The organism is Butyricicoccus sp. AM78-15b2TA (assembly GCF_027665985.1).
GTDB lineage: Bacteria > Bacillota > Clostridia > Oscillospirales > Butyricicoccaceae > Agathobaculum > Agathobaculum butyriciproducens.
On record NZ_JAQEHY010000005.1, the window covers coordinates 115343 to 162019 of the forward strand.

Sequence of the window (46677 nt, forward strand, 5' to 3'; positions counted from 1 at the left end):
AAACGATTGATAAAGGCGTCACCTTCCTGCTTGAGCCGGAGTGTTACAAGGACGCCATCCGTCCGCGGCCGCAGTCTCTTGATGAGCTTGCCGAGACGACGGCGTTCGAGTACACGTATCAGAACGAGCCGCTGCTGGTCTACCATCCCGACCGCTTCGCTGGTCTGCTGCAGCGTGCCGGCGTCGGCCCCGAGCTTGTCGAAGATGTTGTACAGGCATTGAAGGACCGTTCACTCTGCACGTCTGAAAAGGTCAAGATTAACACTGAGGGGGCTGGCAGACGCTATCTTGCAATCCCAACGAAAAAGTTCACGAATTCCCGCATTCCAGCCGTTCCGGCGGGTAACTAGGAGGACAATAATGTATAACAATGATATATATCCTGCACTGCAGACGTTCGGTATCGAACGTCTGCGCAAGGAACAGGAACGCGCACTGACACCGATTCTTGCCGGACGTGATGTCCTCGTTCGGCTGCGAACCGGCGGCGGAAAGTCATTACTGTACCAGCTGCCTACACTGCTCGATGAGCCGGGTTCGCTCACGCTTGTTTTCTCGCCCTTGCGCGCGCTGCAGCGCGATCAAGTACAGGCACTCGAGCGCAGAGGCGTGCACGCCGCCCTGCTGAACTCCGACCTCAGCACGTCCATGCACGCTGATATTCTGCGAGACTTTGCCGTAAACGGCGGCCTTCTCTACCTTGCGCCGGAGCAGCTCCGCCGTGAGGACGTGCGCACCGCACTTGCCGCCGCGCATGTGCGCCGCGTGGTCGTTGACGAGGCGCATATCCTGCCGCAGGTCGAGCACGGCTTTCGCAAGGACTACCGCCGTATCGGGCCGTTCATCGAATCGCTGCCCGAACACCCGCAGGTGCTGGCGTTCACCGCGACCGCTACGCGCTCCGACCTCAGCTACATCGCCGAGCGGCTGTGCATGCGCGACCCGAAACGCTTGCTGTTTCCGATCGCAAGGAAGAATATTAAACTTTATATCAAGAAAATTACCGTCCAAGGCAAGACCAGAAAGACCCGCAAGCTGCAGAACGCACGGCTCAGACTGCTGGACGATGTACTTCGCAAGTACCGCAAGCACGGTGCCACGATCATCTACTGCCCACGCGTCAAGGATGTCAAGCGCACCACCAAATGGCTGCGTTCTCGTGACTATCCAGTGAAGGCTTATTACGGCAAAATGAAACGCTGCAAACGCGCCCACGTGCAGGACTACTTTCTGACGAAAAAGCGCCCGATCATCGTAGCTACGAACGCCTTCGGTCTGGGCATTGACCGTCCCGACGTGCGTCTGGTCGTGCACGCCGGACTACCCATCGGCATTGACGCGTACACGCAGGAAATCGGCCGCGCCGGACGCGACGGAAAAAAGGCGCGCGCCGTACTGCTCTACGCGCCATCGGATGAATATGTGGTGAAAAACCTTATCCACAGCAGCCGCGACCCTGAAACCGTTTCCCGCGGTAAAAAACGTCTGAAAGCACTGAAAAAGGTTCTGCGCGAGCCGAACAAGGTGTGGAAGGGTATCACGAAGTACTTTCGATAAGCGTATCAACCACGCCTGTCATTGATATAATATTTATATGTATGAATGATTAAACCGCCCGCATCACGGCAATCCTAACTACCAGAAGGAGGAATTTCCATGACCAACAACTTTCAGTGTGCACAGATCTACCAGATTCTTGCGCTCAACGACGAAATGCTGAGGAGCGGCTGCATCACCCGCGACGAGCACGATTTTGTCCGCCATGTGCAGACGGACAAGCTGACCCGGCTGCACAGCACGCCGTAAGGAGGCCGCCCAATGGACGTCCGCAGACTGGACGAAATGCAGGCACAGGGCCGCAGTATTTTCGATACCGAGCTTGCTGTGGCGTACTACGCCCGCGTTTCGACCGACAAAGACGAGCAGATCAACAGTCTCGGCAACCAGAAACGCTATTTTGAGGACTATATCGCCGCAAATCCGCACTGGACATTCGCCGGAGGCTATGTGGATGAGGGTATCAGCGGCACGTCTGTCGAGGGACGCGAGCAGTTTCTCAAGATGATCGAGGACGCGAAACGCGGCCGCTTTGACCTCATCGTCACCAAGGAAATCAGCCGTTTCGCCAGAAATACACTCGACAGCCTGCGCTACACGCGTGAGCTGCTGCGCTGCGGCGTAGGCGTGTACTTTCAGAACGACAACATCAACACCTTTGACAAGGATGCCGAACTGCGGCTCACCATCATGTCCTCCATCGCGCAGGACGAGGTGCGCAAGCTGTCCGAGCGCACGCGCTTCGGCTTTAAGCGGGCGCAGGAGAACAGCGTGCTGCTCGGACAGAACAATCTGTTCGGATACAACAAGGTTGACGGGCGATTGGAGATTGTCGAGTCGGAAGCCGCCGTCGTCCGCGAGGTGTTCGAGCGCTATGCCGCCGGGGACCTCGGTCTTCGCGCCATTGCCAACGACCTGGACAGCCGCGGTATACGCGGACGGCAGGGCAAGCCGCTTACCTACTCCACGCTGTACGGCATGATACGCAACCCGAAATACAAGGGCTGCTATGCCGGTCGGCGGTACGCCTCGCGCGACTACCGCGACAAGCGCAGCTACCGCTTGAGTGCAGACAAATGGCTCGTGCATGAGGACGACCGTGTGCCTGCCATCGTGCCCGAAGCACTGTGGGAGCAGGCTAACCGTCTGCTTGCCTCACGCGGCAAGACCATGAAGGCGCACGCGCAGGCATCCCAGAACCGCTACGCCTACAGCGGCAAGCTGATCTGTGCCAGGCACGGCACAACTTTCCACAGGCATGTGTATAAAAGCAAAAGCCGCGGCGAAATGGAGTGCTGGAACTGCAAACTGTACCGCGAAAAGGGAAAACAGGGCGGCTGCAACTCCCCGACGGTTTACAGTCACGAGCTGGACCGCATTTTGGAGCGCGTGTTCGAGCAGGTGACAGACGAGCGCTCAGCCGCCGTGCAGGAGTACATCGACAATCTCCGCGCCTTTGCCGCCCGGCAGGACAACGCGCCTGCGCTTGCTCAAGTCGAGCAGGAAATCGAAACCGTCACCAAACGCAAGGACAAGCTGCTCGATCTGGTGCTTGCGGGTGCGCTCTCCAACGACGAGTTCAAGCAGCGCAATGAGACCTGCAACGAGCAGCTTGCCGCCCTCGAGCAGCAGCGAACAGAACTACAGAACGCAGACAAGACACTGGAAGAACGTATCCGACGGGTGGAAAATCTGCGCCGCATCATCGAGGAACGGTGGCAGATGAGCTGCGGATTCTCGCGCGAGATGTCCAAGGCGCTCGTTGACCGTATCATCGTGGACTCGGACGAGAGCAAAACCCATATCTCGCTCGATATTTTCCTCACCACCGGTGCAGAGCCGATCGTATCTGAAACGCAAACCTCTAACTCACAGCTGCAAATGAGCTTTCAGCGGGCGCGGTCCGGTTATCAGGGTGAGTATACGGCGACGTATCTCGTGCGCTGGCATTTGGAATAAAAAAGCAGTGATGCTGCCTTCAAAAATGAAGCGCATCACTGCTTTTATCCTTTTTTACAATTCCAGCGGAGCCAGTGTTGTCGTATCAATCGAGCGAATCGCCGACCGCAGCGGCAGCACCGCCGACGGCGAAACCGAAAGCTCGTCGATACCCATCGACAGGAAGGTTTCGGTCAACTCCGCGTCTGCGCCGAGTTCGCCGCAAATGCCGATCCAGATTCCGGCCTTGTGCGCGTTCTCAGCTGCCATGCGGATCATGCGGAGCACCGCCGGATGGTGCGCGTCAAAAAAACGGTCGAGACCCACACCCTGCCGGTCAACCGCCAGCGTGTACTGCGTCAGATCGTTCGTACCGACCGAGAAAAAGTCTACCTCATGTGCCAGCTCTGCGCTCATCATGACGGCGGCCGGCGTCTCGATCATAATGCCGAGTTCCACCTTGTCCGCCATCGGCACACCTTCCTCCGCGAGTTCCGCACGGATGTTGCGGCAGATGCGCTTGATCTCCTGTACCTCCCAGACCGAGGTGATCATCGGGAACATGATAGCGATTTTGCCGTATGCCGATGCGCGGTACAGCGCACGCAGCTGTGTGCGGAACACCTCCGGACGGGTCAGACAAATGCGGATGGCACGCAGACCCATGGCAGGGTTTTCTTCTTTATCGAGGTGGAAATAGTCCGCCTGCTTGTCCGCGCCGATGTCCAGCGTACGGATAATGACACGTTTGCCGCCCATGCGCTCCGCGACTGTCTTGTATGCCTCAAACTGCTCGTCCTCGGTCGGATAGTCGCTGCCCTGCAGGTACAGAAATTCCGAGCGGAACAGGCCGATGCCGCCGCCGTCATTCTGCAGAACCGCATCAATATCTGCCGGAGAGCCGATATTGCAGTAGACCATCACATTTCGGCCGTCTTTGGTCATGTTGGGCTTGCCCTTGAGTTGATCGAGCAGCTCTTTCAGCGCCTTCTCCTTGGCCTGCTTTTTGAGCAGACGCTCGCGCTCGGCGTCATCCGGCTCGATAACCGCCTCGCCGGTCTGGCCGTCAATGATGGCGTACTTGCCCTCCATTTCCGGCTGCAGCGCATCTCCTGCACTGATAATGGCCGGAATGCCCATCGTGCGCGCCAGAATCGCCGTGTGCGAGTTGGCCGAGCCCGCCGAGGTGATAAAGCCGAGGATGAGCGACTTGTCGAGCTGCACGGTTTCGCTCGGCGCGAGGTCGTCCGCCGCCACGATGCACGGCACATCGGATACGATGCCGCTTTCGCCCTCGCCGGTCAGGATGCCGACAACACGCGCCGCAATATCGCGAATATCCGCCGCACGCGCCTGCATATAGCTGTCATCCATCGCCGCGAACATCTCCGCGAACTGTGCGCCCGTGTCGCTGACAGCGGCTTCGGCGTTCACGCGGTCGTTCTCGATCATGCCCTCGATGCTCTCAACGAAATCCAGATCCTCCAGCATCATCTGGTGCGCCTCGAACAGCATGGCCGCATCCTCACCGGCCTCCGCGAGTGCCTTTTCGTACAGTGCGCCGAGCTGTGCCCTGGCGGTTTCCCGCGCCGCGCGGAAGCGCTCAATCTCTGCCGCGGTGTCGCTCACCTCATGGCGCGGAATTTCACCGCTCGGACGACGGTAAAAGCTGATCGGGCCCGCCGCTACGCCTTTGGATACGCCCTTGCCGAAAATCTGCTCCATCTCGCTCACTCCTTACAGGTTCGCCTTGAAAAATGCCTCAAGCTGCGCCGCAGCTTCCGCTTCGTCCTCGCCCTCGACTTCCACGCAGACGGTGCTGCCGTGCTTGATGCCCATGCCCATGATAGCGATCAGGCGGCGTGCATCGGCTTTCTTGTCACCGAAGTGCAGGAAAACCTTGCTCTTGTATTTTGCGGCCTCCTTCGCCAGCATACCGGCCGGGCGTGCGTGGATACCGATGGAATCCGTGATGGTATATTCAAATGCTGTCATGGTAAAAACTCCTTTTACTCTTTTTCCGATTGGGTGAGCGCGGCAAGGACTGCCGCTGCAATGTCTGTTTCGTGTCCGCCGAACGTCACCGCACCGAGTCGGTGCGGCGGGAGGGTTTCGCGTAGAAATCCGCTGCCGCCTGTGACGAGCAGCCCGTGCTCTCGCGCCAGCGCGAGATACCGCGCGGTGTCCGCCTGCATATGGCTGCCGTATGCCGCAATGCCGTCGAATGCCGCCACCGGAAAGGTGTCGTCCATCTCATTCGGCGGCACGAGCACGGCCAGTCCGCCTGCTTCGTGAATCGTGCGAATCGCCTGCTCGGCTGCAAACGACTGCACCGAATCGTTCCGCGTCCGCTCAATCTCGAGCAGCGCCGGACATGTGATGTCAATGCCGATGCCGAGCGTAAGGAAATCCCGTTCCCGCCAGCGGCAGTCGAGTTCAATGCCGGGCACAATGCGCACACCGAGCTGTGCGCCGCGCCAGATACATTCCGGCACACCGCTGACTGCCCGCCGGTCGGTCAAAGCCGCCAGCGTCAGCCGTTCCTCACAGCAGCGTTCGGCCAGTGCACGCGGCGAAAGCTCACCGCCTGCAGTCAGGCTGCTGTGGATTTGCAGATCGGTTTGTGCCATGGAAAGACCTCCGACAAGGTTCAGGATACGGGAAGGATTTCGGAAGGACAGGCCGCATCCTCCGGGATAAACCAGCGCTGATGCACGCGTACCGCGCCGAGAATCTCACGGTTTTCGCAAAGCTGCCGCAGTTCGGCGGCGGAAATGTGCCATAAAACCGCAGCTTCCGGAATGGTCATAAACGGCATGTCTCTTCCTCCTCTTGTGTTATTTGAATAGGTGATAGACTGCCTGTGCCACGCCATCGTGGTCGCAGTCTGCGGTGATGTATTTTGCCAGATCCTTGAGCGCTGCATCCGCGTTGCCCATCGCCACCGGCATCCCGACTGCGCGAAGCATTTCCGCATCGTTGTCGCTGTCACCGATGGCGACCATTTCAGCGGGCGTCACGCCGAGCATCTCGCCCAGACGGGTCAGCGCGCGGCCCTTATCCGCACCGGCAGGCAGAATCTCAAAGTTGTCCGAGCCTGAGCTTGTGATCGTTAGACCCGGCAGCGGCCGAATCTCCGCAAGCGCCTGCTCGAGCACCTCGCGTTCGCCGAGTGCGTACACCTTGGTGACGTTCAGATGGTTTTTCCGAATCTCACCGGCGATGTCCTCCACGACGATTTTATTCGCATGAAAGCCCTCTACGCGGTAATTTGCGACAAAATCGCGGTTGGAATATTCGTTGATATAGATTTTGCTGCCGACGTAGATCATCACGCGTACCGGCCGGCTCTGCACCGCCTCGACCACCTTTGCGCCGATTTCGCACGGCATGTCCCAGCTTTGCAGAATGCGCTCATCCGATGCAGTGGCAATCGCCGTGCCGCCCGCCGTGACCATCAAATCCTCGCAGGGCAGCTCACGGGCGAACTCCGCCGCTTCGCCGACAATGCGTCCGGTCGAGAGCACAACGTGTACGCTGCGTTCCTTGACCCACCGGAGCGCCTGTTTGACCTCGGGCGTTACCTCCTTGCGGGAGTTCAGCAGTGTGCCGTCCAGATCGAGCGCGAGCAAACGGTATTTCATTCCTGTACCTCCCCCGATATGGCGATAAATGGCGCACGCCACGCCGTCCTCGTCGCACGAAGCGGTCACTTCGTCGGCGGCTGCCCGTGCGAGCGGAGAAGCGTTGCCCACTGCAATGCCCAGTCCGGCGGCGCGGAGCAGCGGCGCGTCAATGTCGTGATCACCGAGTGCCATCACCTCATTGGGCGAGATGTGCAGCGAATCGCACAGCACATGCATGGCCGTGTCCTTGCCCGCGCCTGCCGGTACGACTTCAAGATATTCGTCCTTGGAGCGCACGAGCGTCATCGGCAGGTGCTTCGCCTCCAGTACCGGAATCATTTCGTCAATCTGCGATTTCTCGCCCATGCAGAGCAGTTTGTGCGCGCCTGCGTCGCCCCAGTCTGCAAACAGAGTCTCCAACGGCGCGACGGTCGGCTGTACGCCGGTTATCTGCGCCTCGGCGCGGCTCCACTCGTCCTCGGCGGCAATGAGCCAGTCGAGGTCGCGGTAAACGCTCAAGTGGATACCTCGCGCCTGTGTTTCCTGCAGGACGGCCCGTGTGCATTCGCGAGTCAGGCGGCTGTCCGCCAGCCGTTTTTCGCCCGAGAGAATCAGTCCTCCGCCGCAGCACACCAGCGGTCCATCCACGCCGAGCGCATCCCGAATCGGGAACACTGCCCGCGGCGGTCGTGCACTCATCAGGCAGATGGTCACGCCGTTCTTCGCCGCAGACTGCACAGCCTCGCGGTTGGCGGGCGGCAGCTTGTGCGCGGAATTCAGAAGCGTGCCGTCAATATCCATGCACAGCAACCGATATTGTTGTTGATTCATTGCATTTCTTCCTTTATGCCTGCTCTGCCGCCGACAAAATGTTGGCGACATTGCGGTTTCCGTTGCGGATGCCCAGTCCGATCACAGCCGCGCAGACCGCGCACACCAGCGCGATAATCACGCCGCATACGCCGCCCGCGAAGCGCAATCCGCTGCCCGCGATGCCCCACCATGCCAACACCGCCGCGCAGGAGGAGAGCAGCATAGCGATTCGCTTCCAGAGGGAAAGCTGCCGAAGGGCCTGCTGCTGCTGTTTGGCCTCGTGCAGTAATGCGGTCTTGTTCATTAAGAAAACTCCTTTCCTGTACGGCGGCCGCTGAACGATTTCGTTCAGCGGCCAGAGGGGTGAAAGTGTGATATAGTCTGAGTGAATCTGAATTAGTATGCGAGCTGCGGATCAAAGAATCCAACCAGCACGCCGACCAGCGCAATGCCGACCAGCACGAGCATAACGGTCGTCGGTGCCATTTTCTTCTTACTCATCAGCCAATAACAGAGCATAACGGTAGCCAGCGGCAGCATCTTGGGGAATATGGTATCCAGCACATCCTTTTGGAGAGAAATGTCACCGGGCAGGACGAGCGGCGTTGTGATTGAGATCCAGCTTGCGGCGACTGCGCCGATAACGACCGTACCGAGCATAATAATGCTCTCGCGGATGGCGTTCGCCTTTTCGCCGACAATCATTTCAACCGCCTTGCCGCCGAGCTCATAGCCCTTGAAATACAGCAGGCGCATGCCGAGCGTCAGAATGACATTGTACGCGATGATGTAGAAGATTGCGCCGAGCGGAGAACCGCCAGAGGATAAGCCGAGCGCAACGCCCAGCAGAATCGGAATCAGCGTGCCGACCAGCAGGCTGTCACCGATACCGGCCACCGGTCCCATCAGACCGGCGCGAATGCCGTTGATCATCTCACCGTCGATGTCCTCGCCGTTGGCCTTGGCTTCTTCCAGACCGGCGGTCATGCCGACGATGACGGTGCCGAGCTGCGGCTCGGTGTTGAAGAATGCGGAATAAGTCTTGAGGGCTTCGGTCTGCTCCTCCTTGGTGTCGTACAGCTCCTCTACCAGCGGCAGCATGGCGCACAGGTAGCCGAAGGTCTGCATATGCTCCTGCGAAAAGCAGGTCAGATGGCCGTAAAACCAGTTGCGGAACGATTTGTTCAGCGCTTTCTTGGAAAGTTTCTTTTCTGCCATGATCAAATCTCCTCCTCATCGTCATCAAATTCCGCTGCGGCAGCAGATGCAGCTGCGGGAGCAGCTTTCTGCAAAGCAAGGATCTTGATGCGGTAGTTGATGACCGCAAAGAAACCGCCGACGATAGATGCCGCAATCAGGTTGAGGCCCATGCAAGCGGCCAGCGTGAAGCCGAATACGAATACCAGAATATCAACCGGCTTGGTCGCAACCTGCTTGAGCAGGATGGCGATACCGACTGCCGGAAGCAACGAGCCGACGGTGAACAGTGTTTTCATTGCCACGCCGTCCATTGGCAGGTAGGCCTTCATCAGATCTACCATGCTGGTGCCGACCTTGGTGATGATAAACGTCGGAATAAACGAGCACAGGATGTGGGAAATCCACGGGAGACCCATATCGACCACATACAGCTTGCGCAGATCGCCCTTTTCCAGAGCGCGCCAGCCCATATGCTGCCAAACAAGGTTTACGGTAGCTGTTCCGTAAAACAGCACGGTGCCGATGGTGCCGACAGCCGAACCGAGCGTTACCGCCATTGCCTGTCCCTCAGCGGATGCGGGATTGAGACCCATGGAATGCACGGCAACCATGGAAAGCGGAATGCCGATGTAAGAGATCGCGCGAACATCAGCGGAAACCGTGCCGCCCGGCGTTACGAGCGCGATGTATACGACCTGAATGGCCGCGCCGAGATAGATACCGGTCTGCACATCGCCCATGATGAGGCCGACGATCAGACCCGCTACCAGCGGACGGCCCAGCGTGTAGTTGCCGAGCACCGTACCGCCCAGACCGGGCATGGATGCCAGACATGCGAGCAATCCGAACAATGCAGCCTGCCAAACTTGAACTTGCATAAGTTCTCCCTCTTTTCTTTTTTATTTTGTGAAATAGAATTTAGTAGCCGAACTGACCGCGGAACTTCTTCCAGTTGCCGATGGCGGCCTCCTTGATGAGCGCGAACTCTACTTCGTAGCCCTTCTGCATAATGGCCTCGAGTGCGTCCGCCTCCGGCTGGGTGATCGCCTGATTGTTGCCCAACTTGGTCGCGCCCGGGCGGTCGTTGCACGGTCCGATGATAACCGTCTTTACCTCACCGGGATCAAAGCCGTCGTCCACGAGGATGCTCTTCATCGTGATCGGGTCCTTGGTGATGAGGAAGTAGCGATCCTTGCTGGCAAGCACCTTGCCGCACTTGGCGCGCCACTCGTCGAGCGTCCACACGAAGGTCTTTTTGTCGCTGGCGTTCTTGTACGCCGCCTTGAGCACCGGCGTGGTAGCCGCCTTGTCGTTTACAGCAATGAGGCCGTCGCACGGATACTCGAGCGCCCAGCGCGTGCAGGTCTGGCCGTGGATCATACGGTCGTCAACACGAATAAAAGAGATTGACATAACTTTTTCCTCCTTAATACTGCTCTTTACTATTTTTATTAAGGCAATACCGCATAATTGAACAAGAGTGATTTGCGAGTAAATTTTGCGTACTGACGAGGCACAGTTTTGCGGTAATACTTGATGTATTACCGTGAAACTTCGGCAGCGCGGACGGAACTCGCGCAAGGAACCGAAGCCAAAGTCAGGACACAAAATTTCCGCAAAGCACCGCGGCAGTGCGACCGGAGCCTGCACAAGGAGCCGCCGCTTTAATTGTGCGGTGTTGCCTTAAATATCGTCGTCTTCATCGCCGCCGAGGTCAAACCGCTTGATCTGGTCCTTGGCCTCGCCGGTCAGTTCCTGTTCCAGCTCATCGAGCGGTGTCTCCGCATCCGCGAAGGCCGCCGTCAGCACGAGCGGCAGGTTCATGCCGCCGATGGCAAGCGTTTTGCCCAGCAGACCCTTTTCGGTGAGCACATCGAGTGCGGTGGTCAGCGGCGAGCCGCCGATGATGTCCGCGGTGAGGATGATCTCGTCCTCGGCGGTGATGTCCCCCACCAGCTCTGTGAAGTTTGCGCGGAAGGTGTCAACGTCCATGCCGTCGAGCAGGCTGGTCGAGCGGATGTCCTCGCGGTCGCTGCCTGCCATCATGCCGAGCGCGTTGTGCAAACCCGGTGCAAAGGTGCCGTGGCTGACTAAAATCAGGTATCTCATTTTCCGTTCCCTCTTTCCTGTTTGTTGAGCATAGTATACCGGATTTTATCCTGTATGAAATCTGCATTTTGTCATGACTCGCTTGTGATAATCGTCCTGTTTTTCTATGACAAATGTCATGCCGATTATCAAAATACGCAAAGAAAAAGCGCCCTGTCTGTGCATATCACACAAACAGAGCGCTGAACGCCTGCGTTTTTCGCTGCTTATTCCTGTAAATATTCCTGCACCTGATGCTGGACTCTTTGAAGCTGGAGTGACAGATTATGCTCGTCCTCCATCGCATTCTGCACCAGTCCTTCGGTGAACAGCAGTGCCTGATCGTAATTGCGGAAGCGCGGCGCGGCAACCGCCTGCTCCATGACATCCGACAGCATTTCCACACCGGACTGGCTTTCGCCGGGCGTGTCCTGCCGGAGAATCCGGCGGGTTTCGTCCGAGTCGGTCACGCTCCGCAGCGCGGACACGCTGTGCGAATCCGTAAACAGCATGGACTGATTATCCGCATTGGCGGTCAGCTCGCGCAGAAACTGCCACGCAAGCGTTGTATGCGCCGAGCGGCTGCTGATGCCTGCGAGCACGGTGCTCAGCTCCGAGCTGTTGCCGCCTGCCGGACCGTGCGGCATGGGAATGCAGTCCCACAAGAAATCTGAGTACCGCTTGATGCGCCACGGATACGGCTGATAGGTCCGGTAATCCGAGAACAGGAACGGCCGGAACGCCACCCTGCCCTCGTCAAAGTCCCGCGCAGAAGGCGCGGTCTCTGCGGTGAGCTTGTCCAGCCGCTGTGCAAACGCCACCGCCTGCACGGCTCTTGGCAGAGAGATCAGACAGCTGCTGCCGCCCTCAGTGAACAGCGATGTGCCGTTCGCGATCAGCGCATCCTGCCAGGTATAGCCGTAGCAGCCAAACTGATCGGTTTCGCCGTCACCGTCCGTGTCGCGCGTAACCTTGGCGCAGATGTTGTAAAAATTCTCCCACGTCCAGTCGCCGGACGGCACAGCAATGCCTTCGCTTTCGAGCAGCGTCTTGTTGACGCACATCAGCGTCGGTACGCACTCATACGGCAGCGCGTACTGCACGCCGTTCTCCGCGCCGCTCTGCAGCGCCGCCGGATAGAAATCCGTGTCGGACACCGCCTCGTCCTGCGCAAGATAGCCGTCCAGCGGCGCCAGTGCACCCAGCTCGCACAGCGTTCCGAAATCCTCCGGCAGCACGAGGAACACGTCGGGTTCACTGCCGAGCAGATACTGGTCTACGAGCCATTCCGAGTAATCCCGTTTGAGAATACCGCTCGTGTAGGTGACGTGCACGTTCGGGTGCTCCCGCTCGAACCGCTCGATCGCCGCGTCGATGACAGCGTAGCAGTTGCCGTTTGGCGCATCCCAGTAGCTGCCCGCCATAAAGCCGAGTCGCAGTTCGACTGGACGTGTGCGGCTGTACACGGTCGCAGTCAGGCACACCGCCGTGAGCAGGATAGCCGCCGTCAGACGCTTCGTCAGCCCCTTCACTGCGGACCTCCGAACGGCCGTCCGGCTACGCCGGTCTGCACCGCCCAGATGGCAAGCTGCGTGCGGTCGCGCAGATCCAGCTTGCTGAGAATGCTGCTCAGATAGTTGCGCACCGTGCCTTCGGACAGGCAGAGCGCGGCCGCGATTTCCTTGTTAGACAGTCCGGCACCGACCTCACGGATGATGCGCCATTCGTTATCCTGCAAATCCTCAGTCTGCTTTTCGTCCACACCGATGGTGAGGTTGCCCTTGGCCATCCGCGCGAACATCTGCAAGGCTTTGCTTGCCACGTCCGGCGCGATAATGGAGCCGCCGCGCACGACCTCACGCACCGCATTGGTCAAATCCGCGACAGATACGCCCTTGAGCAGATAGCCGGACGCGCCGAACCGCAGCGCGTTGAACACATACTCGTCATCGTCGAACGTGGTCAGCACAATCACCTTGATATTCGGATGCGCCGACTTGATCAGCCGCGTACACTCTACGCCGTCCACCTCGGGCATGCGGATGTCCATCAGCACAACATCCGGCTTTTCGCTGCGCACCAGTTCGATGGCCTCGCGGCCGTTCTTCGCCATGCCGACAATGGTAATATCGCTCTGTGCGTTCAAAACAAAGCCTAAACTTTCCCGAATCAGCTCCTGATCGTCTGCCAGCAGCACTTTAATCATATACATCACCCCATCTTAACGGAATTTCCGCGTGCAGCTCAAATCCGTTTTCACTCTTCACCTTTAACGTGCCATTTAACAGCTTAAGCCGCTCGCGCATGTGCCGCAGACCAAATCCCGGCTCAATTTTCGTGCAGCCGCAGCCGTTGTCCGCTACCGTTATGCCAAGCCGACGCTCCTCCGCTGCAATGCGCACACGCACCGCGGTTGCGTGTCCGTGCCGGATAGCATTCGTGATGCTCTCCTGCACGATGCGGTACACCGCGTCCTCCTCGTCCGGCGACAGCCGCAGATCCTCAGCCTGCAGATCGAGCATAATCTCCGCCTGCGAAGTCGCCTGCATTTCGGTGCACAGCTTCGCTATCGCATCTGTTAATTGCATGCGCTCAAGTGCATCCGGCCGCAGTGCCCGCACCGAACGGCGCACCTCATTCATGCCCTCACGAGCGGTAGCCGCAATGCGTTCCATCTGCTTTTTCGCCATCTCGGGCGAGATTTCCAGCATTTGCAGACATGCGTCCGCACCGGCGGTAATGCCGGTCAGCGCGTGGCCGAGCGTGTCGTGAATCTCGCGGGCAAGGCGGTTGCGCTCGCGCGTTTCGGCCATGCGTTCACTCTCGGCGGCGTAAGCCTTGAGCTGCTCGTTCATAACCGAAAGCCGATCGTTCGCCTGTTCCAGTTCGCCGTTGAGACGGCGTATTGCCGAATTTTCCTCGGTCCTCTGCCCGATGAGCACCACCATGTACACCACGAACAGGATAAGGTGCAGTGCGCCCAGCAAATCCACCGTGCTCTGCAAAAGCTGCCGCGTGTGCATGTCAAAATACAGCAGATATTCCGAAAACGGAACCGTGTGCAGCGCTCCCTGCAGGGCACCCAAACCGGTCAGCAGGAACAGCGCCGTCATGACGCCGAGAAACCGGCGGCGCGTTCTGCCGTGCAGGCCGTCGATCAAATCCACAACCACATACAGCAGCAGGCCGTTGTAGTCCAGATGCAGCGCAAAAATCACGCACAGCGCGAATAACGGCTCGGTCCAGCCGACGAAATGATAGCTGCGTCTGCGCAGTACACCAACCACAATGAGCGCCGCCATGCTGAGAATCGCTACGGTCAGCGTCCACGGCTTGGCCGGCAGCGCGCTTAAATTCTGCGTGAACGTCACACCGTCCGACTGCCGCGCCGCCAGCACCGGCGTCATGCCGAACACCCATGCGAGGAATACGCACACGGTGATATTCAGCAGCAGCATAATCCGGCGGAAAAACTGCAAACTCTGTGCCATACCATCCCCCCTACTGCCAGCCGTCCATGTCGTAGCTGTTTACGTTGTCCCTGGTCACCAGTGCTACCGGAACCGTGATTTCCTTTTCGTAGTCCTCGCCGTTCAGGATCGCGTAGACCGTCTGCGCGGTAATCTGCCCCAGCCGAATGGGTGACTGGGCCGCTGTCGCCGTCATAGCGCCCTCGCTGATCATGCTTTTCGCTTCGGGAGCACCATCCACGCCGTAAACCGCCGTATCCTGCAGCATGCCATGCTCCTGCAGAGCCGCCATCGCGCCGAGTGCGCTCGGGTCGTTAAGTGACATCACGGCGTCCGGCACAATGCCCTGTTCAAGCAGCTTGTCCATCTCCGGCATGGCGACTTCAAGCTGACCGGCGCTGTCCGCGCGACCGATGATTTGATAGTTGACGTCGGATGCCAGCGTATCGCAAAAGCCCTGGATACGGTCTCGGCCGGACTTGGTAGATGCGTGCTCAAGCAGCACGACCTTCGCGGAATCACGCGTGTTCATCAGGTGCTCCGCGCAGAGCACACCCGCACCGTAGTTGTCGGACGCGATCGTGCACGCTACCAAATCCGGGTTGCCGACCTGCGAGTCGATAACCACGACCGGTACGCCCGCCTTCTGTGCCTCCCGCAGTGCCGGCTCGATCTCACGATAGTCCACCGGATTGAGCACCAGCAGGTCGATATTTTCGTGCAGCAGATCGCGTATCTCCTCGTTCTGCCGCTCCTGATCGAGTGCCGGATCACGCGTCAGCAGAATATCGCCGCGGCTTTCGATCACCAACCGCAGTTCCTCGTCAATGACGCTGTAAAACGGGTTGTTCATCGTCATGTACGTCGTGCCAATGCGGAGCGGCTCGTCCGCCTGCGATACGGCCTGATGCGTCACGGCGGCAAGTCCGGCCGCCAGCAGCAGCGCCGCTGCCGCAAGGATTGGTCTTGTGCGCAACGGTATCCCGCCTTTCCCCTTAGTAGTTGATACCATTATAGCATAAATTTTTCCGGTGAAAAAGACGGATGTGATGGGTTTCTTGCGGCTTTGCTGCTCTATTGGTCAATCGCTTGATTTTCCCGGCCCATCTTGACAAATCCGTACTTTTACCGTACGATAAGCGCAGAAATTATCCTGAAAATCACATCCTTTCGTTTGACGAGATACACATCTCACAGGCGCAGGTATCCCGATTGGAGAAGGGCGCACTGGAGCACATCCGCAAGCAAATTTAACAAATTGAGGATGGAGAATGAAAGAAACTGCCCAAAGGGCGGTTACAGCTTGTCGAAAAGTCAGATTTCTATTTTGTGCTTCGTGCGACAGCACGCATAAAATAGAATTTGCGCAGCAAATTCATAAAAACCGGGGGCGTGTACCTCGGTTTTTATACAAGGGAAGAAAAAATGTGTCCGGAGGACGCGGTTTTTCTTCAGCATTCGATTGAAAGCGTGATTTCGACAGCCTCAAACCGCCCAAAGGGCGGTTATTGAATAAACGCGCTTTGCGCGTTACCGAAATTCTCAATTTTCAATTCTCCATTCTCAATGAAAGAAAAAACAGCAAGTCCAACTGAACTTGCTGTTTTTCTTTACGCTGCCTGACTTTCGCCGGAGGCATAATCAATTTCCACGCCTGGCTGGACGTTATAGCAGTACACGTTGAAGCAAATGCCTTCGCCGTCGTCCTCGACCGACCACGCCTCCATCTGCACGCCCGAGGCAACAAGATTGCTGCCCTCAAACACCGGCGTGACCCGATAGAGCACATGGTTGCCGGTTTCCTTCACATAGTCAGCGACCATATTCTCAAACGGCAGCATACCCTCAATATTGAGGTATCGCGTGCCGGTGATCAGATTCTGCTTGTTGGCATTCTCGGCTGTAAGCTGCCAGCCGATCAGGTGACAGCGGTTATACAGGTATTTGCCGTCCACACAGTCATACTTGACGGTATGCCATCCGGTTGGCTTGACCTGACCGATCGAACCGCGTTTTTCTCCATCTGCGGGCATCAGCTCCTGTCCGACATTGGCGTATGCCGTGCCGCACCGTCCGAGATAATCCAAATCCGAATATTCCTCAAACGCTTCGGTCTCCTGCTTGTCTGCGTCGGTGAAGAATGGCTGGTTGCCGTCGATCTCGACATAAGCAGAATCCGAGTAGGCGGGCAGCTCGTCCATCGAAACCATACTGCTCGACGGCATGGGCAGTGCACAGCCGGAAAGCAGCAGGCTGAGCACGAATACAATCGGCGCAAACGCGCGGGTCAATTTTCGCATTTAACAAATACTTCCTCTGTTATTTTCTCATGCGAGGAACCGGCAAATTCGGTCTCGCTTTGCTTCGTCCATCCGGTTTCCGGAAGGGTGAAATACCGTTCGGCGGGATAGACACGATTCCAGTGATATAATATCACCTGCTGTACCCTGTTTAAGTAGGGTGCAGGATCGTGCACCTCAGCGAAGCAGTAATCGTCCTCTGCCGCCCGCTCGAGGCAATCCTCGGCGATGCAAAGCCGTACTGCCGTATCCGCTCCGAACAGCTTTGCGGTGTACGGACTTATCCACAGCCTGTGCATACCGCAGTGCATAAGAATGCGCTCATTCAGCACACGATCGCGGCTCTGTCGGCGATGGTTAAAGGCCAGGCCGCCTTTATCATCCACACATAAGATCAGCTTCATATAGTCCTCCCTTCATCGGGTATCGGATGCACTGTTGACCGGCGTAACGCTATATGTAATGCGTCCTGCCGAAATACCCTGCCGTCCGATATACGAGCACAGTGCTTCGGTCAGCCTCGGGGTTGCCTTGCTGTGGTGCAGCCGCACGACAACCACGCCGGATGTGGAGGCGAAATACTGTACGGTCTGCGTATACGCTTCCGCCGCATTTTTCTCGGAATCGCCGCTGTCCAGACCGGCATCCCACAGGCGGTAGCCTGCACCGATGAGCACGCTGCGCTGTGCTTCGGTGAGCGCGTCGCTGCCGCTCTGGTTGGCGGCTATGCGGGCTGCAACACCGGTCAGCAGCGTCAGGCGTTCGTTCGCAGCGGCAAGGTCGGCCAGCATGTCTGCTCCTGTGGTTTTGCTGTCCGCCTGCAGCAGAAAGGCTGCCGTATGTCCCTCCGCTGCGATTCGGCGAACCAGATCATCGTCCCATTCGGAGGTATCCGTCGGAAGGAAAAACGCCGCCTGCCTGCCTGCGTCATGCAGATTGTCCAGAACAGCCGCCGTGTTTTCGTTCGGTGCGCCGTAATAGGCAAGATACACGCGGACCGGCTTCTTCGCCGGCTTTTCCTCTACCTTCGGTATTTCGATGGTATCGTTGTCCACCGGCTTTGCCGGTGCCGGATTGGTATTCGTGTTATTGCTGCGGTCCGACTCGGAAGTGCTGCCCTTGTAGTTGTCGATCGTGTTCTCAATCACCTTGGTATGCGCCGCAATAAACGCCGAATCGCTCTGTGCCGAGCCGTCCGCGACACGCAGCACATTTTCCCCCTGCAGGGTCAGTGAAGAATAGGTAAAGCCAAACTTCGCACAGCACAGCTTGACCGGCACATAAACCGTTCCGTTCATCTCATACGCGGGTGTGGAATAGCTGTTCAGATTCTGGTCGTACACATAGCCTTCCGCAGTCGAAAAGCTGAGCGTTTCGCCGTTTGCGGAAAGATCGAGCACGCCGTCATTCTCCGAGGCTGACACGCCGAGCGTGGTAAACACACTGTACGGCACATAGGTTTCGCCGCCGAGACGCGCAGGCATGGTGCTCTCGTCGAGCGGCAGGATAGAGTCATTTATCGCTGTCAGCGTCACCGCATGCGCCGGTGCAGGCAGAAACGTCAGCAGCAACGCGGCACACAGCACACAGTTGATGATTTTTTTGATACGCACTCACTCCTTTCAGCAATTCGTACGAACATATTATACCAAAGCGCAGCGGGTTTGTCACCCTTTCTGCCGAAAAACACCTTGCGTTGTGAGAATCGAGTGCTATAATAAAAGAGTACAAATTCTTATACAGAAAGAGTGAAGCAACCATGCTGCAGATCACAACACAGCGCACTACTACTCCTAAAGCAAAGCCGGACGAAAGCAACCTCGGCTTTGGCGTTCATTATACCGATCACATGCTGATCATTGACCACGATGAGGAACAGGGCTGGCACGACGCCCGCATCGTACCGTATCAGCCGCTTGAGCTTGATCCGGCAGCGATGGTTTTCCATTATGCAATGGAGTCCTTTGAGGGTCTGAAGGCTTACCGCACCCCGGACGGCTCCATTCAGCTGTTCCGCCCGGACAAGAATGCACAGCGCATGATCAACACCAACCATCGTATGTGCCTGCCGAGCCTGCCGGTAGAGGATTTTGTTCAGGCTGTCAAGGCCATTGTTTCCTTCGATCAGGACTGGGTTCCGCACGCTGAGGGCACCAGCCTGTACATCCGTCCGTTTGTAATCGCTACCGAGCCGCATCTGGGCGTTCGTACCTCCCGCACTCACAAGTTCATCATCGTATGCTCTCCGGTCGGCGCATACTACTCCACCGGCATCAATCCGGTTAAGATCTTCGTCGAGGATGAGTACACCCGTGCCTGCCCGGGCGGCACCGGCTTCACCAAGTGCGGCGGCAACTACGCTGCATCCCTGATCTCTCAGGTAAAGGCACACGAGCTGGGCTACGAGCAGACCCTGTGGCTGGACGGCGTTGAGCACAAGTACGTTGAGGAAGTCGGCTCCATGAACTGCTTCTTCAAGATCGACGGCACCGTTTACACTGCTCCGACCGTCGGCACCGTTCTGCCGGGCGTTACCCGTATGAGCTGCATCGAGCTGCTCAAGCACTGGGGCATTCCGGTATCCGAGGAGCGCCTGCCGATTGCTGACGTTATGAAGGCTTCCCACGACGGCAAGCTGGAAGAGGTATTCGGCACCGGTACCGCTGCAGTTATCTCTCCGGTTGGCGAACTGCGCTACGAGGGCGATGTTGCTCACATCAACAACGGTGAGATCGGCGAAGTTACCCATAAGCTGTACAACACCCTGACCGGCATCCAGTGGGGCAAGCTGCCGGATGAGCTGGGCTGGACCGTAAAAATCGACTGATTCCGATAAAAAGGCAAAGCCTTTTAGCGGACGCGGTTTGCAAGCAAACCGACATTCAATAAAAAAGAGGCTGACAGCTGTGAACTGTCAGCCTCTTTTTTACAATGCAAGCGTGTGATATGGTTCACCGCTCAGCGTTTTCCATGTAAAAACGCCGTTTTCGAGTGTCATATAGCCATGTGCGGTATCATTTTTCGGGATGGACACTGAACCCGGGTTCAGATACAGGTTTTCCCTGCCAAACGGCTCCCATGCCGGAATATGCGTATGTCCGTGCAGCAGCACATCGCCCTGACACAACGGAGGCGGTGTTTTCGTGTTGAATTGATGTCCGTGCGTGACATACACCAGCCGCTCCCCTGTCGGCAGGACGGCATAGTCCGCGAGGATTGGAAACTCGAGCACCATCTGGTCCACCTCGGTGTCGCAGTTGCCGCGCACACATAGGATTATATCCGCCATGCCGTTCAGCATGGCAATCACCTTCTTTGGCGCGTAATCGCGCGGCAGATCGTTTCTCGGGCCGTGGTAAAGAATATCGCCGAGCAGCAGCAGACGCGCAGCCTGCTCGCGCTCGAATGCCTGCAGCAGCTGTTCGCAGTAGTATGCCGAGCCGTGAATATCGGATGCAATGAGAAATTTCATGCCGCGCCTCATCTGCCCGCCTGCTTTGGCACATCCACGATGGTGCCGCCGCCTACAACTACATCGCCGTCATACAGCACCGCCGCCTGACCGATCGCTGCGGCTCTCTGTGGCTCGTCAAACACCAGCTTGACGCGGCCGTCCTCCATCGGAAAAACCGTCACCGGCTGCTCCGGATGGCGGTAGCGAATCTTCGCCTTGATGTGGATTGGCTCGGTCAGCTCCGGAATCGAAATCCAGTTCATGTCATCTACGATCACAGTGTCCGAGAACAGCGCCGCCTCCGGTCCGACCGAAACTGTGTTCTTCTCCATATCCTTGCCGCAGACGTACACCGGCTCACCCATCGCAAGACCGAGGCCGCGTCTCTGGCCGACGGTATAGCGGACAGCACCCTTGTGCTTTCCCACCGGCTTGCCGTCTAAATCGAGGAAATCGCCTGCCGGATAGTGCTTGCCCGTGTACTGCTCCATGAACTTGACGTAATCGCCGTCCGGCACAAAGCAAATATCCTGGCTGTCGTGCTTGCGTGCGTTGCAGAAGCTGAGTTGCTCCGCCAGCTCGCGGATCTCCGGCTTGTTGCGGTCGCCCAGAGGAAATTTGGTGTGCGCAAGCTGCCGCTGCGTCATCGTGTACAGCACATAGCTTTGGTCCTTGCCCGCGTCCACGCCCTTTTTAAGCAGCCAGCGTCCGGTCTGTTCGTCCTGCTCAATGCGGGCATAGTGACCGGTGACAACGTAATACAGGCCGTGCTGCTCGGCAAAATCCAGCAGCTTGTCGAACTTCATAAATCGGTTGCAGTCAATACAGGGATTGGGCGTGCCGCCTGCCTCATAGGTGCGGACAAACTTGCCGATGATCTTCTCCTGAAAATCCAGTGTAAAATCCAGCACCTCATACGGAATATCCAGCTGAAATGCAACCTCACTCGCGTCCTCGATATCCTTTTCCGAACAGCAGGTGCGGAAATTACATGCGCCGAGATCCTCGTTGCGGTACAGCCGCATGGTTGTGCCCATGCAGCGGAAGTCCGCCTGCCGCATCAGGTAAGCCGCGATCGAGCTGTCTACGCCGCCGCTCATCGCTATGAGTGCGGTCTTCTGTTCTGCGTTCTGCATCAATGCCGTCCTCTCTTTCGATATATTAAGTGGTAAGTATAATTTTCATCAGATAGCAAAAAACTCCGAAAACCATGTGGTTTCCAGAGTTTTTGTGGTCGAGGTGACAGGATTTGAACCTGCGGCCTCTTCGTCCCGAACGAAGCGCTCTACCAAGCTGAGCCACACCTCGAAATATTGTTATTTGATTTGAAAAAAGTGGTCGAGGTGACAGGATTTGAACCTGCGGCCTCTTCGTCCCGAACGAAGCGCTCTACCAAGCTGAGCCACACCTCGAAATCAAGCTGCCAACGCTTTTCCGTGACAGCTTTATTAGTATATCGCAGAAATCGCTTTCTGTCAACACTTTTCTAAAAATATTCGTTAAATTTTTTGAGGTAATGCCGCATAATTGAACAAGAGCGATTTGCGAGTAAATTTTGCATGCCGATCAGGCGCGGTTTTACAGCAATACTGTCATATTGCAAGAAATCGCAACGACATCAGGGCTCAAAATTTCCGCAAAACGCCGCAGCTTTAATTGTGCGGTATTATCTCAAGGAGCCTTGCCACCAGACGGCGCAGCTCTGCGCCGCGGCGCTCGGCAGTCTCGTTGACCTCAGCGCCCGAGAGCGGCTGCATAAGCACGCCCGCCGCCATATTGGTGATCATGGCAATACCGACGAGCGGCAGACCGCAGTGTGCGGCCGCAATGACCTCGAACACGGTGGACATGCCGACCGCATCCGCACCGAGCGTGCGGAACATGCGAATCTCCGCCGGTGTCTCAAACTGCGGGCCGTTTACGCCGCAGTATACACCCTGATGCAGCTTAAGACCGCAGTCTGCAGCGGCCTGCAGGGCTTTTTCACCGAGCTCATGGCTGTAGGCGAACGTCATATCCGGAAAACGGGTACCGAGTTCAGGATCGTTTTTGCCGGTCAGCGGACTTTTGCCGGTCATATTGATGTGGTCGGTGATCAGCATAAAATCGCCCGCCTGATAGCCGGTGTTGATGCCGCCGGAGGCATTCGTCACGACAAGCGCCTTCACGCCCAACGCCTTCATCACATAAACCGGATACGCCACCTCGTCCGGCGCGTAGCCCTCGTAACCGTGCAGACGGCCCTGCATGCAGATAACACGGCGTCCGGCCAGCGTGCCGCATACCATGCGTCCTGCGTGGTCAGGCGCGGTGGATACCTTGAAGTGCGGAATCTCGCCGTAAGGTACATACGTCGGGTTCTCCACCTCATCAGCCAGCGGGCCGATGCCCGAGCCGAGCACCAGTGCGATTTCGGGCACAAACGGCAGCTTTTCTTTAAGATATGCTGCAGATTCCGCTACATTTGCTTTTGTCAGCATAGGTCTCCCTCCTTACAGCCGGCGCAGGATAGCGTCCGTGCGCTTCTGCGTTTCCGCCTTTACCTTTTCAATGTCGATGGTCTTGAATTCACCATCGCGGTACAGCACCTCGCCGTCTACCATGGTCAGGCGAACGTCCGCGCCCTGAGCCGCATAGACCACGTTGCAGGCAGCATCGGTCATCGGCGTAAACTGCGGCGTATCGGTGTCGATGACGCACAGGTCAGCCTTATATCCCACCGCCAGCTTGCCGCAGTCCGTGCGTCCCTGCGAAAGCGCACCGGCGCGCGTTGCCGTGTGCAGCACCTGTGCAGGCGTCAGCAGCGTAGAATCGTGATAGAAACCCTTGTAAACCACACCGAACAGGTAAATATCCTGCAGAATATTCAGGTTGTTGTTGGAGGCAGCGCCGTCTGTGCCGAGCGCGATATTGATGCCCTTCTCCAGCATTTTCGGAATGTTCGCGTAGCCGGATGCCAGCTTGAGGTTGCTCGCCGGACAGCAGGCGACCGAAACATTGTGCTTCTTGAGGATATCGAAATCCTCGTCCTCCAGCCAGACGCAGTGCGCCGCCGTGGTCGGGGAATCGAAAATACCGTGCGCCTTCATGTACGCCGCCGGCGTCAGGCCATGACGCTGCCTGCACTCCTCGTGCTCGGTCTGCGTCTCGGACAGGTGGATGTGGATACGCGCACCCGCGTCCTTCGCATGGGCGGCTACCGCCTCGACCACCTTGGGCGTCGAGGTATACTCGCCGTGGATACACAGATCACCGATCAGACGGCCGTCCAGCTCGCCGTTCCACTCGTTCAGCAGACGCAGATTGTCCTTATAGGCGGCAAGGCTCTCGTAGTCGCTGTCGTCAAATACGGTCAGGCCGCGGCTGAGGTTGCACTTGATGCCGCTCTCGCGGATCGCGGGCATCATGCCGTCGAAGAAGAAATACATATCCGAGAACGAAACCGTACCGCTCGCCAGCATTTCCGCGATGGAAAGCTGCGTCCCGTAGTACGCCGCCTCGTCGTCAATCTTATCCTCAAACGGAAATACCTTCTCGCCCAGCCAGCGCTGCAGCGGCAGATTCTCCGCGTAACCGCGCAGCAGCGTCATCGGCGCGTGGCTGTGGACGTTGTAGAAGCCGCTCATCAGCAGACGGTGTCTGCCGTCGTAACGCTCACCGTAGTCCTCCTGCGGCTCGGCATCGCCGATGTAGGCAATCTTGCCGTCCTTCACGCCAACGTACTGCCCGCGCTTGAGCGCAAAATTCTCATCCAACAGATCAATATTGCAAAAAAGCATTGTTTTCTCCTTTTCTCTTTATAGAACGTGGTAATGCGGGATAATATCCTCGTATTCGCCGTCCTTGTTCAAAAATCCGCCCGGAATCACGCCAAGCTGTGTGAATCCCAGCTTTTTGTACAGCGCCAGCGCCCCCGCGTTGCTCTTGACGACTGCGTTGAATTGCAGCACGCGGAATCCGCACGTTTTTCCCTGTGCAATGCAGTGCTTTACCAGTTTTTCACCGATATGCTGTCCGCGCACGGTCTTTTTGACGGCGTAGCTGGCGTTGCAGATATGACCGCAGCGGCCCACATTGTTCGGGTGCAGAATATACAGACCGACCAGCTCGCCGGTTGCCGCGTCGTACGCTACGCCGGTGTAGGTCTGCCCAGTAAAAAAGGCATGACCGGTCACCTCGTCCAGCTTTTCCATCTGCGGAAAGGCTTTACCGTCCTCAACGACCTCGTTCCAAATTTCTGCTGCCTGTGCCGCATCACGCTGCTCGTACTGCCGAATTTCGATCTGCATGGTATCTCATCCCTTGGGTTTTTTCTTATTATAGCATAGTGCAGGAGAAAAGAAAACTGTCGCATCGGCTGCAAACCGAGGAAACGCGCTAACGTCGCGCGGGCGCACAGTGTGCGCCCATTTCTCTACCTCTACGCAACGTCAGATACCTTACTGCTGCACATGCGGGTTACTCTCCGCAAGCGCGGCATGCATGACAGTGTCGCGCAACTCGTTGGCCTGGAGAATATTCTGCACAGCATTTGTGAATTATCTGCGACTTGCCGAACGATACCCCATTACGTTCTCTCCCCTCTCAACTTTTCACTCCTCACGCTTTCTTAAGGCAACACCGCACAATTAAAGCGGCGGCTCCTTGCGCAGGCTCCGGTCGCGCTGCCGCGGTGCTTTGCGGAAATTTTGTGTCCTGACTTTGGCTTCGGTTCCTTGCGCGAGTTCCGTCCGCGCTGCCGAAGTTTCACGGTAATACATCAAGTATTACCGCAAAACTGTGCCTCGTCAGTACGCAAAATTTACTCGCAAATCACTCTTGTTCAATTATGCGGTATTGCCTTAAAACGCCGAATACTTCAAAATGTCTTTTCGCATTCGCGCGATAATCCGCTTTTCCAGCCTTGAAATATAGCTTTGCGAGATGCCCAGCAAATCCGCGACCTCCTTCTGCGTCAGCGCCTTCGGCGTGCCGATGCCGAACCGCAGCGAGATGATCTGCCGCTCTCTCGGCGGCAGATGCCCCAGTGCACGATGCAGCAGCATTTTGTCCACATCGTCCTCGAGCGGCCGCATGACGCTGTCCGGCTCGGTGCCGAGAATATCACTCAGCAGCAGCTCGTTGCCATCCCAGTCCGAGGACAGCGGCTCGTCGATGGAAACCTCGCTCCGCCGTCCGGCAATCTTGCGCAGATGCATGAGGATCTCGTTTTCGATACACCGCGATGCATATGTCGCCAGCTTGACGTTTTTGTCGCTTCGGTAGGTGCTCACCGCCTTGATGAGTCCGATCGTTCCAATAGAAATCAAATCTTCTGTTCCCACACCGCTCGACTCAAACTTGCGCGCCAGGAACACCACCAGCCGCAGATTGTGCTCGATAAGACGGTTGCGCGCCGCAACATCGCCCCTGCTGTTCGCCTCCACAGCGGCGGCCTCCTCCTCCGGAGACAACGGCGGCGGCAGAACATCGCTGCCGCCGATATAATGTACACCTTGTGCTCGAAACCGCCGTAAAATCGTCTTTAACCACTGCAGAATTTTCATTTTTGCTCTCCCTTTCACACCCCGATAAGTCCCTCGTACGCGCCCTGTCCAATGGAGACCGCGCTGACTGCACACACACAGTCGAGTGCCGTGCCGTCCGCTCTCAGCACGCTGTCCGGCCGGAAATACAGCAGCAGACCGCCATCCGTGCCGACCGCGTGAAACGGCAGCAGACCGCAGCGTGCAGCCAGATTTTCCGGCAGAGCCGCCAGCTGCGCGGACGCACTGCCGAACGGCAGTTTCGTGTCCAGCAGACACTCGACAGCCTTGCGCTCGAGCACCACGACCGGCTTTCCGGATACCGGTTCGATCAGGTCATTGCCCGTGTCGTGCAGCACACGCACGGCGGTCTGCCGATTGCCGAACCGGATGGTCAGCGTTTCCGTTTCGCGGTGCAGCGCGCCGTGCTTCGCGTCTCCGCACAGGAGTATCCCGCTTGCCGCGTAGCCGACAGCTGCCGCCAGCACGAGCACCTGTATCGGCACTGCAAAGTAGTACCCGCACGAGAGCAGCAGCCTCCTGCCGCTTGCGGCACTCAGCGCCGCCGCCAGTCCGGCGAACGAGGCCGCGACTACGCCGTACAGTGCACACAGCCGCGCAAGGTGCCGCTCTCTGCCGAAAGCGACCATGCACAGGCCCAGTCCTGCAAGAAGGCGCAGCGGCGCGAGTGTCAGCACCGGCCAGACCGCACCCAGCACGGCATAGCTGCCGCCGAGTGCTGCTGAGAAAATCAGCCGCATTTTCCACACCTGCACGCCGCCTAAGCGAGCCGCCGCAAGCAGTGTTGCACCATCCATCAGCGCGTTGACGGCAAACAGCACATCCAGATAGACGACCATACCGCACCTCCCGAACAAGATTCAGTATAGCACGGACAACGTGCACGTTTTGCCGAATAAAGAGCGTAAAATGCCCGAAGCCGCTCTACCATAAGGTAGAACAGCTTCAGGCAAAGAGTAGTATGTAAGTAAGATGTGGTCGAAATGAGAAAAGGTATAAAAAAACAGCAAGAGTCCTGCACCTTTTATCGGTATCAGCCCCCTTGCTGTGTCTTTATCATACTGCAAAATCGGCAGCTTGTCACCTGTCGTTTTTTACAAAATTCCCAGTAACTCTATCGGTTATTTTTGGAGTGCGTACTGTGCCAGCAGCTTTGCCGCGTCCTCGACATCGGAAACCGCACACAGCTCGCTCGGAGAATGGATATAGCGAGTCGGGATGGAGACCGCGCCTGCCTGCACGCCTGCGCGCGCCTTCTGCAGCGCCGACGTATCCGTGCCGCCGCACAGCAGGATTTCGCGCTGCGCGGATACACCGCAGTCCTTCGCCGCCTGCTCGAGCGCATCTACAACCGCCGGTGTGCAGATAACCGAGCGGTCCATCACCTTGACTGCCGGTCCCTTGCCCAGCTCGACCGCCATCGCGGACTTCATCTCCGGCAGGTCGCCGGTATCGGTCACGTCCACTGCGATAGCCGCATCCGGCTCAACTGCGAACGCTGCCGCGCCTGCGCCGCGCAGGCCAACCTCCTCCTGTGCCGTAAACACGAAGTACAGGTCGTTCTCGATTTCCTTGTCCGCCAACTGCTCCATCATCAGCAGGAGTGTCACACAGCCGATGCGGTTGTCCAGATACGGGCCGCACAGCACGCCGTTCTGCTCGAACCGCGGTGCTTCGTACACGGCAAAATCGCCGATCTGCACCAGTTTGCGCGCTTCATCGGCATTCTTTGCACCGATGTCGATGAACAGATTATCCAGTGTCAAATCCTTGAGCGGCGTCTTTTCCTCGTACGAGATCACGCCGCGCGTGCCGTTGGCAAACTTCACCTGAATATTCAGCAGGTCGCCGACATACAGGCCGCCGATCTGCGAAAAACGGATAAAGCCCTTGTCCTCAATATAGGTGGCAACCACACCGATAGAGTCCATATGCGCGGCAAACAACAGCTTTTTGCCATTCTTTGCGCCTTTTTTGCGGCAGATGAGGTTGCCGAGTGCATCCGTCGTCACATCGTCGATATACGCGCCTGCAATCTCCGCGATGGTCTCGCGGACCGCATCCTCACGGCCGGAAGGGCCGAATGCCCCCGCGACCGTGTTCCATAAATCAAAAATCTTGCTCATTCGTCGTTCCCTCCGAGTTCTTCCAGAAATGCGCGTGCGGCAGCGAGCACCGCTTCGCAGTCGGCTACTGCCGCCACCGAGGACGGCGAGTGAATATAGCGTACCGGAGCCGCAGCCGCGCACACGCGCACGCCCGCACGGCTCTTGTGGATGCGGCCTGCGTCCGTGCCGCCAGCTACGCGCGTTTTCGTCTGCCAGCAGATGCCGCGCTTGTCGCAGGCATTGCGCAGAAGTTCAAACAGCTCCGCATCGTAGATAGTCGCGCCATCCATGAACGGCAGAACCACACCGCCGCGTACACGGCAAACAGCTTTGCCGCCTTCCACCTCTGCGAGATCAGCAGCTGTCGTACCCTCGAGCACCATTGCAAATCCTGGGTCGAGCGCATACGCCATGCTTGCCGCACCGCGCAGACCAACTTCCTCCTGCACAGTAAAGCAGAACCAGGTGTCGATCGGCGGCTCGTCCTCGATGAGCTTGAGGAGCGCAGCACAGCCGACGCGGTCATCAATCGCCTTGGCCTTGATAAGACCGTCGCCGAACTCGACAACCGCCGAGTCGAACACGCCGTAATCGCCAAGCGAAACCTTGTCCTCGGCGGCAGCTTTGCTCGCTGCACCGATGTCGATATACAAATCCTTGGTCTTGGGCATGGTGCGGCGCTCTGCTGCGGTCGTCAAATGAACTGCCTTGATGCCGATCACGCCCTGCACATCACCGAAGCGAACCGGTCGGCCGATGACAACACGCGGGTCCACGCCGCCGACAAAGCCGAACTTCAGCATGCCGTCGTCCGTAATCTGCTTGATGATAACGCCGACCTCGTCCATGTGTGCGCACACAACGACCGGACGCTCGAGCGCCTTTTTGCCCTTTCGGAACACCATAATGTTGCCGATGGCATCGGTCTTTATCTCGTCCGCGAACGGCTTTACCTTCTCGAGCACAAACTCGCGCACCGCATCCTCACAGCCGGACGGCCCCGGCAGCGCGCACAGCTGCTTCATCAGTTCGATCATGCGCCCACCTCCCCGTCAAATTCGCGCAGGAATTCTGCCATCAGGTCAGCGACTGCCTGCACATCAGACAGCTCCACAACCTCGACCGGCGTATGCATGTATTTTTCCGGAATGGACAGCAGACCCATTGCGATACCGCGGCCGACGATCTGCATCGTCCACGCATTCGTGCCGGTGTTGCCCTCCATGATTTCAAGCGTATAGTCGATGTCGTTCGCCTTGGCGGTCTTGATGAGCGCCTTGGTAAAGCCGCGATGCAGGTTCGGTCCCATGCCGACTGCCACGCCGCTGCCGAGGTCGAACACACCGTCCGACGGACCGTCCGGCGTTCTGCCGTGGGTCACGTCCACCGCGATGGCGTACTCCGGCTGAACCGTAAACGCGCCGGTCTGTGCACCCAGCTCGGTGACCTCCTCCTGCGTGCTGATGAGCACTGCGACATTGCACTTCAGCTTGTCCTTTGCCGCGTGCAGCTTCTCCATCGCCAGCAGGATGGCGGCAACGCCTGCGCGGTCGTCAAGGCACTTGCTGCAAAGCTGACCGCCCGCCAGCTTGATCGGCTGCTGCGCGAACACGATCGGCGTGCCGACACGAATGCGGCTTTTGGCATCGAGCAGACCGGTGTCGATCGCCATCTGGTCGATGGGGACGGACTTGTTCTGCTCACCTGCCTTGAGCAGATGCGGCGGCATGCAGGATACCACGCCGTATAGCGGCTCGTCTGCGAGAATGGTCACCTCACCGCCGAGCAGCATGCGCGGGTCCACACCGCCGACCGGCGCGAACCGCAGAAAGCCGCCGTCCAGTACCTCGGTGACAAGAAAGCCGATCTGGTCGAGATGCGCGTCCAGAAGGACGGTTTTCGCGCCCTCTTTACCGCAGGACAAGCTGCCGATCACATTGCCGTTCTTGTCCGCGTCCACGGTGTCGCAGTACGGCCGGAACAGCTCCGCGACGGCCTTTGCCGCCTGCATTTCAAAGCCGCTGACCGCCGGCAGCGCGCACAGCGTCCGCAGCGTTTGTTCTAACTGCAAGGAAATTCCTCCTTTTTCGTCTTTTGTCGTACAGGTTCTATTATAACCGTTTCATTGCTCGGTTACAAGGCACAGCAAATGAAAAAGGCACCGAATCGGTGCCTTTTTCATGTTTATCAGATTTCCTCGCCGGTCGGGAGGTACAGCTTATCCATCACGCGGACACAGCCGTTTTCAAAGGTGGGTTCCAGCGTGATTTCACCATCCTGCTTGATGGTGCCGAGCGTCGTGCCGAAGCGGTCAAAGCAGGTAACGGTATGCTCATCCGTGCGGAGCGCATACACGCCTGCGCCGTCGGTCGGCAGTGCGCCCGGACGGCCGTTCGGGCACTTCACGCGGAACAGAACCTTGTTCGTGCCGTCCGCGTCACAGCGGATGTACTCGTATTCGGTATTGCTGATCCAGCGGCTGTAAATATTCTGACCGACCTCATTGAACGCATTCTGATAGGTCTTTGTCAGCTTTTTGCCCTTGAAGTTGTAGAGTGCGTAATAACCGGTCGATTCTGCGGCGATGTAGGTATCGCTGTACTGATTCAGCTGCAGCGCACGAGAACTGGACGCGATGCGCTTGCCGCCTGCGATAATCGTGTACGAGGAACCGTCCCGATTTACAACAACAAAGCGGTCACCCTTGCCATCACCAGCAAGCAGAATTTCAACAGCCATCTTGCTGTGGTCAAACGCAAAATTCATGCTCCACAGGGTCTTGCCGGTGGTGTCAATTGCGGCAATGGTCTTGCTGTCCACGCGGACAACTGCTTTGCCGTCCTTGAAATCGGTCAACGCGTCATACGTCTGCGTGCTGCTTGTGCCATCGGCATAGATAATGCGGTCCTTTCCATAAACCTCACCGCCATTCTCCGGAGACGGACGCAGCCAGCCGGCCTGCTCGCCGTCCGTGCCGCTAACAGCGTAGTTTTCCAGTGTTTCACCGGTCTTCATGTTGTGCACATCATGCTTGTAAGCCACGGTTTCTCGCAGCGTGACCCACTCACCGAACAACTCAATATCGTAAAATTCGCCCTTGGTGTTCTTGTAATCTGTCAGCAGGCGATTGCCCTTTGTATCCTCCAGATATACCTGCGAAACACCTGGGCCGACAGCCCCATAAGTAATCCGATATTTACTGCCGGTACCGCTCGTGCTGTCGTCCTTGACAGCATACTTGGTATCATACAGCCGCAGCATGGTCGCGATGGACTGCTCGCGTGTATAGCTGTTATTCGGTGCAAAACGATTGCCGCTGACGCCGTTCATTACGCCGCTGTTGTACGCCCAGTACACATCGCTGCGTGCCCATGCCTGAATATCCGCGCCGTCCGCGAAAACGTGCGGCATACGGTCCTTCACGCTGTCCTTGGCATTCCTGCGCAGATTGCCCAGACGGTGCAGCATACTTGCCGCCTGCTGACGGGTCAGCTTCTGCTGCGGTGCAAATTTGCCGTTGCCAACGCCGTTCACCACGCCCAGAGACGCACAGAGCAGCACATCCTCGTCCTTGGTATCCGAGAAGGAGACCACAGCCTTATCAATGGATTTTACGTTGCCGCTCTTTTCCCAGGTGCGATAAACCGCTGCCGCCAGCGCACAGAAATCCGCTCGGGTGATGCTCTGCGTGTACGCCTGATCAACCTGCTCCGGCACAATGCCCGCGTTCCGCGCGGTATCCACCGCCGACTTCGCCCAACTGCTCGGCGCTTCCGCTGCCGCAGCTGCCGTTACCAGCATAGCCGCAGATAAAATCGCTGCAATCGTTCGTTTCATAGAAAATCCTCCTTTTAATTCAGCGGTCAGTGATTTTTTCTTTGTTTTGGATATTGCGCGCGCTGTTTTCTGATCGCTGCATTGTATTTGACGTTGGTATCTGCAAAAGGTTCCCAGATTTATCGGGTAATGTCAAAAAAATCATTGACGGTGCAGGTCTGCAGAATACCGTCCGGCGTGTAGCATTCATCCCGCAGGACGCGCTGCTGCTCGTCATACCATATTTTCTCGGTTACGCCATCCTCGCTGACGCAGACTGCGGTGTGCTCGGCGTCGTCATACGTCCACTCGTTGTTCTGCATCATTTCGTAATTCGGATCATGCACATTGTTTTCCATGCGCAGTATGGAACCGCGTGCATCCTTCACCGTGATCCATGTACCGGTCACCACACCCTCAAAAACCGTACTGGTTCTGGTCGTTTCTCCGGTTTTGGGATTGTATTCCGACACTGTCTGTGACTGCATGTTGCCTGCCGTGTCGTAACTCCGCTTCAGATACGGTTCTTTCTCGTCTCCGCGATAGGTGTAAGTCTCTATTCCGTCCTCATCCTCCGTGCGAACGATACGACCCTGCTCGTCATACTCTGTGTAAGAAACCGTCTTTACACCGCAGGTTGTGGAATAACATGTCATTTTGCTGCCGCTGTAAACCTTGCGTTCGCTGGAACTCACACCGAACGGACGCTTGCAATTCAGTGACCAGATCTCGCGGTTCTGCGCATCGTAGCCGGTGATTCTGAGATAGGACCATTCCTTCTCATCCGGTATCACGCGCGTTGTCTTTTGCTGTTCAATCCGAGCAGCAGGCTGCATATACGCCAGAAGTGTCCAGTTTTCCGCTGTCGGACGGACATACCGCAGTCCGTTCATCGATAAGCCGCCGAAAACAATGCCGCAGGAGACCGCAGTGCTCGCCGCCAGCAGACCGGCTCGTTTAAGAATGTTCAGCTTCACCCAAACACCTCCTCAGCGGGTGACATCGGTGTATGTTGTTGTAATCTCACGCGAAAAACCATCCTCCGAAAAGCTATATGCATTTTTTATCCAGCGTCCCTGTTCGTCATACCAGTATTTCTCGGTCGTGCCCTCCGCCTCGTCCACACAGGTGGCCGTGCGCGCGGCATCGTCATACGTCCACTGATAGTCACAGGTTCTCATCTGTCCGCCCGCGCTGACATGCACTTGCTTTACGATGTTGCCATGCGAATCCAGTATGCAGTACTGCGAGGCAAGATAGGTACCATCGTCCTCGTATATGTCCATATTGGTGACGGTACTGCCTGTTTGCGGGTCGGTTTCGGTGATCTTGCGACCGGTCAACGCGCCCTGCGCGTTGTGCGTTTCCTCCAGATACGTTTCAGTCGCATCGCCGCGGTAGTAATACGTCGATATGCCGCCATAGTCGGTTTCCATACGGATAAGCCGTCCCTGTTCATCATACTGGCAAACCGAGTCCGCTTTTCCGCCCTGACCGAAGAAATACCGCGCCGATGTATTGCCGATGTACACATCACGGCTGCTGCCGACCGATGCCAGCTTGCCGAATGTCGTGCGCGACCAAATCTCGCGGTTCTGTGCATCGTATCCGGTGACAGTGTAGGTCGGGTCGCCCTCACCGAAGTCCATAACGCACTGCTCAATGCGTTCCGCCGGTTCGACCCACGGCAGAAGCCACCAGTTATCCGCCGTCGGACGCATATAGCGCAAGCCATTCACCGCCAGCGCCCCGAAAACACCGGCTGTACAGGCGACGGTTGCCGCCGTCAACATTCCCGCACGTTTGAGCAGATCTCTGTTCATAAACATCCGCCTTTCTCTATCCGATTGTCCTGCCTGTCTTATCTGGTTTCAGTATAGCATAAATTTTTCCGGAAGGATATATCTCTTTGCATTTTGAAACAGAAATGTATCATGCAGCGGCAAAATCGTTTGTCCGCGTCTGGTTGTCGGTGATGCGAGAGCGCACTGTACTCCCCTACGATTGCGCGTGTGCAGATGAATTTACAGGTGCCGTCCGCTGCCATCAGACGAAAGAGTTGCGCGACACGGTTATCCCCCAAGAGACCTTTAGGCAAAATATATCGTGCAGGGTGGGGTGACCTTACCCCGCCCTGCAATATAGCAGACACCATTCGCGTATGTTACGAAATAAACGCAAAAAAATCCCGCAGAGAAAACCTCTGCGGGATTTATTATGCTATTTCAGCAAGCGCTTTGCGCGATCTTACGCCTCGGGAGCGTACAGATCCTGCAGGCGCTTCAGGTGAGCGTAACGCTTGGTAGACTCTACCTCGGAACGCTCGAACAGGCCCTCTGCACGATCCGGGAATGCACGGGTCAGTGCGGAGTAACGAGCCTCGTTCATCATGAACTTGCGGTAATCCTCGGTCTTGGGCTCCTTGGACTCCAGAATGAACGGGTTCTTGCCCTCGTCAGCCAGCTGCGGGTTGAAGCGGAACAGGTTCCAGTAACCGCAGTCAACAGCCTTCTTCATCTCAGCCTGGCAGTTGGTCATGCCGCCCTTGATGGAGTGCATCTCACACGGAGCATAGCCGATTACCAGCGACGGGCCCGGATAAGCCTCAGCCTCAGCGATGGCCTTCAGGGTCTGAGCCGGGTTAGCACCCATAGCTACCTGTGCAACGTAAACGTAGCCGTAGCTCATAGCGATCTCAGCAAGGCTCTTCTTCTTGGTGGTCTTACCGGAAGCTGCGAACTGTGCAACAGCGCCGATGTTGGTAGCCTTGGAAGCCTGTCCACCGGTGTTGGAGTAAACCTCGGTATCGAATACCATAACGTTTACGTCCTTGCCGGAAGCCAGAACGTGATCCAGACCGCCGAAGCCGATATCGTATGCCCAGCCGTCGCCGCCGAAGATCCAAACGGACTTCTTAGCGAGGTATTCCTTGTGAGCCAGAACATCCTTGCAGTCCGGGCAGCCTGCTGCTGCGCCCTTTTCGAGCTCTGCAACCAGTGCCTTTGCCGGCTCAGCGTTAGCAGCGCCGTTGTCCTTGGTATCCATGAAGGTGTTGACAGCGTTCTTGAAGTCGTCGGTAGCGTTCTCAGAGCCAGCCATAACCTCGAGCTTGGAGATCAGGCGCTCACGGAGAGCTTCCTGACCATAGTACATGCCAAGGCCGTGCTCTGCGTTATCCTCGAACAGGGAGTTAGCCCATGCCGGACCGTGGCCGTTTGCATCAACGGTGTACGGGGAGGTAGCAGCCGGGCCGCCCCAAATGGACGAACAGCCGGTAGCGTTGGAGATGTACATGCGGTCGCCGCAAACCTGAGTGATCAGGCGGGCGTAAGAGGTCTCTGCACAGCCTGCGCAGGAACCGGAGAACTCAAGCAGCGGCTTCTTGAACTGCGAATCCTTTACGGAGTTCGTGGAGATCATGTCGGCCTTCTCGGAAACCTTTGCTACGCAGTAATCAAATGCATCCTGCTGAGCAGCCTCGTCAGCCTGCGGAACCATAGTCAGGGACTTGGTCGGGCAAACGCCGATACATACGCCGCAGCCCATGCAGTCCAGCGGAGATACAGCCATGGTGTACTTGTAAACGCCCTTGCCCTTGCCGGCCTTGATGTCAACCAGCTTGGTGGAAGCCGGTGCTGCAGCAGCCTCTTCCTCAGTCAGAGCGAACGGACGGATGGTAGCGTGCGGGCAAACGTAAGCACACTGGTTACACTGAACACAGGTAGCCTCGTTCCACTGCGGAACGGTAACTGCTACGCCGCGCTTCTCGTAAGCAGCTGCGCCGTGCTCGAAGGAGCCGTCAACATGCTCGCCTGCGAATGCGGATACCGGCAGGGAGTCGCCGTCCATGCGGCCGATCGGCTCCATAACGTCCTTGACCATCTTGACAACTTCCGGACGGCCCTGCAGATCGCGGGTATCAGCCTCGTCCTGTGCGTCAGCCCAGTCAGCCGGTACGTCGATCTTCTTGAATGCGGTAGCGCCGATGTCGATAGCCTTGTGGTTCATATCAACGATGTCCTGGCCCTTCTTCAGGTAGGACTTGGTAGCAGCGTCCTTCATGAACTGGATAGCCTGCTCGCTCGGCATTACCTTAGCTAGTGCGAAGAATGCAGACTGCAGAATGGTGTTGGTGCGCTTGCCCATGCCGATCTCGATAGCGAGGTCGATTGCGTTGATGGTGTAAAGCTGAACGTCGTTCTTAGCAATGTAGCGCTTCTCGGAAGCTGCCAGATGCTTGCTCAGCTCTTCCGGAGACCACTGGCAGTTGATGAGGAATACGCCGCCCGGCTTAACGTCACGCACGATCGGGAAGTGCTTGGTGATGTAGGACGGGTTGTGGCATGCTACGAAGTCAGCCTTGTTGATGTAGTAAGGAGAACGGATCGGCTTGTCGCCAAAACGCAGATGCGAAACGGTTACGCCGCCGGTCTTCTTGGAGTCGTACTGGAAGTAAGCCTGTACGAACTTGTCGGTGTGGTCGCCGATGATCTTGATGGAGTTCTTGTTCGCACCAACGGTACCGTCGCCGCCGAGACCCCAGAACTTGCACTCGGTCGTGCCTTCTGCTGCGGTGTTCGGTGCCGGCTTCTCCTCGAGGGAGAGGTAGGTAACGTCGTCGTTGATGCCCAGGGTGAACATCTTCTTCGGCTCTGCCTTAGCCAGCTCCTCGTATACAGCGAATACGGAGGACGGGGGCGTATCCTTGGAACCCAGACCGTAACGGCCGCCGGTTACTACCTTATCGGTGATGCCTGCATCAGCCAGAGCGGTAACAACGTCCATGTAAAGCGGCTCGCCCTGGGAGCCCGGCTCCTTGGTGCGGTCGAGGACTGCGATCTTCTTAGCGGTCTCCGGGATAGCTGCGATCAGCTTGTCAGCACGGAACGGACGGTACAGACGAACCTTAACCAGGCCGACCTTCTCGCCGTGTGCGTTCAGGTAATCGATAACTTCCTCTGCAACGTCGCAGATGGAGCCCATAGCGATGATAACGCGGTCAGCGTCAGCAGCGCCGTAGTAGTTGAACAGCTGGTAGTTGGTGCCGAGCTTGGCATTTACCTTGCCCATGTACTCCTCAACGATGCCCGGAACAGCTTCATAGAACTTGTTGGAAGCCTCGCGGTGCTGGAAGAATACGTCGCCGTTCTCGTGAGAGCCGCGCATCATAGCGTGCTCCGGGTTCAGTGCGCGCTTGCGGAATGCTTCAACAGCATCCATGTCGCACATTTCCTTCAGATCCTCGTAATCCCAAACCTGGATCTTCTGGATCTCGTGGGAGGTACGGAAGCCGTCGAAGAAGTTGATGAACGGAACACGGGACTTGATGGTAGCCAGATGTGCTACTGCAGAAAGGTCCATGACCTCCTGCGGGTTGGTCTCAGCCAGCATAGCGAAACCGGTCTGGCGGCAAGCCATAACGTCGGAATGGTCACCGAAGATGTTCAGTGCATGAGATGCAACGGTACGAGCGGAAACGTGGAATACACACGGAAGCAGCTCGCCTGCGATCTTGTACATATTCGGGATCATCAGCAGAAGACCCTGAGAAGCAGTGTAGGTGGTGGTCAGCGCACCTGCTGCCAGAGAACCGTGTACGGTACCCGCCGCACCTGCCTCGGACTGCATTTCGATTACCTTAACGGTAGTACCGAAAATGTTCTTCTGACCTGCGGCAGCCCACTGGTCAACGCTGTCTGCCATGGGGCTGGACGGGGTGATCGGATAGATACCCGCAACTTCGGTAAACGCGTACGATACGTGCGCGGCCGCAGTGTTGCCGTCCATGGACTTCATCTTTCTTGCCATGTTGATGTCCTCCTATAAAAAATTATAATTCTCAATCGGAATTAAAAGCCCTCGTTTTGGTGTATTTTAACCTAAACTAAGCCTTACCTGCCCCTTCATTGTAGCACTCACGCACAAAGTTGTAAACAGTAAATATACTATTTTCCGCACTATTTTTCAAATTTTGATAAGCCGTTTCGTATTGTGAAACGTATGCAAACTTTTTATCATGGAATTTCTGTGTTTTTTCCGTGTTTTTTATTGCGTAATCTGATGACACATAGTATAGTATTAGATGTATAGTTATCTGGTTATGTCATACGTATCGGAGGGATCGGCATGGTATCTCGCGTATTCTCCGCAGGACTGAGCGGCATTGACGGCTACATTGTCACCGTCGAGTGCTTCCTCTCCGGCGGACTTCCCCGGCTGGATGTCGTCGGTCTGCCGACCGGCGCGGTATCCGAAGCCGGAGAGCGCGTCCGTGCTGCCGCAAAGGCCTGTGCCTTTGATTGGCCCGTATCCCGACTGACCGTCAACCTCGCACCTGCCGACACCAAAAAGGCAGGAACAGCATACGATCTGCCCCTTCTGCTTTCCATTCTGGCGGCAGCGGGCGAGATCGACGCACCGCCCGGCAACGCTCTCTTCTTCGGAGAGCTTTCCCTCACCGGAGAGCTGCGGCCTGTCTGCGGTGCGCTTTCCATGGCGCTTGCCGCGCGTGATGCCGGTTTCAAAACCGTGTTCGTTCCCGCGATGAATGCCGCCGAAGCATCCTATGCTTCCGGTGTGACGGTGTTTCCGATCCGTACATTAAATGAGCTGCTCGGACATTTGAACGGCAGAAAGCCGCTCACGCCGTGTGCTCCTCCGCCCAGGCCCGAACCGCAGGACGATGCGCTGGATTTTGCGCATGTGCTCGGTCAGCACGCGGTCAAACGCGCGCTTGAGATCGCGGCTGCAGGCGGACACAACGTGCTTCTTTCCGGACCGCCCGGTTCGGGCAAGAGCATGGCTGCAAAACGCTTTTCCACCATCCTGCCGCCGCTGTCCGACAGCGAACGGCTGGAGGTTATCCGTGTCTGGTCCGCCATTGGCAGAGGGCAGGAGGCGGTCGAGCGTGCCGAACGGCCGTTCCGTGCACCGCACCATAATTCCTCGGCCAACGCGATGGCAGGCGGTTCGGGTGCATCAGGCCGGCTGCCCGTCCCCGGCGAGATCACGCTCGCGCACCGCGGTGTGCTGTTTCTGGATGAATTTCCGGAATTCCGCCGCGATGTGCTCGAAACCCTGCGCCAGCCGCTTGAGGACGGCAGAGTTACCATCTCGCGTGTCGCCGGCCAAGTGACGTATCCGGCACGGTTTCAGCTCATTGCCGCGATGAATCCCTGCAAATGCGGCTGGTACGGCACAGAACGCTGCATCTGCACCAAGTCCGCCGTTCAGCAGTATCTGCACCGTCTGTCCGGTCCGCTGCTCGACCGAATCGACCTGCAGGTTGCTGTGCAGCCGGTTGAATACGCCGCGCTTGCCGCACGAGGTCAGGCCAGCGAGGAACACTCTGCCGACATTCGTGCCCGTGTGCTCGCCGCGCGCGAGCGGCAGTATGCCCGGCAAGGCGCCGACGTGTGCAACGCCGCGATTCCGCCGCCGCAGCTTGCCGAGCACTGCCTGCTAAGTGCGGATGCGTCTCGTATGTTTGCGGCCGCATTTCAGCGACTGGGGCTGACCGCCCGTGCGCATGACCGCGTACTGCGTGTTGCCCGCACGATCGCCGATCTGGCAGACAGCAGCGTCATCGAGGCAGAGCATCTCGCCGAGGCTCTGCAGTACCGTTCACTCGACAGGGCCGCAGGTTCTTGACAGCTTGTGGAAAAGTCTGTGGATGATGTGTATAAATTTACAATTACTGTAACTTCGTCTAAATTCGACCATTTCGTTTTATTTAAGGCAATACCGCATAATTGAACAAGAGTGATTTGCGAGTAAATTTTGCGTACTGACGAGGCGCAGTTTTGCGGTAATACTTGATGTATTACCGTGAAACTGCAACAAAATCAGGGCACAAAATTTTCGCAAAGCACCGCCGCTTTAATTGTGCGGTGTTGCCTTAACATACTGGTTTGTTTTATCGGCAAACCAGCAACCAGTCAGGAGGAAAAATTCAATGTCTCATCCTATCGCTCGCCGTGCCGGTATGCTTGCGCTGACTGCCGCAATGCTCATGCCAAGCGCGGGAGCATTATCCGATGTGTCCAACTGGGCGCAGGAAGGCGTTGCCGCTGCGCAGAATGCCGGTCTGGCACCTTCGTCCCTGTCCAACAGTGCCGCTTCCGGCTCTATCACCCGCGCAGAGTTCTGTGCCGTTGCGCTGAACGCCTACAAGGCTGTCAGCGGCAAGGTTGTCTATGTTTCGGGCAAAAAGCCGTTCGAGGACTGCTCGGACCCCAATGTCACCGCAGCTTACCTGCTCGGCATTGTAAACGGCCGCACCAACGGCAACTTTGATCCGGATGCCAAGATCAGCCGTGAGGAAATGTGCACCATACTCGACAACATCCTCGCCGCTGCCGATATCGAAGCAACCGAGATCGCAGGTGATGCCTGCATCGAGGATTACCCCGATGTAAGCATGATCAGCGATTACGCAATGCAGCCGGTCGTTACCATGGTCGATCATTCGGTCATCAACGGCATCACCGATACCAGCACGGACACCACCATTCTGGCTCCGTCCGGCACCACCACCCGTGAGCAGGCGCTGATCATGGCAAACCGTTTCTGCACCGCCTTCAAGCCGGATAAGACGCCGATTGCAGCGGTTGACGGCTCCGCTAACCTGCCGACCACCGCCGGTTCTTCCACCTCTGCTGCAACCACCATCACCGGTCTGCCGAAGACCGAGGCTGAGAAGATGACCTACGTTTACGGCGCAGGCAACGGCAAGTACCAGTCCGCAGCTGAGGCTGAGGCTCACATGGTAGAGATCGTGGTTCCGGTATGGCATCTGCAGTCCGACGGCACCAAGGTGGCCTCCAAGGCTTACCTGCAGGTAAACGCTTCGCTGGCTTCCATCTATCAGGCAATCTTTGAGGAGATCTTCAACGGCTCCGAGAAGTTCCCGATCTATGATGTAGGCTGCTACTCGTGGCGCACCGGCGAGCACTCGCAGGGCACCGCAGTTGATATCAACCCGGACGAGAACATGGAAGCTACCATCAACTCGGACGGTTCCCTGTCTCCGACCTGCGGCACCCACTGGACGCCGTATATTGATCCGTACTCCATCCCCGAGGGCGGCGATGTTTACAATGCCTTCACCAAGTACGGCTTTACCTGGGGCGGCAACGGCTGGCGCACCAAGCGCGACTACATGCACTTCAGCTACTTCGGCCGCTAAGCACTACATACGAAATGGCAAAAGAAGGGACGGCTTATCGTTAGCCGCCCCTTATCTTTTGTGAAATTTGTGTAACTTTACAGGAATTTAATTTGCATTTTTAGAATAACATGCTATAATAATATATAGAGTACATTAGTAAGGAGGCATGACATCATGAGAAGACTTTCTATTCCGCAGAAGCCCGACCGTCCGGACATCGACGATCTGATCTTTGGTGATGACCATAAGACGCAGAGCGAAAAGTAACCGCACTTTTTGATCGGTTCCACGCAGGGCTTGCAGAGAAACAGCAGCCGCGTGGTTTTTTTATACCTGTTTTTGAAAGGAAACATATAAAAATGGAATCATCCAGTCCCGCGTCACGGACAAAAACGTAACACCCGAAGCATTTTTAATGCCTCGGGTGTTTTATTTTGGTCGTTTCGATGGTGGTAACGGTGTCGGTATATCGGTCAATCCAAGCAAATATTCCAGATTGACCTGATAGAAACGAGAAAGTAGAATCAGAATCTCCAACGGAAATTCACGCACACCGTTTTCATAATTGCTGTATGTGTTCTGCGCTACCTTTAGATATGTGGCAATTTCACGCTGTTTGATATCCCTGTCTTCGCGCAGTTCCTTTATGCGGTTGTGCTCCATACGACCACCTCGCATTCACCTTAACTTATCTCAAAACAGGATATTGACTTTTATCTCATTTCGAGATATAGTATGTGTAAGGTGGTGGAAAACATGGCAAAATTGTCTATCGAATCGCAGATTGCAAAATATGAACACACGGCAGATTTTTGCAAGCAAAAAGCCGATCGCTGTTGGGCGTATGCCAAGAACGATAAAGGCGACCATTATTATGAAGAAGCGCGTCACTACTACGAAAAAGAAAAAGAGAACCGAGAAAAAGCGGCTGCCTTACGAGCAAAATTGTAATGAGGTGATTCATAATGGGATTCTTGGATAAATTATTTGAAAAAACAGAAAAAGCAAGTAAAAACATAGAAGCGGAATACGCACGTGCAGCATCCAGAGTAGCATATATGTCTATTGAGGATGTATTACGTAATTGTCCTCCTCCGAATACTACGCTGTATAATCCCGGTCAGATGAAGGCCTATACAGAGAAAATCGAGGAATGGGTTCTCGATAATATAGACGAGCCCGACCGCATCCGGGATATGGCGCGCACATGCCAAGAACGTAATTGGAATTACGGTCTACGCATGTTGGACGTTGTCTATAAAAAGTGTCGGTAATACACTTGCCTAATATACCAAGAAATAAAAACCACCACGTTTCCGTGGTGGTTTTTATGATGTAATTTACGACCATCTCCGCTTAACCCACTCCTATATCCTACCTTGCAGGATCTCTTCACTCTCTGCTCTAAAAATTCAATTTTAATTACATTAAGCGATAAAAATAAAACCCCACCCTGCCGATGCAGTCCAATTAGTAACCTGCACGACTCATGCAGGTGGGTCCTCTGTTTGATACCTCTGCGCTTCCAACTTCCGTGTATACCCGGGAGGCCTGCTGCTCAGTATCAAAACTTTCCGAAGTCCCGTACTAAAAATGTGGGTTAAAAAAGGACTGCTGTCGAACAGGGCAGGATCTTACCGAAATAAAATGCTTTGCTTCCGATAACGAAGCTGCGCTGTTTACTCTTATTTTATGCCATCGGCCGGAGAATTACTCCTCTTCTGCCTCGGCACGTTCCATAACGATGTTGAACACTGCATCTGCGATCTCGTCATCCTCGACCGCCTCGAGCAGCTCTTCGCCGTTCTCCTCAACGATCTGCATGATAACGACCTCTGCATCCTCCTCGATGGAGATCTCTGCAGGGATAAACGCCAGATAGGTCACGCCATTATATTCCACGGTGTCGATATGCTCAAACTCGACCTCGTTGCCGTCCTCGTCGATCAGGGTTACAAAATCATTGCCGTATTCCTCGCTCATGGGTCCGGCACCTCCTTAAATTCATAGTAAAGGGGAGCAATCAGGTGTTTCCTGTCCCTTGTATTAAGCATAACAAATTATGACGTATTTGTAAAGCCTTATGTTGTGCATTCAGCACTATACTTTACACGATCATAGTATGCCTGTTTCTGTAATAATCATACCAGTTAAAAAACGTGAAATAAAGCCTTGACTTTGCAAATTAATTCTGGTATAGTAGTTGAGGTAACAAGGAAGAAGGCATGTCCTCACCCGCAGCGAAGCAAACGGGTCAATAAAGCACAGAAGCCGCTTTGCGCGCTCTGCGATTTTATTTGGAGGACGGTCTGAATGATCAGTCCTTTTTCTTTTTGTCTTAAACCGATTTCGTTTGGAGGTGCTTACCAATCAGCAGCATGGAACATCAAATCAATGAAGAGATCCGCGACAAGGAAGTTCGTCTGATCGGTGACGACGGCGAACAGCTCGGCATTCTGCCTATTCAGCAGGCACAGGATATCGCCGTAGAAAAGGGCATGGATCTGGTCAAAATCGCGCCGCAGGCTAAGCCGCCTGTCTGCAAGATCATGGATTACGGTAAATTCCGCTTCGAGCAGGCAAAGCGCGAGAAGGAAGCGCGAAAGAATCAGCGTGTCGTGGAGATCAAAGAGATTCGCCTGACGCCTAATATCGACATCGGCGACCTGAACACCAAGGTAAAGAACGCTTGCCGCTTCCTGCAGGACGGCAACAAGGTCAAGGTTTCGGTTCGCTTCCGTGGCCGCGAGGTCACGCACGCGTCGCTTGGTCAGGATCTGCTCCATCGCTTCGCGGAGCTGTGCTCGGAGTGCAGCACGGTAGAAAAGCAGCCCAAGCTCGAAGGCCGCCAGATGCTGATGTTTCTGGCGCCCGCAAAGGACAAGTAAAACCAACGCGCAGATATAGCGCAAATTCAGAGAGGAGCAAAACCTTATGCCTAAGATCAAAACGCACAGCGGTGCAAAAAAGAGATTTTCCGTTACCAAGAACGGTAAGTTCAAGCGCGGTCACGTTGGCAAGCGCCACCTGCTCAACGGCCATGGCAAGACCACTAAGCTGAAGCGCCACCTCCGCAAGGAAGGCTTCGCAGATTCTACCAACGTAGCACAGCTGAAGCGTCTGCTGCCGTACAAGTAAGTTAGAAAACAACATCTTTCATATAGGAGGCAAACACAATGGCAAGAGTTAAGGGCGCAATGATGACCCGTAAAAGAAGAAAGAAGATCCTGAAGCGTGCTAAGGGTTACTGGGGTTCCAAGTCTACCCACTACCGTGTAGCTAACCAGGCCGTAATGAAGAGCCTGAAGTACGCTTACATCGGCCGTAAGCACAAGAAGCGTGACTTCCGTCGTCTGTGGATCACCCGCATCTCTGCAGCTTGCAAGACCTGCGATATCAACTACAGCCGTTTCATGAACGGTCTGAAGAAGGCTGGTATCGACCTGAACCGCAAGATGCTGGCTGACCTGGCTGTAAACGACCAGGCTGCATTCGCTGCACTGGCTGAGAAGGCTAAGGCTGCACTTTAATTGCATAACAAAACGAGTCTGTGAAAGCAGGCTCGTTTTTTGCATTCAGCGTTCCGCTCGGGACGCTGTTTTCATATTCCGCTCTCCTCTGCCCTATACTGTGATGGTAAGGAGTGTGATGAAATGGGTCCGTCCATTTACTTAGGGGTACAAGGCTACGGCTGCGCCCGTGCCGAGGATAAAGACCGGTTTGCGCATCGGTTTCGGCAGGACGACAGCGTATGCTGCTATGCCGTGTGCGATAAAGGCCGATACGCCATCCAGAACCGTCTGCAGGAAGGTCAGGCGTATCATTTGACCATCCGGCAGGGAACGGTAATACAGGCCATTCTCAGCCGTCCGGATGCACAAGGCGTAATCCATGCCGTCAGCGGCAATTCCATCACAGTAGACGGCATGCACCTTCCCTGCCGCGCTGTGTTTGAAATCCGCACACGAGCCGGCGGCGCTGTCGTTCTGCCGTGCTTTCTCACCGGCCGGATCGTCGGAAGTTATGCACAGGTGTTCGGCGGTGCTGCGTATATCCGGCCTGCTCCGCAGATGTACCATCCGCCGGTTCACGGCATTCCCGGTCGGCGCACGCTGCAGAACCTGCTCAGAACCGCCTTGATGCCCGTCGGCACCGCGCTGTACGTCTACGGCGGCGGCTGGAACTGGCAGGATACCGGCTCCGGCAACACCGCTATGCACATTGGCCTGCCGCAAAGCTGGATCGACTTCTTCGACTGTCAGAACGCCTGCTATACCTACCGCAGTGACAGCAATCCCGCGCACAGCTACTACCCGACCGGCGGCTGGAACCAGTACGGCTATGCCGGTCTGGATTGCTCAGGCTACCTCGGCTGGACGCTGTACAATACCCTGCATACCGAGAGTGCGTCTGTCTCCGACTGTGACGGCTATGTCACACCCGCCGCCGAGTTTGCCCATACGCTTGCCCAAAGAGCCTGGGGTACCCTTTCCCGTCAGGACTGCGGCAACGGCCTGCAGGAGCCGTCCTCGTTCCGTCCCGGCGATATCTTCAGCATGGACGGTCATGTATGGCTGTACATCGGTCCCTGTCGAGACGGCAGCATCGTCATCGCGCACTCTACGCCCTCGCCCAGTAAAACCGATTGTAAAGGCGGCGGCGTGCAGCTCAGCGCGCTCAATCCCGCGCGTGATGCGGATAAGGATTGTCAGGCGTATCGGCTTGCAGAACGCTTTATGCAGCGGTATCCGCGCTGGAGTGCAAGGTATCAGGTGCAGCTGCTGCCCTATTCGGTTTATGGGAAGCTGTCTGAGAATCCGCATACAGGGTTGTTCCGGTGGAATGATTTTCTCTCAGATAAAGAAGGTGTTCGGGGACAGTTTGCGGAGGAGATTCTGCAAATTGAGAATTGAAAATGGAGAATGGAGAATTACGCGACGGAAAAGCGTGGTGCAGGGCGGCCAGTGGCACCCCTGCGGGATAGATTGTACCAATTATCGAATCCGCAGGCGCCGACCGCAGTCACCAAGCCGGCGAGCTGCGCGACACGGGTATCCCCCAGGGGACCCTCTCTTGCCCTTCGGGCAATTCACCTTGTGTCGCGCCTGCGTAGAGCTGCCGATATGTGTAGCAGTACGGAATCCGGCACTGCGCAGAGATAAAGAAATGGGAGCACACTGTGCTCCCCTACGGTAATAAAAATCCTCTGCTGTTCCCCTTTTTCGAAGCGGTCGCCGGTCTCTGATCTGCGCCAGACTAACAAACAAAAGGAAGTGGGAGTTAAGAGGGTAGAAACCTTGGTGTCTACCCTCTTGCCCCGCCGCAGGGTGCGGCGACTTCCCGCCAAAGATTGGCGCCCATTCCTCAATCTTCAGCGAACAGAAAAAGCAAAAAATCCACTTGCTTTCGCAAGTGGACTAACTGGAGCGGCTGACGAGGCTCGAACTCGCTACCTCCACCTTGGCAAGGTGGCGCTCTACCAGATGAGCTACAGCCGCATATGCGATTTTGAGAAGAAAAGGTGGAGCGGCTGACGAGGCTCGAACTCGCTACCTCCACCTTGGCAAGGTGGCGCTCTACCAGATGAGCTAC

At 56.4% G+C, this 46677-nt stretch carries 45 protein-coding genes, 3 tRNA genes, 1 other RNA gene and 1 pseudogene (1 of these 50 running past the window's edge); 13 read left to right on the top strand and 37 right to left on the bottom strand.

The features are described 5' to 3' along the window. From PGS25_RS06730 to PGS25_RS06745, 4 genes are all read left to right on the top strand, one after another. Positions 1 to 350, top strand: the 3' portion of a protein-coding gene (locus PGS25_RS06730) for a hypothetical protein (RefSeq protein ID WP_270418069.1). The gene continues 1237 nt to the left of window position 1, outside the view; only the last 350 of its 1587 coding nucleotides appear in the window; its start codon lies off the left edge, out of view; the stop codon is at positions 348 to 350. A gap of 10 nt (positions 351 to 360) precedes the next feature. Beyond that, positions 361 to 1557 (top strand): RecQ family ATP-dependent DNA helicase, encoded by a 1197-nt coding sequence (locus tag PGS25_RS06735; RefSeq protein ID WP_270418070.1) that lies wholly within the window; start codon positions 361 to 363, stop codon positions 1555 to 1557. Between the two features lie 99 nt (positions 1558 to 1656). Beyond that, complete coding sequence (locus tag PGS25_RS06740; RefSeq protein ID WP_270418071.1) at positions 1657 to 1806, top strand: hypothetical protein; 150 nt, start codon at positions 1657 to 1659, stop codon at positions 1804 to 1806. A gap of 12 nt (positions 1807 to 1818) precedes the next feature. Then, positions 1819 to 3516, top strand: coding sequence for a recombinase family protein (locus PGS25_RS06745; protein ID WP_270418072.1), 1698 nt, complete (start codon positions 1819 to 1821; stop codon positions 3514 to 3516). A gap of 54 nt (positions 3517 to 3570) precedes the next feature. Here the strand turns inward: PGS25_RS06745 and ptsP are convergent, their stop codons facing one another. From ptsP to PGS25_RS06830, 17 genes and pseudogenes are all read right to left on the bottom strand, one after another. Beyond that, entirely contained in the window at positions 3571 to 5220 is a 1650-nt protein-coding gene (gene ptsP, locus PGS25_RS06750) for a phosphoenolpyruvate--protein phosphotransferase (protein WP_270418073.1), read from the bottom strand. Between the two features lie 12 nt (positions 5221 to 5232). Further along, complete coding sequence (locus tag PGS25_RS06755; RefSeq protein WP_270418074.1) at positions 5233 to 5490, bottom strand: HPr family phosphocarrier protein; 258 nt, start codon at positions 5488 to 5490, stop codon at positions 5233 to 5235. Positions 5491 to 5504: 14 nt separating this feature from the next. Then, on the bottom strand, positions 5505 to 6125 hold the full coding sequence (locus PGS25_RS06760; RefSeq protein WP_270418075.1) for a PHP domain-containing protein: 621 nt from the start codon (positions 6123 to 6125) through the stop codon (positions 5505 to 5507). A gap of 20 nt (positions 6126 to 6145) precedes the next feature. After that, positions 6146 to 6313, bottom strand: a complete 168-nt coding sequence (locus tag PGS25_RS06765; RefSeq protein WP_118646504.1) for a helix-turn-helix domain-containing protein — start codon at positions 6311 to 6313, stop codon at positions 6146 to 6148. Between the two features lie 19 nt (positions 6314 to 6332). After that, positions 6333 to 7952 carry a Cof-type HAD-IIB family hydrolase gene (locus tag PGS25_RS06770; RefSeq protein ID WP_270418076.1) on the bottom strand — a complete coding sequence of 540 codons (1620 nt, stop codon included), beginning with the start codon at positions 7950 to 7952 and terminating at the stop codon, positions 6333 to 6335. Positions 7953 to 7965: 13 nt separating this feature from the next. Continuing rightward, the gene (locus PGS25_RS06775) at positions 7966 to 8238 is read right to left on the bottom strand and encodes a hypothetical protein (RefSeq protein ID WP_117751252.1); all 273 of its coding nucleotides are present in this window, start codon (positions 8236 to 8238) and stop codon (positions 7966 to 7968) included. Positions 8239 to 8330: 92 nt separating this feature from the next. Beyond that, positions 8331 to 9152, bottom strand: coding sequence for a PTS system mannose/fructose/sorbose family transporter subunit IID (locus tag PGS25_RS06780; protein WP_117489529.1), 822 nt, complete (start codon positions 9150 to 9152; stop codon positions 8331 to 8333). A 2-nt stretch (positions 9153 to 9154) separates the two neighbouring features. Beyond that, positions 9155 to 10012 (bottom strand): PTS mannose/fructose/sorbose/N-acetylgalactosamine transporter subunit IIC, encoded by an 858-nt coding sequence (locus PGS25_RS06785; protein ID WP_118360730.1) that lies wholly within the window; start codon positions 10010 to 10012, stop codon positions 9155 to 9157. 40 nt (positions 10013 to 10052) lie between these two features. Next, a complete protein-coding gene (locus PGS25_RS06790; protein ID WP_117489526.1) occupies positions 10053 to 10547 on the bottom strand; it encodes a PTS system mannose/fructose/N-acetylgalactosamine-transporter subunit IIB in 495 nt (164 codons plus the stop codon). Between the two features lie 270 nt (positions 10548 to 10817). After that, the gene (locus PGS25_RS06795) at positions 10818 to 11243 is read right to left on the bottom strand and encodes a PTS sugar transporter subunit IIA (RefSeq protein ID WP_119189871.1); all 426 of its coding nucleotides are present in this window, start codon (positions 11241 to 11243) and stop codon (positions 10818 to 10820) included. A 206-nt stretch (positions 11244 to 11449) separates the two neighbouring features. Next, a complete protein-coding gene (locus PGS25_RS06800) occupies positions 11450 to 12754 on the bottom strand; it encodes an extracellular solute-binding protein (protein ID WP_270418077.1) in 1305 nt (434 codons plus the stop codon). Further along, positions 12751 to 13428: a response regulator transcription factor gene (locus PGS25_RS06805; RefSeq protein WP_118761317.1), complete on the bottom strand. Its 678-nt coding sequence runs from the start codon at positions 13426 to 13428 to the stop codon at positions 12751 to 12753. Before PGS25_RS06805 ends, PGS25_RS06800 begins: the two co-directional genes overlap by 4 nt. Continuing rightward, on the bottom strand, positions 13421 to 14713 hold the full coding sequence (locus tag PGS25_RS06810) for a sensor histidine kinase (RefSeq protein WP_270418078.1): 1293 nt from the start codon (positions 14711 to 14713) through the stop codon (positions 13421 to 13423). The genes PGS25_RS06805 and PGS25_RS06810 overlap by 8 nt, the downstream gene beginning before the upstream one ends. Before the next feature lie 10 nt (positions 14714 to 14723). Continuing rightward, positions 14724 to 15668 carry a sugar ABC transporter substrate-binding protein gene (locus PGS25_RS06815; protein WP_270418079.1) on the bottom strand — a complete coding sequence of 315 codons (945 nt, stop codon included), beginning with the start codon at positions 15666 to 15668 and terminating at the stop codon, positions 14724 to 14726. A 646-nt stretch (positions 15669 to 16314) separates the two neighbouring features. Next, positions 16315 to 16992 (bottom strand): annotated as a pseudogene (locus PGS25_RS06820) (DNA/RNA non-specific endonuclease); the annotation flags it as partial. Beyond that, positions 16980 to 17396 (bottom strand): ribonuclease Z, encoded by a 417-nt coding sequence (locus PGS25_RS06825; RefSeq protein WP_270418080.1) that lies wholly within the window; start codon positions 17394 to 17396, stop codon positions 16980 to 16982. The gene PGS25_RS06825 and the pseudogene PGS25_RS06820, both read right to left, overlap by 13 nt. A 12-nt stretch (positions 17397 to 17408) precedes the next feature. Continuing rightward, positions 17409 to 18605, bottom strand: a complete 1197-nt coding sequence (locus PGS25_RS06830; protein ID WP_270418081.1) for a hypothetical protein — start codon at positions 18603 to 18605, stop codon at positions 17409 to 17411. 146 nt (positions 18606 to 18751) lie between these two features. Between PGS25_RS06830 and PGS25_RS06835 the strand changes: the two genes are divergently transcribed. Continuing rightward, positions 18752 to 19819, top strand: a complete 1068-nt coding sequence (locus PGS25_RS06835; protein WP_116705507.1) for a branched-chain amino acid aminotransferase — start codon at positions 18752 to 18754, stop codon at positions 19817 to 19819. A gap of 99 nt (positions 19820 to 19918) precedes the next feature. Here PGS25_RS06835 and yfcE read toward each other — a convergent pair whose 3' ends face one another. The 16 genes from yfcE to nifJ form a co-directional block, all read right to left on the bottom strand. After that, the gene (yfcE, locus tag PGS25_RS06840) at positions 19919 to 20464 is read right to left on the bottom strand and encodes a phosphodiesterase (protein ID WP_270418082.1); all 546 of its coding nucleotides are present in this window, start codon (positions 20462 to 20464) and stop codon (positions 19919 to 19921) included. Positions 20465 to 20472: 8 nt separating this feature from the next. Then, on the bottom strand, positions 20473 to 21582 hold the full coding sequence (gene mnmA, locus PGS25_RS06845) for a tRNA 2-thiouridine(34) synthase MnmA (protein WP_270418083.1): 1110 nt from the start codon (positions 21580 to 21582) through the stop codon (positions 20473 to 20475). Positions 21583 to 21677: 95 nt separating this feature from the next. Beyond that, a tRNA-Pro gene (locus PGS25_RS06850) sits at positions 21678 to 21754 on the bottom strand. A 27-nt stretch (positions 21755 to 21781) separates the two neighbouring features. Beyond that, positions 21782 to 21858, bottom strand: a tRNA-Pro gene (locus tag PGS25_RS06855). A gap of 240 nt (positions 21859 to 22098) precedes the next feature. Continuing rightward, on the bottom strand, positions 22099 to 22926 hold the full coding sequence (locus PGS25_RS06860) for a purine-nucleoside phosphorylase (RefSeq protein WP_270418084.1): 828 nt from the start codon (positions 22924 to 22926) through the stop codon (positions 22099 to 22101). A 12-nt stretch (positions 22927 to 22938) separates the two neighbouring features. After that, entirely contained in the window at positions 22939 to 24225 is a 1287-nt protein-coding gene (locus PGS25_RS06865) for an amidohydrolase (protein WP_270418085.1), read from the bottom strand. An 18-nt stretch (positions 24226 to 24243) separates the two neighbouring features. After that, positions 24244 to 24735 carry a GNAT family N-acetyltransferase gene (locus PGS25_RS06870; RefSeq protein ID WP_270418086.1) on the bottom strand — a complete coding sequence of 164 codons (492 nt, stop codon included), beginning with the start codon at positions 24733 to 24735 and terminating at the stop codon, positions 24244 to 24246. 552 nt (positions 24736 to 25287) lie between these two features. Further along, positions 25288 to 25992 (bottom strand): RNA polymerase sporulation sigma factor SigE, encoded by a 705-nt coding sequence (gene sigE, locus PGS25_RS06875; RefSeq protein ID WP_270418087.1) that lies wholly within the window; start codon positions 25990 to 25992, stop codon positions 25288 to 25290. 14 nt (positions 25993 to 26006) lie between these two features. Next, positions 26007 to 26831, bottom strand: a complete 825-nt coding sequence (locus PGS25_RS06880) for a sigma-E processing peptidase SpoIIGA (RefSeq protein ID WP_270418088.1) — start codon at positions 26829 to 26831, stop codon at positions 26007 to 26009. Positions 26832 to 27113: 282 nt separating this feature from the next. Continuing rightward, on the bottom strand, positions 27114 to 28118 hold the full coding sequence (locus PGS25_RS06885; RefSeq protein WP_270418089.1) for a M42 family metallopeptidase: 1005 nt from the start codon (positions 28116 to 28118) through the stop codon (positions 27114 to 27116). Further along, positions 28115 to 29137: a M42 family metallopeptidase gene (locus tag PGS25_RS06890; protein ID WP_118478918.1), complete on the bottom strand. Its 1023-nt coding sequence runs from the start codon at positions 29135 to 29137 to the stop codon at positions 28115 to 28117. Before PGS25_RS06890 ends, PGS25_RS06885 begins: the two co-directional genes overlap by 4 nt. Then, the gene (locus tag PGS25_RS06895; protein ID WP_118478916.1) at positions 29134 to 30171 is read right to left on the bottom strand and encodes a M42 family metallopeptidase; all 1038 of its coding nucleotides are present in this window, start codon (positions 30169 to 30171) and stop codon (positions 29134 to 29136) included. The genes PGS25_RS06890 and PGS25_RS06895 overlap by 4 nt, the downstream gene beginning before the upstream one ends. A gap of 116 nt (positions 30172 to 30287) precedes the next feature. Further along, a complete protein-coding gene (locus PGS25_RS06900) occupies positions 30288 to 31937 on the bottom strand; it encodes an S-layer homology domain-containing protein (protein ID WP_270418090.1) in 1650 nt (549 codons plus the stop codon). 119 nt (positions 31938 to 32056) lie between these two features. Further along, entirely contained in the window at positions 32057 to 32893 is an 837-nt protein-coding gene (locus PGS25_RS06905; protein WP_270418091.1) for a hypothetical protein, read from the bottom strand. Between the two features lie 12 nt (positions 32894 to 32905). Further along, positions 32906 to 33739 (bottom strand): hypothetical protein, encoded by an 834-nt coding sequence (locus PGS25_RS06910; protein ID WP_270418092.1) that lies wholly within the window; start codon positions 33737 to 33739, stop codon positions 32906 to 32908. Positions 33740 to 34163: 424 nt separating this feature from the next. Next, positions 34164 to 37724 (bottom strand): pyruvate:ferredoxin (flavodoxin) oxidoreductase, encoded by a 3561-nt coding sequence (nifJ, locus tag PGS25_RS06915; RefSeq protein ID WP_270418093.1) that lies wholly within the window; start codon positions 37722 to 37724, stop codon positions 34164 to 34166. Positions 37725 to 38042: 318 nt separating this feature from the next. On the opposite strand from nifJ, the gene PGS25_RS06920 reads away from it, so the two are divergent. Then, positions 38043 to 39566, top strand: coding sequence for a YifB family Mg chelatase-like AAA ATPase (locus PGS25_RS06920; protein WP_270418094.1), 1524 nt, complete (start codon positions 38043 to 38045; stop codon positions 39564 to 39566). A 304-nt stretch (positions 39567 to 39870) separates the two neighbouring features. Beyond that, a complete protein-coding gene (locus PGS25_RS06925) occupies positions 39871 to 41103 on the top strand; it encodes an S-layer homology domain-containing protein (protein ID WP_270418095.1) in 1233 nt (410 codons plus the stop codon). Positions 41104 to 41514: 411 nt separating this feature from the next. Here PGS25_RS06925 and PGS25_RS06930 read toward each other — a convergent pair whose 3' ends face one another. Next, positions 41515 to 41748 (bottom strand): helix-turn-helix domain-containing protein, encoded by a 234-nt coding sequence (locus PGS25_RS06930; protein ID WP_270418096.1) that lies wholly within the window; start codon positions 41746 to 41748, stop codon positions 41515 to 41517. Between the two features lie 93 nt (positions 41749 to 41841). Between PGS25_RS06930 and PGS25_RS06935 the strand changes: the two genes are divergently transcribed. Next, entirely contained in the window at positions 41842 to 42036 is a 195-nt protein-coding gene (locus tag PGS25_RS06935; RefSeq protein ID WP_118761298.1) for a hypothetical protein, read from the top strand. A gap of 14 nt (positions 42037 to 42050) precedes the next feature. Continuing rightward, the gene (locus PGS25_RS06940; protein WP_118761297.1) at positions 42051 to 42359 is read left to right on the top strand and encodes a hypothetical protein; all 309 of its coding nucleotides are present in this window, start codon (positions 42051 to 42053) and stop codon (positions 42357 to 42359) included. 167 nt (positions 42360 to 42526) lie between these two features. Here PGS25_RS06940 and ssrS read toward each other — a convergent pair. Both ssrS and PGS25_RS06950 read right to left on the bottom strand, forming a co-directional pair. Next, positions 42527 to 42721, bottom strand: a non-coding RNA gene (gene ssrS / locus PGS25_RS06945) — 6S RNA. 74 nt (positions 42722 to 42795) lie between these two features. After that, positions 42796 to 43068 (bottom strand): DUF1292 domain-containing protein, encoded by a 273-nt coding sequence (locus tag PGS25_RS06950; protein ID WP_117492244.1) that lies wholly within the window; start codon positions 43066 to 43068, stop codon positions 42796 to 42798. Between the two features lie 395 nt (positions 43069 to 43463). Between PGS25_RS06950 and infC the strand changes: the two genes are divergently transcribed. From infC to PGS25_RS06970, 4 genes are all read left to right on the top strand, one after another. Beyond that, entirely contained in the window at positions 43464 to 43973 is a 510-nt protein-coding gene (infC, locus tag PGS25_RS06955) for a translation initiation factor IF-3 (protein WP_118360706.1), read from the top strand. Between the two features lie 46 nt (positions 43974 to 44019). Next, positions 44020 to 44223: a 50S ribosomal protein L35 gene (rpmI, locus tag PGS25_RS06960; protein ID WP_054327617.1), complete on the top strand. Its 204-nt coding sequence runs from the start codon at positions 44020 to 44022 to the stop codon at positions 44221 to 44223. Positions 44224 to 44261: 38 nt separating this feature from the next. Beyond that, on the top strand, positions 44262 to 44615 hold the full coding sequence (rplT, locus tag PGS25_RS06965; protein WP_110436155.1) for a 50S ribosomal protein L20: 354 nt from the start codon (positions 44262 to 44264) through the stop codon (positions 44613 to 44615). 123 nt (positions 44616 to 44738) lie between these two features. Further along, the gene (locus tag PGS25_RS06970; protein ID WP_270418097.1) at positions 44739 to 45998 is read left to right on the top strand and encodes a hypothetical protein; all 1260 of its coding nucleotides are present in this window, start codon (positions 44739 to 44741) and stop codon (positions 45996 to 45998) included. Positions 45999 to 46507: 509 nt separating this feature from the next. On the opposite strand, the gene PGS25_RS06975 is transcribed toward PGS25_RS06970, so the two are convergent. Next, positions 46508 to 46583, bottom strand: a tRNA-Gly gene (locus tag PGS25_RS06975). Between the last annotated feature and the right edge of the window lie 94 nt (positions 46584 to 46677).

Coding starts and splice junctions, on each gene's coding strand:
- PGS25_RS06940 (WP_118761297.1), top strand. CDS start 42,051: ATGGGATTCTTGGATAAATTATTTGAAAAAACAGAAAAAGCAAGTAAA.
- PGS25_RS06745 (WP_270418072.1), top strand. CDS start 1,819: ATGGACGTCCGCAGACTGGACGAAATGCAGGCACAGGGCCGCAGTATT.
- PGS25_RS06920 (WP_270418094.1), top strand. CDS start 38,043: ATGGTATCTCGCGTATTCTCCGCAGGACTGAGCGGCATTGACGGCTAC.
- rplT (WP_110436155.1), top strand. CDS start 44,262: ATGGCAAGAGTTAAGGGCGCAATGATGACCCGTAAAAGAAGAAAGAAG.
- PGS25_RS06790 (WP_117489526.1), bottom strand. CDS start 10,547: ATGTCAATCTCTTTTATTCGTGTTGACGACCGTATGATCCACGGCCAG.
- PGS25_RS06870 (WP_270418086.1), bottom strand. CDS start 24,735: ATGCAGATCGAAATTCGGCAGTACGAGCAGCGTGATGCGGCACAGGCA.
- PGS25_RS06805 (WP_118761317.1), bottom strand. CDS start 13,428: ATGATTAAAGTGCTGCTGGCAGACGATCAGGAGCTGATTCGGGAAAGT.
- ptsP (WP_270418073.1), bottom strand. CDS start 5,220: ATGGAGCAGATTTTCGGCAAGGGCGTATCCAAAGGCGTAGCGGCGGGC.
- PGS25_RS06795 (WP_119189871.1), bottom strand. CDS start 11,243: ATGAGATACCTGATTTTAGTCAGCCACGGCACCTTTGCACCGGGTTTG.
- nifJ (WP_270418093.1), bottom strand. CDS start 37,724: ATGGCAAGAAAGATGAAGTCCATGGACGGCAACACTGCGGCCGCGCAC.
- PGS25_RS06890 (WP_118478918.1), bottom strand. CDS start 29,137: ATGATCGAACTGATGAAGCAGCTGTGCGCGCTGCCGGGGCCGTCCGGC.
- PGS25_RS06760 (WP_270418075.1), bottom strand. CDS start 6,125: ATGGCACAAACCGATCTGCAAATCCACAGCAGCCTGACTGCAGGCGGT.
- PGS25_RS06925 (WP_270418095.1), top strand. CDS start 39,871: ATGTCTCATCCTATCGCTCGCCGTGCCGGTATGCTTGCGCTGACTGCC.
- PGS25_RS06885 (WP_270418089.1), bottom strand. CDS start 28,118: ATGAGCAAGATTTTTGATTTATGGAACACGGTCGCGGGGGCATTCGGC.
- PGS25_RS06880 (WP_270418088.1), bottom strand. CDS start 26,831: ATGGTCGTCTATCTGGATGTGCTGTTTGCCGTCAACGCGCTGATGGAT.
- PGS25_RS06860 (WP_270418084.1), bottom strand. CDS start 22,926: ATGCTGACAAAAGCAAATGTAGCGGAATCTGCAGCATATCTTAAAGAA.
- rpmI (WP_054327617.1), top strand. CDS start 44,020: ATGCCTAAGATCAAAACGCACAGCGGTGCAAAAAAGAGATTTTCCGTT.
- PGS25_RS06785 (WP_118360730.1), bottom strand. CDS start 10,012: ATGCAAGTTCAAGTTTGGCAGGCTGCATTGTTCGGATTGCTCGCATGT.
- PGS25_RS06775 (WP_117751252.1), bottom strand. CDS start 8,238: ATGAACAAGACCGCATTACTGCACGAGGCCAAACAGCAGCAGCAGGCC.
- sigE (WP_270418087.1), bottom strand. CDS start 25,992: ATGAAAATTCTGCAGTGGTTAAAGACGATTTTACGGCGGTTTCGAGCA.
- PGS25_RS06735 (WP_270418070.1), top strand. CDS start 361: ATGTATAACAATGATATATATCCTGCACTGCAGACGTTCGGTATCGAA.
- infC (WP_118360706.1), top strand. CDS start 43,464: ATGGAACATCAAATCAATGAAGAGATCCGCGACAAGGAAGTTCGTCTG.
- PGS25_RS06900 (WP_270418090.1), bottom strand. CDS start 31,937: ATGAAACGAACGATTGCAGCGATTTTATCTGCGGCTATGCTGGTAACG.
- PGS25_RS06835 (WP_116705507.1), top strand. CDS start 18,752: ATGCTGCAGATCACAACACAGCGCACTACTACTCCTAAAGCAAAGCCG.
- PGS25_RS06970 (WP_270418097.1), top strand. CDS start 44,739: ATGGGTCCGTCCATTTACTTAGGGGTACAAGGCTACGGCTGCGCCCGT.
- PGS25_RS06910 (WP_270418092.1), bottom strand. CDS start 33,739: ATGAACAGAGATCTGCTCAAACGTGCGGGAATGTTGACGGCGGCAACC.
- mnmA (WP_270418083.1), bottom strand. CDS start 21,582: ATGCAGAACGCAGAACAGAAGACCGCACTCATAGCGATGAGCGGCGGC.
- PGS25_RS06950 (WP_117492244.1), bottom strand. CDS start 43,068: ATGAGCGAGGAATACGGCAATGATTTTGTAACCCTGATCGACGAGGAC.
- PGS25_RS06770 (WP_270418076.1), bottom strand. CDS start 7,952: ATGAATCAACAACAATATCGGTTGCTGTGCATGGATATTGACGGCACG.
- PGS25_RS06780 (WP_117489529.1), bottom strand. CDS start 9,152: ATGGCAGAAAAGAAACTTTCCAAGAAAGCGCTGAACAAATCGTTCCGC.
- PGS25_RS06765 (WP_118646504.1), bottom strand. CDS start 6,313: ATGCCGTTTATGACCATTCCGGAAGCTGCGGTTTTATGGCACATTTCC.
- PGS25_RS06755 (WP_270418074.1), bottom strand. CDS start 5,490: ATGACAGCATTTGAATATACCATCACGGATTCCATCGGTATCCACGCA.
- PGS25_RS06865 (WP_270418085.1), bottom strand. CDS start 24,225: ATGCTTTTTTGCAATATTGATCTGTTGGATGAGAATTTTGCGCTCAAG.
- PGS25_RS06825 (WP_270418080.1), bottom strand. CDS start 17,396: ATGAAGCTGATCTTATGTGTGGATGATAAAGGCGGCCTGGCCTTTAAC.
- PGS25_RS06935 (WP_118761298.1), top strand. CDS start 41,842: ATGGCAAAATTGTCTATCGAATCGCAGATTGCAAAATATGAACACACG.
- PGS25_RS06930 (WP_270418096.1), bottom strand. CDS start 41,748: ATGGAGCACAACCGCATAAAGGAACTGCGCGAAGACAGGGATATCAAA.
- yfcE (WP_270418082.1), bottom strand. CDS start 20,464: ATGAAATTTCTCATTGCATCCGATATTCACGGCTCGGCATACTACTGC.
- PGS25_RS06740 (WP_270418071.1), top strand. CDS start 1,657: ATGACCAACAACTTTCAGTGTGCACAGATCTACCAGATTCTTGCGCTC.
- PGS25_RS06810 (WP_270418078.1), bottom strand. CDS start 14,713: ATGGCACAGAGTTTGCAGTTTTTCCGCCGGATTATGCTGCTGCTGAAT.